A 57,145-nucleotide genomic window follows, 5' to 3' on the forward strand; every position below is an offset into this window, starting at 1 on the left:
CGGCGGAAGTACTCCGATGGCTTCATGGTCAGCCGGTCGTCGATCCGACTCCATGCGCCGCTGTAGGTGACATCGAGTCTCTGCTCCAGCCGTGCGGCGTAGTCGATGCCCCCCTCGGCGGCCACGATTCGCAGGTCGGGATGGCGCTCGAACACCCCGGCGGCGATTAATTCAGCAGTGGTGTGGGCCAGTTCATCGCGCGACCTCATCCCGAAGTAGTAAGTGCCCTCCACGGTTACGCCGTATTGGCTGATGCCCTTGGTTTGGTGACCGGCCAGGATGTGGATGGATATCGGAATCGACCGCTCGGCGGCGGTGGCCCACAGCGGCTCGTACCGGTCGGAGAAGAAGCTGTACTCCCGAGTGGCAGGGGGCGAGCTCCACATGATGGCGCCCCGCAGCCCCATGTCTCCGCAGCGGATCAGCTCGGCTACGCTCACCTCGATGTCCCAGGTGGGGATCATGGCGATGCCGATGATCCGGTTGGGATCGACGGCGCAAAACTCGGCCAGCCAGTCGTTGTAAACCTGGATACAGGCCAGTTGGAGCTCAACGTCGTCGTATTGCAGTAGCGACAGTCCAGCCGTGGGGTACACCACATCGGCCACCGTGTCGTCAACCCACATGTCGGCCAGTCGGGTAACCGGATCGTGTCCGCCGGTCGCCCCGATCCAGGCGTCTGGATCGGCGGCCAGCAGGGCATCCACCTCGGTCTGAGTCATCCCGGCGTTGCGCGACAGGGTCAGGTTCACCCCCCGGCCCATGTCGGGGGCCTCGAAATACCAGTAGTGGTTGTCGGGGTCCTGCACTGCTCGGGGTGCCCGATCCCGCAATCGCTTCGGCAGCCGCTCTAGCCACAGGTCACCCGGTTCGACAACGTGAGAGTCCGATGAGATCAGCACGCCGAAAACAGTACTTGTTCGACTAGGAAGCGGGCAGATGGGCGGTGGCCCCCCGGCCCAGCACCCGCAAGAACACCCCGGAGCGAGGCTTTGGGGAAAAGAAGCTCGACTTGGGCGGCATCAGGCCCCGCTCGTCGGCCACAGCCATGAGTTCGCGCACCGTCATGGGATGAAGTGCGAATCCCACCCGGTTATCCGCATCACAACGGCGGGCCAACTCGTCGAGGCCGAGAGAGGCGGGGAGATACTCCACGTCCCCAGGTTGGCTTAGTTCGTCGGCACAGAGCACCGGGCAAAGGATGGATCGCCTCAGTCGCTCCACATCCAAGCCGTTCACCGCTCCATTGCCTACTGTCGACGGCAACTCCACTTGGTGCCACGATCCTCCCAGGTAGAGTCCGGCCTTCCCTCTCTTTTGGGGGCGGGCTTGTTGGGAAGAGAAGACCGGTGTCACTTCCACCACGTCATCCAGGGCGGCCAAGCATTCTTCAGAGGTGCGATCAATGTGGTCGACGGCCAGTCGGTGGAAGGCCTGCACGTGGAGCTGGTCGTCGGGGAACACCACGGCCAGAGTCCGGGCCAATACCGGGTCGTTCGGCTCGGCGGCCATGGCTCTCACTGCGGCAGCTGAGCGGTGGTGACCGTCGGTGACGTAAAGCACCTGGTGGTCAAAAGCCGCGGCCAGCGACTCTGTGTAGTCGTCGGGAACCGTCCAAATCTGATGGCGCACTACAGTGGATCCGAACTCCAGATCAGCGGGCACCGCCGAGGTGATGTCGAACAGCTGGTTGTGGAGCTCGGCAGTGGACCGAACGGCCATGGCCACCGGGCTGGACGTGGCGCCCACACCTTGAAGGTGGGTGGTGAGCAGATCGGCCCGGTCGTCATGGACGCGCTCGTGTATGCGAATGCGACCGTCGTCAAAGCCTCCCACCGGCACGGTGCACACCACTCCGGTCTGCATGCCCTGCTTGTGGGTCAGTCGGTACAGGTACAGGGCCGGCCGACCGGTCGGGGTGAATGCCTTTGCCTTGAGCAGCCGGGTAAGGGCGGCGGCGCCTTCGGCCACCAAATCGTCTTGTGAAATGTCGGTGTTGTCGAAGAGGTCCTCACGGCTCCGGGTGACGTTCATATAGCTATAAGGGTTGGATGCCACCAGGGTTTGGCGCTGAAGCGGTGAGAGATTGTCGTAAGCCCGGCTTATCACCCGCTCTGCCCAGTCGGGGTGTACCACCCAGCCGGCAAAGGGGGCGACCATGGGCTCGACCACTGGGCTCTGCTCAACTGCCGGCTGCGTATCGGTCATTGCGCTGCCTCCGGATCAGTGTCCAGCACTGAGGCGCAGATCACATGTTCGATGGCGCTGAGAGTGCCCAGAAGCTCGTCGTCGATTGTTCCGCCTACCTCGATGATGGCCACCGCCGCCTCCGAACCGGAGAAGATCCGATTCTGCATGTTGGCCACGTTCAGGTGGAGCCGGCTCAACTCTTGCAAAACACAGGCCAGCACACCCACTCGGTCGTGGTGGCGGATGCTCAGCGTGGCGGTGCGGTTGGGGACCCGCTCCAGGTTGACGCAGTCGAGCACAACGCCTTGGCGATAGGCCTCGATCACCTCGGCGGTGCCTTCGGCCACAGCCATCTGGGCCTGTTCGGTGGAGGCGCCGATATGATGGGTGGCCGTCACCTTCGGGTGGCGGGCCAACTCCGAACTGATCTGCCCGAACCCCCCCGACGGCTCTTCGGCGAATACGTCAAGGCCAGCCCGCAGGTCGGTGGAATCCAAAGCGGCCAGCAGGGCGGCCTCGTCCACCACCTCGCCCCTGCTGGTATTGATAAGCACCGCATCAGGCTTCATGGCCGCTAAGAATTCGGTATCCACCATCCCAATGGTGTCCGTGCCGCCGGGGACGTGCAGCGACACGATGTCGCTGGCGGCCAGTAGCGCGGCCCTATCAGGCACTTCCGCCACCCCGATGTCGGCCATCCGGCGGCCCACGTCGCGGGTTCGGTCATTACGGAGCTCGGCGATGACTTTCAGGCCGCAGGCACTGGCCCGCTGGGCGACTTCGATACCGATGGCGCCCATACCGATGATGCCCAGGGTGGAGCCGAACAGCCCTCGGGCCTCGCTGTACGCCTGCTTGTTCCAATCACCGGTGCGAAGATCGGCGGTGGCGGGGGCGATGTGGCGGTCGATGGCGAACATCAGCCCGATGGCCAACTCGGCCACCGCGATGGCGTTGCGCCCGGGCACGTTGCACACGAAGATGCCCAGTTCAGCGGCCCGGTTGGCATCGATGGTGTTGGTTCCCGCGCCGGCCCTCACTACCAGACCGAGCCGGTCGGCCGCCTCCAAGGTTGCGCCGGTGACCTTGGTGCTGCGCACCACCAGCACGTCGAATCCGGCAATGTGATCGGGCAAGCTGTTATCAGTCAGCGAGGGATCGACCACACAGACATCGCCCCCAGCCCGCAACCGCTCGACGGCGCTCTCAGCCAAGCTGTCAGCAATGAGAATTCGCATGACTGGGACTCCGTGATTGATCTACGGGGGATGAAGCGCGGCCCAAACTGGTGACAGCTCGTGTACCGCATAGCGGAACTGTTCCACTTCACGATACATCCCCGTGCCGGCTGATGTCCCACGAAATGCCGGAAACCAGTCATCGTGCCGTCCTCGGCCAAAGGTAGGAGGAGCAGCGGCCGGGCCGGTATTTTCGGCGGCGTGGCAGATGGGCGTGGTCGAGGGGCGGTTCCGCGACGAGGGCGGGTCGGGCGCACGGCCAAAGTGGCCGGATTGGGGGCTCGCAGCGGCGGACGATGGGCGACGGCCAAAGCCCGCCAGGTGTTCGCCGACGCCCAGCGGACCGAAGCCCTCGACGCCGAGCGGGAGCTTCGCACTGCGGCCGATGTAGTGGAAGTGCTGGGCAACATGAAGGGTGCCCTCATGAAGATCGGCCAGATGGCCAGCTACCTGGATGTGGGGCTGCCCGAGACAACTCGGACCTCTTTGGCCCAGCTCCAGGCCAATGCCCCGCCCATGAGCCCGGCCCTGGCCGAGTCGGTCGTCGCCGCCGAACTAGGGGCTCCGCCTGGCGAGCTGTTCGAGCAATGGGATCCGGTGCCGATCGCGGCCGCGTCCATCGGCCAGGTCCATCGGGCGATAACTGCTGATGGCCGGGCCTGCGCGGTCAAGATCCAGTACCCCGGCGTGGCCGAGGCAATCGCTGCCGACCTGGGATCGGCCCGGATGATCTTTCGAGCGCTTTCCGTTCTGTTCCCCGGCCTCGATCCCGCCCCCATCGTGGAGGAATTGCGTCAACGGCTCACCGAGGAGCTGGACTACGAGCACGAGGCTTCTAACCAGCGCTTGTTCGCCGACCATTACAACGGCCACCCCTACATATCCGTCCCCGAGGTGTTCGACGACCTGAGCTCGGCCCGAGTGCTGACTGCCGAGCTTGCGGTGGGAGCCACCTTCGAAGAGGTGCTGGGCTGGCCCCAGGATCAGCGCAATCGGGTGGCCGAGACCATCTACCGATTCTCATTCGGGTCGATCTACCGCTTGTGGGCCTTCAACGGCGACCCCCACCCGGGGAACTACCTCTTCGGTCCCGACGGCTCGGTCGTTTTCTTGGACTTTGGACTGGTAAAGCGGTTCACCCCAGAGGAGACCGCCCAGTTTGAGCGGATGCTTACCGCCATGGTGATAGACCGTGACATCCCCCGATTTCGGTCCGAACAGGTGGCCGCTGGACTGCTGCCGGCCGACGCCCCCTTCAGCGACGATGAAGTGGAGGCGTTCTTCACCCATTTCTACGAGTTCGTGTTGACCGACGAGACCCGGACCTTCACCCCCGAGTACGCCGCTGCGGGGGTGAGGGCCATCTTCGACGCCACCGGAGAGCATGCCGAGTTGAAGAAGGTGCTGAACGTGCCGCCTTCGTTGGTCGTGCTCCAGCGGATCAATCTCGGCTTGATCTCGCTGTTCGCCCAGCTTGGGGCCACCGCCAACTGGCGGAGAATCGCCGAGGAGCTTTGGCCGTTCACCGACCGGGCGCCGTCCACTCCCATGGGCCTAGAAGCCCAGCCTTGGCGCCAGTCGCTTCAGCAGTAGCAAATAAGTCCCAGCCAATAGCCTGACCTACGCTTCCCGGCTATGAGCATTTTGGGCAACGAGGTCAGGCGGGTGGAAGATCCCCGGATGCTGACCAACGGGGGAACATACGTGGCCGACATCCCGGTGGTAGGGGCGGCCCATGTGGTGTTCGTGCGTTCGCCTATCGCCCACGCCCGGCTGCTATCGGTGGAAACCGGCGATGCTCGGGCCATGCCCGGGGTGCTCGAAGTGGTCATCGGCGATGACGTCGACCTGGATCCCCGGCCGCCGATGGCGGGTGATGCCGCCATGTCGCGCCCGCTGCTGGCTGTCGACAAGGTGCGCTTCGTGGGCGACCCCATTGCCGCGGTGGTGGCCGAGACCGTCGAGCAGGCCACCGACGCCGCCGAAGCAGTATGGGCCGACTACGACCCGTTGCCCGCCGTGGTGGATGCGGAGACTGCTGCTGAGGGCCCCAAGCTGTTTGACGACGCCGAGTCCAACGTGGCCATTGCCCTGCCCCCCACCGCCGAGATGGATTTCAGCGAGTGTGAGGTGGTGATCACCCACCGCATCGTCAACTCCAAGATCTACGCCAGCCCCATCGAGGGTCGAGTAGCCGCGGCCGCGTGGGGCGAGGATGGGCGCCTGACCTGCTGGTCGAGCACTCAAGGTCCCCACACCGCCCAGGGAGCCATCGCCGGCGCGCTGGGTTTGGAGCCGTCGCAGGTGCGGGTGATAATCCCCGATGTGGGCGGCGGTTTTGGCACCAAGGCCAGCCCCGGTCCCGAGGAATGCCTGCTGGGTTGGCTGGCCCGCAGAGCAGGTCGCCCGATGCGGTGGGCCGAGACCCGCACCGAGAGCCTCCAGTCGCTGGGCCACAGCCGAGCCCAGTTCCAGACCGTCACCCTGGGGGGCACCGCCGATGGCCGCTTCACCCACTACCGCCTGGACATGCTGGCCGACGCCGGCGCATATCCCGGCGTGGGTGCCCTGCTGCCCACCTTCACCGGGCTCATGGCCTGCGGCAACTACGACATTGCCAACGTGGCCTGGTCGGCCACCGCGGTGGCGACCAACACCGCCCCAGTACAGGCGTTCCGAGGGGCCGGTCGCCCCGAGGCCACCGCGGCCATCGAGCGGGCGGTGGATCTCTTCGCCGCCGAGATCGGCATGGACCCGGCTGAAGTGCGCCGCCGCAACTACATCGGCGCCGACGCCTTTCCCCTCACCACTCCCACCGGCGCGGGCTATGACTCTGGCGATTACCAGGCCTCGCTGGAGGCCGCGCTGGAAGCGGCCGACTACAACGGGCTTCGGGCCGAACAGGCCGCCCGCCGGGAGCGGGGCGATCATCGGCTTCTGGGCATCGGGGTGGCCACCTATGTGGAGGTCACCTCGCCCATGGGTCCGGTCTGCACGGAGACGGGAAGCCTGGAGCTGCGGCCCGACGGCACGGTGCTGGCCCGTACCGGGGCCACTCCCTTCGGACAGGGCCATGTGACCACCCTTTCGATGGTGGTGGCCGACACCTTGGGCATCGACCTGGACCAAATCGAGATGATCCACGGCGACACCGACGAGATCCCCTCCAGCGACATCACCGGAGGCTCTCGCACCGCCCAGATCGCCGGTTCGGCCCTGTTCGACGCCTCCGAGAAGCTCATCGAGGCAGCTCGGCCGCGGGCTGCCGACCTTTTGGAGGCTGCACCCGCCGACGTGGTGCTCGACGCCGACACCGGGCAGTTCCACGTAGTCGGCACCCCGGCCCGGTCAACCGGCTGGGCCGACGTGGCCGCGGCAGCTTCAGAAACCCTGTTCGTGGAGAACGACTTCGAACAGCACGGGGCCACCTTCCCGTTCGGCACCCACATAGCGGTAGTGGAGGTAGACGCCGGTACCGGCGAGGTGACCCTGGAGCGGCTGGTGGCGGTGGACGACGCTGGCACCCTGCTCAATCCGCTGCTGGCCCACGGCCAGATCCACGGTGGGTTGGCTGCCGGAGCGGCCCAAGCACTAATCGAAGAGGTCCGCTACGACCCCGACGGCAACCTGTTGACCTCCAACTTCGCCGACTACGCCGTGATCTCCACCACCGAGCTGCCCAGCTTCGAAGTCCACGAGTCGGTCACCCCCACCCCGCTCAACCCGCTGGGAGCCAAGGGAATCGGCGAGTCGGGCACGGTGGGCTCCACCCCCGCAGTGCAGAACGCGGTGGTCGACGCCTTGTCCCACCTCGGCATCCGCCACCTTGACATGCCCGCTTCCCCCGAGCGCGTCTGGTCGGCCATGGAGTCAGCAAGCTAGCTGTTGCCCTACTGTTGCGGGCCATGAAGTTCGGCATCGGTTTCGCAAACATCCTCCACTGGACCACCGCACAGGGCGCGGTGGAGTTCGGGCAGGCGGCCGAGGCCGCTGGGTTCGACTCGGTGTGGACGGTGGAGCACGTGGTGTACCCCGATGAGTACGCCTCGCAATACCCCTACGACCCGACGGGCAAAATGGCGATGACCCCCGACTCGCCGCTGCCCGACCCGCTGATCTGGCTGACCTGGGTGGCGTCGGCCACCACCACGCTGCGGCTGGGCACGGGCATCTTGATATTGCCCCAGCGCAACCCGGTGGTGCTGGCCAAGTCGTTGGGCACGCTCGACTCCATGTCGGGAGGCCGGGTCACCCTCGGGGTGGGCGTGGGTTGGCTGAAAGAGGAGTTCGAGGCCTTGGGCATCCCGTGGGAGCGCCGGGGCCAGCGCACCGACGACTACATCGGAGCGATGCGGGCGCTGTGGGACGCGGACAGCTCTTCGTTCGACAGCGACCACGCTTCGTTCTCCGGGGTCAGCGTGAATCCCAAGCCGGCCAACGGCCGGGTGCCCATCGTGATCGGCGGTCATTCCAAGGCCGCCGCCCGCCGGGCTGGTCGGCTGGGCGACGGCTTTTGGCCTGGACCGCGGGAGGGAACGTCAATGGCCGAACTCATCGACGTGATGCACCAGGAGGCGGCGGCTGCGGGGCGTGACCCGGAGGCAATCGAGATCACCGTCGGTCTGCCCAATACGCCGATGGACGACCCAGCCGGACTCATACAGGAGGTGGCCGACTTGGGAGGCGACCGCCTGATCGTGCCGTCGTTCTTGTTCTTCGCCGATACGGCCGAGACGATGGCCGCATTTGGCCAGCAACTGAAGGAGGCAGCCCAGTGAGCAGCATCGAACAATGGCACGCCGCCGCCGTCGAGCGGACAGGGCTCGACGACTTCGGCCGCGACGACTATCTCGAGGGCTTGACCGTGCTGGAGGAATCGCTGGAGGCCGAGGCGGCCATGACCGACATCGGCCGTTTCGCCATCGGCGAGATCACCACCGGAGCCCTCATGGGCCGGCTCAAAGCCGAAGCCGGCCTGAAAGCCCGGCCTGAGGCAGCCAATGTCAATGTCGAACGGCCTTTGGTGATCATCGGCCTTCCCCGCACCGGCACCACCGCTTTGCACCAACTGATGGCGGCCAGCCCCCGCTTCCAGGGATTGGAGCTGTGGCTGGCCGAGATGCCCCAGCCCCGCCCGCCCCGCGACCAGTGGGAGCAGATCGAGGACTACGTCTCGTGCAAGGCCAAGACGGACGCCATGGCCGAGATGAATCCGGATCAATCTGCCATCCACTTCCAATCGGCCGAATTTGTCGACGAGTGCTGGAACTTGTTCCGCCACTCGTTCGCCAGCGTGACGTTCGAGTGCCTGTTCCGAATCCCTACCTATTCAGCCTGGTGGGCGAACAGCGACATGGGTCCGGCCTATGCCCAGCACCGCCGCAGCATCGGGCTGATCGGCGTCGACGAGCCCGACACCTGTTGGCTGCTAAAAGACCCCAGCCATTTGTTCGCCCCCGAGGCGCTGTTCGCCACTTACCCCGACGCCAACGTGGTGATGACCCACCGCGACCCGCTGAAGGCGGTCGCCTCGGTGTGCAGCCTCACTGGGGTGAGCCGCCAGGGATTCGAGCAGCGTCCCGACGACATCGCCCTCGGCGCGGAGCAGACCGAGCTGTGGGCCCGGGGCATCGAGCGGTTGCTGGCCGCCCGAGCCGGTCGGGAGGACCGGTTCTACGACCTGCACTTCGCCGACTTCCAGACCGACCCGCTGGGCAGCGTGGCGGCCATTTGCGACCGATTCGGCTACCGCTTCGACACCGCCGCCGAGCGGGCCGTGGCCCAATGGGCCGCCGACCACCCCAAAGGCGAGCACGGCGTCCACGACTACAGCCCCGATCAGTACGGTCTGAGGGCCGATGTCGTCCACGAGCGCTACGCCGACTACATCGAGGCTTGCGGGGTGGCAGTGGAATGAGCGAATTCGATCTGGACAAAAGCTGGGAGGAGTTCTGCGACCTTCTCAGGGACGCTGGCCGACAAGTATTGGAAGCCGCACCCAACGACGACTTCGACCGGGCCGAGGGGTTGCGCTACGTCACTCGGCTGGCCGCCAACTTCCTGAAGGCCAATCTGGAGGAGGCCGACCCGGCCCGGGCCATCCTCAACCAGGCGGGGGTCAAGATCGGCCTGGACAACCCCGACTACGCCTACGGGGGCGCCCGGCTGTCGCCCCGTTTCAACTACCGGCTGTCGGGTCGCCTCAACGACGCCCACTCCATCCGCATGGGGGCATTCAGCGGCGGCCTGGGCACCCCCGAGGGACTGATTCGCGACAGCTACCTGACCACCGAGGATCTTGAGCTGGATACCGACGGCCGATTCGAGGTGGCCATCAGCGCCGAGCCGCAGACCGGACCCTGGCTGGCCATGAAGGAGGGCACCAACGCGCTGACCGTCCGACAGACCCTGCTTGACCGGCCCAACCAGACCCCCGCCGAGATGACCCTAGAGCGGACTGACTCAGGCAGCCCGCCCGAGCCGGTGGACCCCGAGCGGCTGGCCGGCGCGCTGGGCCGGGCCGGGTTCACCGTGGCCGCGGTGGTGGGCCAGTTCCTGGGGTGGACGGCCAGCTTTGCCGCCCATACCCACGAGGTGCGCCCCATCGACCCCCAGCTCTTGGCCTTTGCTCAGGGCGACCCCGACACCTCGTATAACTACGGCTACTTCGACCTGGATCCCGACCAGGCCTGGATCATCGAATTCGAGCCCCCCGAGTGCGAGTACTGGAACATTCAGCTCGGCAACCACTGGCTGGAGTCGCTGGACTTCGAGTATTACCGGACCAACCTCAATCACCACACCGCCGCGGTCGAAGACGATGGCACGGTGCGGGTGGTAGTGGCCCGACAAGACCCCGGACACCCCAACTGGCTGGACACCGCCGGCCACGCCCGCGGCGGGTTGGCCCTGCGTTGGGTAGGGGCCGACCACGAGCCCGAGGTTCGCTGCCGGGTAGAAGAGATCTAGATCTCCTGGCTCGGGCGGCCCGGCCCCTCGGCGGGGTTGCCACTCATGTCGGCGTTCAGTTGAGCTTTGGCCATCAGGTCGGCCACCACCGGTTGCAAGGTGGTTGGGTCTTGGGACTCTAGGGGGACGTTGGGCCCCAAAGCCCATCCCTCGGCGATGCCGAGGCGGCCGTTGCCCACCACCCAAACCCGGCCGGTCACGTTGGCTGCCTCAGGGCTGCACAACCAGGTGACGATGGGGGCAATCCAGGTGGGTGACATTGTCTCCTGGAACTCTTCAGAAATGTCATCTCCGCCCATTAGCGGGGCGGTGAGCCGGGTCAGGGCGCTGGGGGCGATGCAGTTCACCGTGACCCCGTAGCGGACCAGCTCCATGGCCGAGATCACCGTGAAGGCGGCGATGCCCGCCTTGGCCGCGCCGTAGTTGGTCTGGCCCACGTTGCCGAAGATGCCCGACGGAGATGCGGTGTTGATGATCCGGGCCTGAAAGCTCTGCCCGGCTTTGGTCTGCTCCCGCCACCAGGCTGCCGCGTGGTGGACCGGGGCGAAGGTGCCCTTGAGGTGCACCTGCACGACCGCGTCCCAGTCGGCCTCGCTCATGGAGAACACCATTCGGTCCCGCAGGATGCCGGCGTTGTTTATAAGGATGTCCAGCGTGCCAAAGGTGTCGATGGCCTGGTGGATCATGTCCCGTGCGGCATCGAAGTCGCTCACGTCGGCGCCGTTCACCACGGCCTCGCCGCCCATGGCCCGGATCTCCTCGACCACCTCGCCGGCCGGTCCGGCGTCGCCGCCCCGGCCGTCGGGGTCGGCGCCCAGGTCGTTGACCACCACCTTGGCGCCGTGCTGGGCCAGCATCAGGGCGTATTCCCGTCCGATGCCCCGTCCTGCTCCGGTTATGACCGCGACCCTTCCTTCACAAAGTCTGCTCATGATGTCGATCCCTCGTGCTGTCGAGCCCCTTATCCGTTCAAAAGAGCTTCGCCGACGAACTATAGAAGGGCGTCGGCCAGGGTTCGCCATTGGGCCAGGGGCAGTTCACCTCGGGGAGAGAGCACCTGCACGGCCACGTGGTCGGCGCCGGCGTCGTGGTGGGCCTGGATGCGGGCCTGGATGGTGTCTAAGTCGCCCCAGGCCACGATGGCGTCCACCAGCCGGTCGGACTGCTCGGCCACATCTGCCTCGGTGAACCCCAGCCGATAGAGGTTGTTCACGTAGTTGGGGAGCCCCAGGTAGAGGGCCATGTTTTCCCGGGCCAGCGAGCGTGCCGCCTCGGGATCTTTTTCCAGGCACACTTTTTGTTCGGGAGCCAACAGGGCGTCGGGCCCCATGATCTCCCGGGCAAGGGCGGTGTGCTCCGGGGGCACAAAGTAGGGGTGGGCGCCGGCGGTGCGTTCGGCGGCCAGCGCCAGCATCTTGGGGCCCAGAGCGGCCAGCACCAGCGGCGGGTCTTGCTCGGGGCCGTGAGCCATGTACATGGCCCCCTCCATCTCGTTGAGGTAATCCACCATGAAGGAGTAGGGCTTGGAGTAGTCCAGCTTGCGGATGCCCTCGATGAACGGGCCGTGGCTTACGCCGATGCCCAGCAGGAACCGGTTGTCGAACGCCTCGGCCACCGTCTTCTGGGCGGCGGCGGTGGTCATGGGGTGGCGGGCATGGACCTGCACGATGCCGGTGGCGATCTTCAGCGTGCTGGTGGCCCCTAGCATGACCGACGCCGACACAAACGGATCCCGGCCCACGGCCTCGGGAATCCACAGCGTGGGCCAGCCCATCTCCTCCAATTCGGCCACGACCTCTTGTACCTGGCTTGAGGGCCGCTGATCCAGCACGCCCTGCCACAATCCGATTCTTCCAATATCCATGAGCGGCGATGGTAATGCCGGCCTATCAACCGGTCGCATTGGCGGTACTACGCTTCGGGCCGTGCCCAGCTATAAGAACTTGCTGTACGAGGAGTCCGACGGGGTGGCGGTGGTCACCTTGAACCGGCCCGAGCGGCTCAACGCCATGGACAACACCTCCTGCGAAGAGCTTCGAGCCTTGTGGGCCCACCTCCGCTACAACGACGACGTGCGGTGCGTGATCCTCACCGCGGCGGGGGACCGGGCCTTCAGCACCGGAGTGGACATCACCGGGTCGTGGAAGCAGCCCGCTTCGCCGTTCATGGTGGACGACCCGATCTCCACTGTCGGCCCCAAGTCCAATGACTACTGGCGTCCGGTTATCGCCGCGGTGAACGGTATGGCCGCTGGCGGCGCGTTCTACCTGCTGGGCGAGGTGGAGTTCATCATTGCCTCCGACAACGCCACTTTCTTCGACCCCCATGTGAGCCACGGCATGCCCGCGGTGAACGAGCCCATGTTCATGCTCCAGCGGATGCCCCTGGGCGAGGTCATGCGGATGTCGCTGCTGGGCCGCCACGAGCGCATGTCAGCCCAGCGGGCCTTCCAGATCGGGCTGGTGCAGGAGGTGGTACCGCTCGACGAGCTGATAGACACGGCCCGCTGGTGCGCAGAGGCCATCGTGTCGGCGCCCGAGCGTCTGGCGGTAGAAGCCACCATGAAGGGTTTGTGGACTGCCCAGTACACAACGCTGGCCAATGCGGTGAACAGCGGGGTGGCCTTTTTGAGCCTGGCCGGGGCCGAGGAGGAGATCACCGAGAAGGCCCGAGGCATCAAGGAGCAGACCAGGATCGAGCCCCGCATCCGATGAGCTCGGCCGCAGGCATGAGCCCCGGCGCGCTGGGCGGGCTGAGGGTGGTGGACCACACCGATATGCGGGGGGCGCTGTGCGCCCGGGTGCTGGGCGATCTGGGGGCCGAGGTGATCCGAGTGCCGCCAGTTCCCGATCCCGACGGATTGGCCCACGCCCACCGCAACGCCAACAAAGCAGCAGGCAACCCCTCCGAGATGCAAACCCTGATAGCCGACGCCGACCTGCTAATCGACAACACCGGTTTGGACCTCGACGAAGTGACCGGGCGCCATCCCCAACTCGTGGTGGTGGCCCTGACCGACATGGGGCTCACCGGCCCCCGCTCGGACTGGAAGCTGGAGCCCCTGCCGGCGTTCGCCTCATCGGGCGGGCACTTCCTGTCGGGCTTCCGGGAGAAGTCCCCGTGTTGGCACCCCGGCCACTTGGCCCACGACTGCGCTTCGGTGTTCGGCGCCGTCGGCGGGCTGGCCGCGGTGATGGACCGCCGTCGGCACGGCCAAGGCCAGGTTGTGGAGGTAAGCGTTCAGGAGGCGGCCCTGTCGGGGCTCAACCCGTGGTCGGTGCTGATCCCCGACTATGTGCGGCATTTTCCCGAACTGCCTGCTGAGGGTCGTCGCAACGCCGACGGAAACTACTGGATCTTCCCGGCCCGCGACGGCTGGGTGCGCACGGTGATCGGCACGCCCTACCAGTGGACCGGATTCGTGGAGGTGCTGGGCAATCCCGACGCTCTAACCGGCCCGGAGTGGGCCGATGGCGTGTTCCGGGGCCGCAATCGGGACGTAATCCACATGGTGGCGGACGCCATCACCTCGCAGCGAGATCGAACCGATCTGTTCGAGCATGGCTTGGCCGTGGGAACGACCATCGGGATGATCCAATCGCCCAGCGAGTTCGCCGCCCATCCGCAAGTGGCTGGCCGGGGGTTCTTCCGCTACGACGTGGAGGGCTCTGAGGGTCTGCCGATGCCCGATGCCCCATGGAAGCTGTCGGGCACGCCGGCGGGAGTGCGAAACCGGGCACCTCGGGCAAAGGACAAGCGAGTTCAATTCAGTGGCCGCCCCGCCGACAATCCGTGGGCACCAGGCCTGTCCAACAGCTCAGGCGACAACGGCCAATTGCTGGCCGGGGTGCGAGTGGTGGAATTCGGCATGGCCGCGGTGGTGCCCGAGGGCACTTGGATGCTGTCGGAGCTCGGGGCCGACGTCATCAAGATCGAATCGGTGGCCCATCCCGACTCACTGCGCTTTGCCGGTCGGGGTGATCTCAACAAGGCCTTCCCGTTCAACGCCGAGAGTCGGGGGCGGCGGTCGGTGGCCCTGGATATGAATACTGAGAAGGGCCGGGAGCTGGCCATGGAGCTGTTCATGGCCGCCGATGTGGTGGCCGAGAACCTGCGGGGCGGGTCGCTGGACAAGCTCGGGCTGGGGTGGGACGACATGTCGGCCAAGCGACCCGACCTAGTGTACGTGTGCTCGCAGGGATACGGCCGGGGCGGCCCGATGGGCAAGATGCCAGCCTACGGGCCGCTCAACGCCAGCTTCGCCGGGGCCCACTGGCTGTGGAACCACGCCGATGTGCCGGTTCCGTGCGGCACCACGCTGAACCATCCCGACCACATAGCGGGCAAGCTGCTGGCGGTGGCGGTGCTGTCCGCCCTGGACCACAAACAGCGCACCGGCGAGGGCCAGCTCATCGACATGGCCCAGACCGAGGCCGCCGCCTACCTCATTGGCGAGGTGTACATGGGCGCGGCCGAAGCCGGCGCCGATCCCCAGGCCTGTGGCAACCGCTCAGGCGAGGTCGCTCCCCACGACGTGTACCGGGCGGGTGGCGACGACGACTGGGTGGCGCTGGCCTGCCACGATGACGAGTCGTGGCGGCGATGCTGCGAGGTGATCGGCGTGGAGAACCGCTGGCCGGCAAACGCCGACCGGCTGGCCGATGTCGAGTTGGTGGACGCCGCCGTAGCCGCCTGGATGGCCCAGGGCCTGGCCGCCGACCGGGCCGAGCGCATGCAAGCCGCCAGGGTGTCGGCCATGGCGGTGATGGGTCCCTACGACCACTTGGGCGACGAGCACTTGGCCGTTCGCGGCGCGCTCGACGTGCTGGAGCACCCGGTGGTGGGCAAAGAGACCCACGTGGCCAACCCCATCCGCTTCAGCCGCACCGCCAAGCGCACCGCCGGCCCGTCCCCGGTGCTCGGTGCCGACACCATCGAGGTGCTCGGCGAAGTCCTGGGCATCCCCCCCGAAGAAGTAGAAGCCCTAGCCGAAGCCGGCGTGTGCCGTTGAAGTCGATTCAAGCAACAAGGGAGCACGTATGAAGATCTTGGTGATGGGCGGGAGCCAGTTCAATGGCTACTCGCTGGTCATGGAGTTGGTGAAGCATGGCCACGAGGTGACCGTGTTGAACCGGGGGCGCACCCAGGTGGACTTTCCCTGGTCGGTGCGCCGGCTGGTGGCCGACCGCACCGACCACGATCAGGTGCGATCGGTGCTCGGCGGGGAGAGCTTCGACGTCGTCCAGGATATGAGCGCTTACCACCCAGCCGACGTGGAGCTGATGATCGACGTGTTCGAGGGGCGCATCGGGCACTACATATTCGCCTCGTCCACGGTCATCTATGGCCCCACCAATATCCTGCCCATCACCGAGGACCACCCGGTTGACCGGGGTCCCAATCAGAACGAGTATGGGCTGCACAAGCTGCTGTGCGAGGACATCCTCATCGACGCATGGCGCAGCCGGGGGTTCCCGGCCACCATCGTGCCGTTCTCCATGGTGTTCGGCCCTCGCAACATCCTCGCCGACCGAGAACAGCGGATGATCCTGCGGCTGTTGAAGAACCGCCCAGTGCTGATCCCCGGCGACGGCACCACGGTGGGCCAGGTGGGCCACGTCGACGACCAGTCCCGAGCCTTGCGGATGATGATGCTCCAGCCCCAGACCTTCGGGAAGCGCTACAACCTCACCGGCGGGACGTATCAGTCAGACGAGGGATACGTGGATACCTTCGCCGAGGTGCTGGGCACCGACGCCGACAAGGTCTTCATCCCCGCGCCGGTGATGGACGACCTGTGGGACGGCGCCCTGGTATTCGAGGAAGGGCAGGCCTCGCCGGTGCACATCGACATCCGCAGCTCAGACACCGCCCGGCCCAACGCCGACCAAACCCGGCGGAGGTTCAAACTGGCCCAGTTGGTGCAGCGACTGGCCCCCAACCTCCACCGCTGGAACCGCAGCGTGGTGTTCTCGGTCGACCGCCTGCGGACTGACATCGGCTGGGAGCCGGAGTACACCCTGGCCGCCATGGTCGATCAAGTGCACCGCTGGATGGTGGCCGAGGGCCTCGACCAGAGCCTCGATCTGGATTTCACCTTCGAGGACCAGATCTGCGCCCACGTGCAAGACGATGTCTGATCGGGGAAAGCCGCTCGACCTCGCAGTCTTCTATTGTCGTTGAGCTATCTCGGTGACGCGGGATTGAGTGCTTGTCGGACTCGCCAGGGCAAAATCCCAGCGGCGAGGACGGCAAGTCCGGTGAGCGCAGATGCACTGGGGAGGGTGATTGCCAGGGTCGCGCTGCCGATGAAACCAAGGGCGCTCAACGACCGGGGCCATAGTCGTTGGGCGGGGGAGAGGGTCCACGCCGAGGCGTTGGTCACGGCGTAGTAGAACAGCACGCAGAACGAACTGAAGCCAAGCACGCTGCGCAGATCGGTGAGCGATACCAGCACGATGACCACCGCGGCCACCGCGATTTCAGCGAAATGGGGCACCTTGTAGGTTGGATGGACCTTGTCCAAGACGCGGGGCAAGTCGCCTTCGGCAGCCATGGCGAATGTGGTGCGACTCACTCCGGCAACAAGGGCGAGGAGTGCTCCGGCCGACGCGATGGCCGCACCCACCCGCACTACCGGAGTGAGCCCGTTCCATGACCCGGCGTCGGTGGCTGCGGCCAGCGGGGCGACCGCCTCGGCCAATAGCTCGGGACCGACGGCCCAAAGGGCGGTGGCCGACACCGCGGCGTATATCACCAGAGTGAGGCCCAGCGCGGCAGGGATGGCTCGGGGGATGGTCCGGGCCGGATCTCTGATCTCCTCGCCGAGGGTGGCGATGCGGGCGTAGCCAGCGAAGGCGAAGAACAACAGGCCGGCAGACTCCAAAATCCCGCGAGCCCCGTAGTCCCCCCAGCCGGCCAAATTGTCGGCATTGGTGTTGCCCCCGCCCACCGAGGCGGCGACCACCAGCCCGAGGGCGATTAGCACCAGGGAGACGGTGACCCGAGTGGCCTTCGCTGTGCGAGTGATACCCCGGAGGTTGATGGCGGTAACCACGACAACCGCGGCAATGCCTGCTAGCCGGGGAGCCTCGGGGAGGGCATAGGCCCCAAACGCAAGTGCGGATACCGACAGGGTGGCCGATTTGCCGACAACAAACCCCCAACCCGCACTGAACCCAGCCAAATGCCCAAGGCGCTTGCGGCCATAGATGTAAGTGCCCCCCGATGCGGGGTAGAGGGCTGCCAACTGTGCCGAGGAGGTGGCGTTGCAGAATGCCACCACGCCGGCCACGGCCAGACCGATCATCAGGCCCGAACCCGCGGCGGCGGCAGCCGGCCCGATGGCGGCGAACACGCTGGCCCCGATCATCGATCCCAGCCCCATCATGATGGCATCCCCGGTACCCAGCCGTCGGGCCAGCCGAGTGGGTGGATTGCTCACGATCCGACAGGATAGGGGCCATGGCTGAAGACCAAGTGACCTATGTGACAGACGGGGCGGTGGCCTCGATCACCCTCAACCGGCCGGACGTGTTCAATGCGCTGACCGACGAGATGTTCGACCAGATCGTGGCCTTTGTCCGCCAGGCCGAGGGCGATGACGACGTCAAGTGCATCGTGTTGGCCGGAGCAGGACGGGGGTTCACCGCGGGGTTCGACCTGTCCAGTCCCGACGACTTCTACGGCGGGGCCGAGACCAAAGGCGGGCGGTTCGCCATCGCCGGTCTGCGCCGCCGGGCGTGGGTGATGCGCGACCTCTTGTACTCGGCCAAGCCCATCGTGGCCCGAGTTCACGGGCCGTGCATCGGCGCGGGGCTGTATCTGCTGCTGGTGTGTGATTTCGCAGTGGTGTCTGATGACGCGACTTTCGGCCTGCCTGAGGAGCGCTTCGGCTCGGCGGGCACGTCGTGGCTTTACCCGATGTTGGCCTCTCAGATCGGGTTGAAGCGCACCAACGAGCTGGTGGTGACCGGGCGCAAGTTCGACACGGCCGAGGCCGAGCGGTTGGGCCTGGTCAACCGGGTTGTGCCCCGAGATGAGCTCGACGAGGCAGTGGCCCAGCTCACCGGGGCGCTGGCCAGCCTGCCCCGCGACGGCATCGCTACCGGGCGCGCCGTGGCCCATCTGGCCTACGACATGCTGGGCATCGGCCAGGCCTTCACCCCCCATTACGGCGTCCACCCTCTGTTCGTGATGGGCACCCGCCGCAGCCCCGACGAGTTCGACTTCCACGAGACATCGCGGGAGAAGGGCATGAAGGGCGCGCTGGCCGAGCGCGACGAGCGCTTCGGCGGGGACTACTGGGGCTGGTAGGCGGCCTTGGGCTGGTAGGGCACCGAGGGGTCGAAGTAGGGGCGGTCGCCGTCCACGGTGCAGCGGCGCACCTCCCGGACCTGGGGGTAGTGATCCGACACGCCCCGGTGGTTGGTGGACCGCTCGTCCCAGATGGCCAGGTCGCCTTCTGTCCACGACCACCGGCAGTGGAAGCGGGGCTGGTTGATGTGGCGCAAAAGGAAGTCGAGCAGAGCCTCGCTTTCGGCCTCCTTCATACCCACCACATACTGCTGGAAGTTGGTGGCCACATACAGCGCCCGTCGCCCGGTCTCGGGATGGGTGCGCACTAGAGGGTGCTCAACGCCGGGATAGGCCTCCCGCAACAAGGGCACCAGATCCCAGCTCCCCGACTTCTCGGCCATGCTGGTGCAGAACTGGGGATAGTTGGAGTGGTGCACCTCCAGCCCGTCGATCATGGCCCGCATCGGTTCCGACAGGGCGTCGTAGGCCGAGGTGATGCTGCACCACATGGTGTCACCGCCGTAGGGAGGAACGACGGTGGCTTGGAGCAGGGCGACCTTAGGGGGCACCTCGATCCAGGTCACGTCGGTGTGCCAGTTGTCGGTGGTGGGCGGGCTGTCGGCGTCGTCGCGGATCACCGATGTAGAAGGCTCGGTGGCCCCCATCGCCGCCGACAGGGGGAAGATGCTGGGCTGGCCCCAGCGGGAGGCAAACTCCAGTTGGTCGTCGGCGCTCATGGGCACGTTGCGGAACAAGATCACCTCGTGGCGGAGCAGCGCCTCGTGGACCTCTGCGAACTGCTGGTCGGTCAGGCCGTCTCGGGGGTCCACGCCGGAGATCACCGCACCCAGTGAACCGCCGATCCGACTCACCTGGATGGTTTCGTATGACTCTTCAGCGTCGATGCCGGGGGTGAGAGTCATGGTCATGGGGCTATTGTGCCATCTCGTCAGCGACCAAGCCGATGAGGAGGCACCTGATGCGCACGATTCTGGACGGTCTCAATTTCTCCGAGGGGCCCCGGTGGCACCAAGGCGCACTGTGGTTTTCCGACATGCACGCCCACCGGGTGGTGCGCACCGACCTGGACGGCAACGCCGAGACGATGGCGGTGGTCGACTGGGACGACCCGTCGGGGCTGGGCTGGCTGCCCGACGGACGGCTGCTGGTGGTGGCCATGTCCACCCAGAAGCTGTTGCGCCAAGAGCCCGACGGGTCAATGGTGGAGCACGCCGACCTGTCGCCGCTGGCCATCGGCGACATCAACGACATGATCGTGCGCTCCGACGGCACCGCCTACATCGGCGACATGGGGCAGAAGATCCACGCAGGGGGCGAGCGGCGCACCGCCCAGACGCTGAGGGTGTCCCCCGATGGCAAGGTGAGCGTGGGTGCCGACGGAATGGAAGCCCCTAACGGTCACATCCTCACCCCTGATGAGGAAACGCTGATCGTGGCTGAGAGTGCGGCCTTCCGGCTCACCGCGTTTGATGTGTCCCCCGACGGCACCCTGTCCAACCGGCGAATCTACGCCGAACTGGTCCCCGAATCGGACAGGGCACCGGTGGCCCCGCCCGACGGCATCTGTCTCGACGCCGAGGGCGCGGTGTGGGTGGCCGATCCCCTGGGCCTTCGGGTATTCCGGGTGCTCCCCGGCGGAGAGGTGACCGACTCTTACGACATGGCCCCCAAAGTGCCTGTCGCATGCGTGCTCGGAGGCGACGACCGCCGCACGCTCCTGATCTGCGCGGCCGACGACTGGAAGCGAGAAGTGGTAACTGCGGCCAAAACCGGTTCCATCTACGCCGCCGAAGCGTCGGTACCTGGTGTAGGCAAGCCTTAAGCGACAGGACTGGGCGTCAACTCTCGCAGGCTGAGGGAGACGCCGGTATCGGGGTCGAGGGTGACGAGTACCGCCGCGGGCTCGCCTTCGAGAGATTCAGCGGTGGCCCCGGAGTAGGCGATCACCGAGGGAGATTCGCGGATTATCTGGTGGCGATGGATGTGGCCCAGGGCCACATAGTCCCAGTCGATGGCGTCGAGGTGGCTGGGGTAGATGGGGGACGATCGATACGACGGGGTCTCATCGGGCATGACCAGACCGTGGCCCATTGCAACACACCAGCCCTGCTCTGGGCGGGCGGGGAGACTATCGAGGGGGTGGAAGCCAGGGTGGTGGTCGTCCATGGACTTGCCCCAGACGGTGAGGTCCAACTCGGCGAGGTGAGTCGTCGAGCCTTCGAGGTCGTCGAGGATGGTGATCGGGAGATCGTGGATGTGGGGCCCAAACCGGTGAAGCACCGACGATTCGGGGTGGGCGTCGTGATTGCCGGCGATCATCACCACCGGGCACGACAGCCGGGCCAACTGGTCGGCGGCCCAGGTCAGCACATCGTCGCCTACCCGGTTGTGGTCGAACAGGTCGCCCGAGATCATGAAGACGTCCACTGCTTCGGCTATGGCCAAGTCGACGGCCGCGGCAAAGGCCGCTTCCTGGCGCCGGGCCGGACCAGTTCCCAGATGGCAGTCCGACGTGTGCAACAGCGAGAGGGACCGGCGTCGTTGGAGTTGGCTGTCGGTCACTAGGCCCTCGGATCATGGGTTGACGTAGGCTCGCTGAGAGTCTCACTCGGGAAGGCAAGGCTATGGCAGAACGGGCCACCGACGGCAAGGTTGCGCTGGTTACCGGCGCGAGCAAGGGGGGCACAGGCACGGCTATCGCGCTGCGATTGGCCGCCGAGGGCGCCCGAGTGGCCATCACCGCCCGCGATGAGCAGGGTTTAGCCGCCACCAAGAGCCGCATCGAGTCTTTCGGCGGGGAGTGCCTGGTGCTTCCGTCTGATCTCAGCGATCCGACGGGAGCACGCACGGAGTTGGTGTCCAAGACAGAGGAGGCATTCGGCCCCATAGACATCCTGGTCAACAATGCCGCTTTTGGTGGGTACTACCCCTTTGAAGAGGTCACTCCCAAGCAGCTCGAGCTGAGCCTGCAAGTCAACTTGTGGGCGCCTTGGGAGTTGATGAGGGCCGTCATCGGCGGGATGCGGGAGCGGGGGAGCGGTGCGATCCTGAACCTCACCACCTTTTCGGCCGAGTTGCCGCCCGGACCCCCGTTCCCGTCGAGCAAGCCCTCCAAAGCTGGCTTTGTCTACGGGGCGCCCAAGGCGGCGTTGAACAAGCTGACGGTGTCTGCCGCCAGCGAGTGCGAGGGGCAGGGTGTGGCGGTGAACGCTCTTACTCCCCAGGCGGCTATCGCCACTCCGGCGTTGGTTGAAGGCGGCTGGATCGACGAGGAGATGTTCGAGCCGCTGGAGACCATGGCCGAAGCCGCATTGGCCTTACTCACTGGCGACCCCGACGTGCTCACCGGGCGCATAGCCTTCAGCCTGCAACTCTTGGTGGAGCTGGATCGACCGGTGCGCGATCTCATGGGCGAGTCACTGGTCGAGGGCTGGCAGCCGACCGACATCCCCGCGGCCATCGCTCGCCAAGAGGCCAACCTCTCCCGACGGGGCTGGCCCGACGCCTACACCTTCGGCCGAGTCCACAGCCCCCGCCCATGAGCGACGAGCTGATAATTCGGCTCGTCACCGATCCCAGAGTCATAGCCGATCCCTATCCGCTGCTGGCGGAGCTGCGGGAGACCTCACCGGTCCACAAATTGAGTTTCGCCGACTACTGGGTCCTCACCCGCTACGACGACTGCCGGATGGCGCTGAGGGACCCCCGGATGGGCAACGCTGAGCCGGGCGACGAGGTTCCGACGCTCACTGCCGAGAGGGTGCGCACGCCCCAGGAAGAGCGGACCTTCTTGTTCTTGAACCCGCCCGACCACACTCGTCTGCGCTCGCTGGTCAGCCGGGCCTTCACCCCCCGACGGGTTGAAGGCCTGCGGTCGGCGGTTGAGGAAATGACCGCCGAATTGCTTGATTCGCTAGCCGCTTCCGGCGGGGGAGACCTGATCGAAGAGCTGGCCTTCCCCTTGCCAGCCAACGTAATCAGCGAGCTGGTGGGGGTTCCCCGGGCTGACCGCGATTGGCTGCGGCCGCTGGTATCGGATCTGGCCGGCACCCTTGAGCCGAACCGCAGCCAAGCGGATTTGGACCGAGCCGAGACCTCCGCGGTCAAGGTGGACGGGTACTTCAACGATCTGATCGACCAGAGGAGGGCCGAGCCCAGCGATGACCTGCTCTCCGCGCTGATCGCAGCCAGCGATGGAGAAGACCGGCTCACCCAGAGAGAGATCGGGCTCACCTTGTCGCTGATCTACGCTGCGGGATTCGAGACCACCACCAACCTCATCGGCAACATGGTCCATACGCTGATGCACCATCCCGACCAGTTGGCCCGATTGCGGGCCGCCCGGTCGCTGGTCCCCGGCGCGGTGGACGAGGTGCTGCGCTATCAGCCTCCGGTGCAAGTGGACGCCCGCTACACCTTCGAAGAGGTGGAGATTGGCGGGCATTCCATCGCGAAGGGCAGCATGGTGATGACTCTGCTGGCTGCCGCCAACCGCGACCCCTCGGTGATCGACGATCCCGACCGGTTTGACATCACCCGCCAAGACGCACCGCTGCTGTCATTCGGATCAGGCATCCACTACTGCCTAGGCACTTCGCTGGCCCGCCTCGAAGGTCAAGTGGTATTGGCCGGCCTGCTCGACCGCTTCGGGACCTGGACTCCCTTGGAGGATGATCCTCCATGGAAGGACCGGCTCACCCTGCGAGGTCTGGCCCGCCTTCCAGTAGCTCTGTCATAACCGAAGGTCAGAAGACGATCGGCACCGAGGCGTAGCCCTGCTGGAAGGAGCCGGGCAGGCGGACCACCTCCTCAGCGGGAACTTCGAAGTCGGGGATGCGGGCCAGGGCTTCCTCGATGATGACCCGGCCTTCAAGGCGGGCAAGATGGGCGCCGATGCAGTAGTGCAATCCGTGGCCGAAGCCGAGCTGGCGGAGCGGGCGCCGGTGGATGTCGAAGCTCTCGGAGCTGGGGCCGAACTCCCGCTCATCGCGGTTGGCCGACTGGTACAGCAGAAACACCCGGTCGCCGGGGGCCATCTCCTGGCCGCCGATCACGGTGGGTCGGCTCACCGTGCGGCCCAAGTGCTGGATGGGCACCTCCAGGCGCAGCATTTCCTCGAAAGCGCCCCCGCTGAGCGATGCATCCTGAGCCAGGGCGGCCCGCTGGTCACCTTCGGCGGCCAGGTGGATGAAGCCGCCGGCCATCACTTTGGGAGTGGTCTCCACCCCGCCGGTGAACAGAGTGGAGAGCTGGATGGCGGCGTCCTGGTCGTCGAAAGGGTGGCCCAGTAAGTCCACTCCCAGCAGGGCTTCGATGTACTCGGGGCAGTCTCCAGCCCGCTGTTCGGCCACGAAGCTGCACAGGTACTCTTGAATCTTGGCTCGGGCCGCGGGGGCGCGGTCGTCGTAGCGCATGGTCTGGTTGGCGTAGTCCACCAGCTTCTCCCCGTCGGCAAAGGGGAACCCCAGCACCAGCGAGGTGCCGGCCACCGACACCGGCGAGGCCAGTTCAGTCACTACATCCAACCGACCGCGCTCCAGGCCAGCCTCCACGCAATCGGCCGCCACCCGGCGCAGCTCAGCCTCCAGTTCGGCCACCGGCCGTGGACGCAGCGGAGGATAGAGGATCTTGCGGATCTGGGTGTGAGCCGGCGGGTCCATCTGGGAGAAGCTGAGGAACTGCCCTGCCGGCAGCGGGCCGAGCTCGGCTGCGGCGGGCTGAAGCACCTGATCTCGCATGAACACCGGCCCCTCGGCAATGGTGAACGATTCCCGGTCGCAGCTCACCTCCCACAACTCGGCGAAGCGGGGCAGCGCCCACCCGTGATACTGCTCCAGCCGATGCACCCCGCCGGCGGCCCGCAGCTCCCGGTAGATGGGCAGCGGATCAGAGGCCACCTCCGGTGAGAACGGGTCGTAGTCGAAGGTCAATTCGCTACCCGATTGCCTTGCTGCTCGTTGCCGTTCATTGTGATAGAGACTGCCTTATGGGACTGAGTGACCGCACGCCGCCGACCGCTGAAGAGTACGCCGCTTATCGGGATCGGTTCTGCAACTGGGGCCGTTGGGGGGACGACGACGAGTTGGGCACCCTCAACCACATCACCCCCGATGCCCGTCGGGCCGCGGCCGCCCTGGTGCAGACCGGTGAGGCAGTGTCGATGAGCCGGCCCATCGACACCCACGCTGGCCCGGCCAACCCCTATCCGGCCCATCACTTCGTGGGCGCGGGGGATTCGGGGGCGATGGCCGACTACTTCGGGATGTTCATCCACGGCTTCGTGCAGACCCATATCGACGCCCTGTGCCACCTGCCGGTGGACGGTGGGGGCAAGTTCTGGAACGGCAAGGAGTTCGCAAAGCCCCCTATGCCCGCCGAGCACACCGGCACCATCGACTACTGGCGCGACGGCATCGTCACCCGGGGGGTCCTCTACGACGTCCCCCGTTTCCGGGGCACCGACTATGTGGCGCCGGGCGAGCCGGTCCACGGCTGGGAGCTGGCCGATGTGGCCGCGGCGCAGGGAATCGAGCCCCGGCCCGGCGATGCGGTGTGCATCCGCAGCGGCATGGACGTGTACTTCGAGAAGACCGGCACCTCCCAGGGGATGGGATCCAATGCCGGGGTGCATGCTTCGGCCATCGAATTCCTCTACGAGTCCGACGCCTCCTGTTTGACCTGGGACTTCCAGGACGCACCCCAAGACGACCAGGGCATACCCAATCCGCTGCCCATCCGCATCGCGCTGCACGTCCACCACATCCTGTTGCCGTATATGGGCATGCCCATCATCGACAACGCCGATTTCGAGGCGGCGGCCGCCCGTTGCGCCGAATTGGGCCGCTGGGAATTTCAATACGTATGCGCCCCGCTGGTGTTACGCTACGGCACCGGTTCGCCGGTGAATCCCCTGGCAATCATGTAGCGCTAGACCTTCTTCTCCACCCACTGCGAGGCCAGGGCTTTCAATGAACCCGCAGACAACCTTGTAGCACTGGAGCGCTTATGAGGTGTGATGGTTGATCTCGGCGATCGGGCCCAGGTGGTGATCGTCGGTGGTGGGATCGTCGGCTGTTCTATCGCGTACCACCTCACCCACCGCGGGGTTACCGACGTGCTGCTCATCGAGCAGGGGCAGCTCACCAGCGGCACCACCTGGCATGCTGCGGGGCTGGTCAGCCAACTCAAGTCCAGCCACAGTCTCACCCGTCTGGCCACCTACTCGGCCAAGCTGTTCGAAGAGCTCGAAGCCGAAACCGGCCAGGCCACCGGCTACCGGGCACCGGGATCCATCTCGGTTGCCGCCGACCAAGAGCGGTGGGAGGAGCTGCTGCGAGGCATGTCGATGGCCCGCACCGTGGGGGTGGACATCCGCGAGATCGAGCTCGACGAGGCTCTCGAGCTGTGCCCTCTGCTCAACATCGACGACCTGGTGGGCGCTCTGTTCATCCCCCGAGACGGGATCACCTCCCCGGTGGACACCACCATGGCCCTGGTCAAGGGCGCCCGGGCCCAAGGTGCCCGCATCGTGCAGGGCATCGCGGTGACCGGAGTGGTAGTGGAGGACGGCCGGGCGGTGGGGGTGGACACCGAGGCCGGCCGGATTGAGGCCGAGACCGTGGTGCTGGCCGCCGGCATCTGGACCCGCCAGCTTGCCGCCACCGCGGGGGTGAGCGTGCCGGTGCAGGCCTGCGAGCACTTCTACATCGTCACCGAGCCCATCGAGGGCGTACAGCCCAACATGCCCACGGTGCGCGACCCGTCTAACTACACCTACTTCAAGGAGGAGACCGGCAAGATAATGGCCGGCTTCTTCGAGCCCCGGGGCAAGGTCTGGAACCTCGACGGCATCCCTCGAGACCTCCAGTTCAAGACCCTGCCGGAGGACTGGGACCACGTCGGACCTATCTTCGAGCGGGCCATCGGTCGTATGCCGGTGCTGGGGGAGGCGGGCTTGCAACTGTTCTTCAACGGCCCCGAGGCCTTCACCCCCGACGGGGTGTACTACCTGGGGGAATCGCCCGAGGTGGACCGCTGCTTTGTGGCTGCGGGGTTCAACTCGGTGGGCATCCAGTCGGCGGGCGGAGTGGGCTGGGTGTTGGCCGACTGGATCGTCGACGACCACCCGCCCATGGACCTCTCGGCAGTGGACATCCGCCGCTCGTTCAGATTCCAGTGCGAGCCCGCCTACCTCGATGCCCGCATCCCCGAGAGTCTGGGGCTGCTGTATGCCATGCACTGGCCGTTCCGTCAGTATGAGACGGCCCGGGGCATCCGGATGTCGCCGCTGCACGAGCGTATCGACGCGGCCGGGGCAGTGTTCGGCGAAGTCGGGGGGTGGGAGCGGCCCAATTGGTTCGCCGAGTCCGGGCAGGAACGGGAATACCACTACAGCTGGGGACCGCAGAACTGGTTCAAGGCCAGCGGGGTGGAGTGCGAGGCGGTGCGCAACGCGGTGGGCCTGTTCGACCAGACCTCGTTCGCCAAGTTCGCCGTGGAGGGTCCTGACGCCATGGCCCTGCTCAACTGGATCAGCGGCAACGAGGTGGATGTGCCGGTGGGCCGTTCGGTCTACTCCCAGTGGCTCAACGACCACGGCGGAATCGAGGCCGACCTCACCATGACCCGCCGGGGCGAGAACTCCTACTGGGTGATCACTTCCGCGGGCACTGCTACCCGCGACTGGGCCTTGCTGCGCCGGGCGGCCCGGGGCCGCAACGTGGCCATCAGCGATGTCACTGACGAATACGCGGTGCTCGGGCTCATGGGGCCGAACTCCCGGGCGGTGCTCAGCCAGATCTGCGACGCCGACCTCAGCAACGACGGCTTCCCGTTCGGCGCCGCCCAAGACCTGTGCGCAGCCGGCGCCGATTTGCTGGCGCTGCGCATGACCTACGTGGGCGAGCTGGGCTGGGAGCTATACGTGCCCCGCGACAAGGCCGTCGCCTTGTACGACGCCTTGGTTGAAGCGGGCACTCCCTTGGGGCTGCGCCCGGCCGGCTATCACGCCATGAACTCGCTACGCATGGAGGCGGGCTACTGCCATTGGGGCCACGACATCACCGACGAGGACACCCCCTTGGAGGCCGGGCTGGGGTTTGCGGTGGCGTGGGACAAAGCCGGTGGTTTCCGGGGCCGAGAGGCGCTGGCCGCCCAGCGGGAACCGCCTCGCACCAAGCGCCTCATCAAGCTCCGCCTCGAAGACCCCGAGTGGCTGCTGTATCACGACGAGCCCATCTTTCGGGACGGCGAGATCGCGGGCCGCACCAGCAGCGGCATGTGGAGCTACACCGAGGGCCGAGCGCTGGCCATGGGCTATGTGGAATGCCCCGACGGCGTGACCAAAGACTGGCTGGAAGCCGGCCAATTCGAGATCGAGGTGGCTGGCCGCCGGATTGCCGCCTCGGCGTCCCTTCGTTCGTTCTACGATCCCCGCAAAGAGCGGGTTCGACTCTGAGACTCAAGGAGCGGCCAGCCAATGCGCGATGAAGCCCAGGTTGTGATCATCGGCGGTGGGGCTATGGGAGCGGGCCTGTTCTACCACTTGGCGCATGAGGGCTGGACCGACACGGCGCTGGTGGAGAAGGGCGAGCTGTCGTCGGGGTCCACCTGGCATGCCGCGGGCCTCATTCCCCACTTTATCGGCAGCCTGAACATGGCCAAGTGCCATGCGGTGGCCCCCGATCTCTACGCCCGCATCGAGGAAGAGACCGGGCTGGCCAGCGGCTGGCACGGCACCGGGGCCATTCGCCTGGCCTTGGACCGCCACCAGGTGGACTGGTTCCGCTACGTCAGCGGCATGCTCGACTTGGTCGGGATCGAGAACCACCTCATCGAGCCCTCCGAGATTCTCGACCACTGGCCGTTCATGGACGTTTCCGACGTGCTGATGGGCTGCTGGACCCCCCACGACGGCTGGACCGACCCGTCCAGCGTTACCGCTGCCATGGTCAAAGGCGCCCGGCAGTTAGGTGGTGAGGTCTATCGGCACACGTTGGTCACCGATATGAACCAGCTCCCCGACCACCGCTGGGAGGTGATCTGCGAGGTCAAAGGCGAAACCCACCGCATCATCGCTGAGCACGTCGTGAACGCGGCCGGCTGCTACGCCCCCCAGCTCGGCGCCATGGTGGGCCTAGACGTGCCCATCGTGTCGGTGATCCACCAGTACCTCATCACCGGGGCCATGGCCGAGATGAAGGAGCTGGGCGACTTCGACCCGCCGGTGATCCGCGACCCCCGGGCGTCGGCCTACTACCGCCGGGAGATCGACTCGCTGCTGGTAGGCCCCTACGAGCGGGCCGACGCCCAGACCTACGGCATCGACGGTATCGACTGGGACAAGCACTTCTACCTGACTCCGCCCGACCTCGACCGGCTCATGCCCTGGCTGATCGAAGCCGGCAAGCGGATACCGGCCTTCGCCGACACCGGCATCAAGACCGTGGTCAGCGGGCCGATCACCCACACCCCCGACTCGGGCTACATCATGGGACCGGCGCCCGGCCTGCGCAACTACTGGATGTGCGCGGGGGCGTCCATTGGGATCACCCAGGGTCCCGGTGCGGGCAAGTACCTGGCCCAGTGGATGGTGCACGGCCAGACCGAGATCAACGTGGCCGAGATGGATCCCCGCCGCTTCGGCGACCACTGTGGCCCCACTGGGCGGTTCGCCATCGAGAAGGCCATCGACGAGTTCCACGAGATGTACGCCACCCGCCTGCCCGGCGAGCAGCGCTTCGCCGGCCGTCCCCAGAAGACCGACCCCATCTACGACCGGCTCGACGCCCGGGGTGCCCAGTGGATGGAGATCTTCGGCTGGGAGCGCCCCCAGTACTACGGCGAGCCCGAGGCCCACACCTTCCGGCATTCCAACGCCTTCGACATCGTGGGCGCCGAGTGCCGGGCCACCCGGGAGCGAGCTGGCATCGCCGACCTCACTGCTTTTTCCAAGTTCGAGGTGACCGGCGCCGACGCCGAAGCGCTGCTCGACCGCCTTACCGCCAACCGTATGCCGGCCAAAGACGGCGGGATGCGCCTAACCCACTTCTTGACCGAGTTGGGCGGCATCGAGACCGAGATGACCATCACCCGGCTGGCCCCCGACCGGTTTTACCTGAACTCGGCCATCGTCGGGCAGTTCCACGACCGTGACTGGCTGGTCCACCATGTGCAATCCGGCAAGGACATCACCGTGGTTGACCGCACCGACGACATGGGCATCCTGGCGGTGTCGGGCCCTCTGTCCCGCCAGATACTGGCCCAGCTCACCGACGCCGAGTTGACCGCTCCCGGATTCCGCTGGCTCACCGGCCAGGAGATCGACGTGGCCGGGGTGCCGTGTCTGGCCCTGCGGGTGTCGTATGTGGGCGAGTTGGGCTGGGAGCTGCACCACTCCCAAGAGCAAACCGCCGAGCTGTACGACGCCCTGGTGGAGGCGGGCGAGCCGGAGGGCATGGTCCACTACGGCGCCTACGCCATGAACACCATGCGCATCGAGAAGGCCTACAAGGCGATGGGCTTCGAGCTCACCACCGAGATCACCCCGGTGGAGGCCGACCTGGGCCGGTTTGTGGACTGGTCGGGAGATTTCCAAGGCAAGAAGGCCTCCGAGGAGCGGCTGGCCATGGGCGACGACATCGAGATGATCCTGGTGTACTGCGAGGTGGACACCACCGACAACGACTGCCGGGGCAACGAGCCGGTGTACGACGGCGAAGAGCTCATCGGGCTTACCACCTCGGGCACATGGGGCCACACCACCGGGCGCGGCTTGGCCTTCGCCTATGTGAAACCCCAGTACAAGGCGCCGGGCACCCAATTCGAAGTGCAGCTTATGAGCGACCGCCGTCCGGCGATGGTGCTCGACGGCCCGGCTTACGACCCCAACAATGAGAAACCGAGGGCTTGATATGGCGCGACGAGCAGGAGGAAGGGCGGCCCGGGTGGCCATGCGGGAGGCGCCGCCGGCTGAAGACGCCCGGGCGGTGCGGCCGGGGATGGCCGGTGGGGCCTACAAGCCCCTTTCACAAGGCCAGTGCGACGACGTTTTCGAAGCAGCCCTTGGTCTGCTGGCCGATCTGGGCATGGGGCAGGCCACTCCGGAGATCATTGAGGTGGTCACCGCCAACGGGGGCCAGATGGGTGACGACGAGCGGCTGCGGTTCCCCTCCGACCTCGTGAAGCGGATCGTGGACGGCGCCTGCAAGGAGTTCACCCTGCACGGCTTCGACCCTGACCGGGGCGTGGAGATCGGCGGTGACCGGGTCCATTTCTGCACCAGCGGGGCGGCGGTGATGATGCTCGACCACGACACCAAGCGCTTCCGCCCCAGCGCCTTGGCCGACCTCTACGATGTGGCCCGGGTGGCCGACACCCTCGACAACATCCACGTATTCGTACGGACGCTGGTGGCCCGGGATATGGAGACCGCCCGGGAGGTGGACATAAATACCGCCTACGCCTGTATGGCCGGCACCACCAAGCCGATCGGCACATCCATGTTCCACCCCGACCACGTACACGAGTGCGTGGACCTGTTCGACATGGCCCTGGGTGGCGAGGGGGAGTTCGCCCGCCGCCCCTTCTGTATCGCCAACAACACCTTCGTGGTACCCCCGCTGCGCTTCGCCGAGGAGTCGGCCCTGAGCCTGTTCGAGCAGGTCCGCCGGGGAATGCCGGTGAATCTGTTGTCGGCCGGACAGGCCGGTGCCACCTCGCCGGCGGCGCTGGCCGGCTCACTGGTTCAAGCCCTGGCCGAGTGCCTGGCCGGATTGACCGCGGTGAACCTGCTCGTGCCCTGTCACCCTTGCGTGATGGGCATGTGGCCGTTCGTGTCCGATCTGCGCACCGGGGCGATGAGCGGAGGCAGCGGCGAAGAGGCCGTCATCAACGCGGCGGCCGCCCAAGTGGTGAACTATCTGGGGCTGCCGTCGGGGGTGGCCGCAGGAATGGCTGATTCCAAGCTGCCCGACAACCAGGCCGGTGCCGAGAAGGCCAACGCCATCACCCTGGCGGCCAACGCCGGGGCCAACATGATCAATGAGACGGCCGGGATGCTGGCCAGCATCATGGCCTGCTCGCTGGAGGCGCTGGTCATTGACAACGACATGCTGGGCTCCATCAACCGCACCGTGCGGGGCATCGAGATCACCCCAGAGACGCTTTCGGCCCAGGTGATCGCCGATGTGGTACACGGTGAGGGCCACTTCCTGGGACACTCCCAGACGCTGTCGCTCATGCAGACCGAGTACGTCTACCCCCTCATCGGCGACCGCCTCAGCCCCGACGACTGGACCGACGCCGGCGCCCGCCTCATTGACGAAGTGGCCCACGACTACGTGACCGAAGTGCTCAGCCGCCCCAAGCCCGAACACATCACCCCCCAAGCCGACGCCCGCATCCGCGAAGCCTTCCCCATCCACCTCGCTCCCATCCGCTGACAAAGCGCGCCGTTAGGCGCGGCTCATCTAGGGTCGGAGGATGGCCTGGGATTTTTCTACTGACCCTGAATTTCAAGATCACCTGGACTGGCTCACCGAGCTGATGCGCACGGACATCGAGCCGCTGGATCACTACTTCCGGGGGCGGTCGCCGTTCGACAAGACCGACGAGGAGGTGCAGTCGCAACTGCGCCGCATCCAGGAGAAGGTGAAGGACCGGGGGCTGTGGGCCTGCCACCTCAAGCCGGAGATGGGGGGCATGGGTTTCGGCCAGGTGCAGTTGGCGCTGATGAACGAGATTCTGGGCCGCTCCTCGTTCGGACCCTCGGCGTTCGGCAGCCAGGCCCCCGACTCGGGCAATGCCGAGATCTTGGCCCACTACGGCAACGACGAGCAGAAGGAGAAATACCTCAAGCCGCTGCTGGCCGGGGAGATATCCACCTGCTACTCCATGACCGAGCCCCAGGGCGGATCCGATCCCAACCACTTCACCTGCACCGCCCATCGCGACGGCGACGAGTGGGTGATCAACGGGGAGAAGTGGTTTGCGTCCAACTACCCCCGGGCCGAGTTCCTCATCGTCATGCTCATCACCAACCCGGACGTGTCGGTGTACCGGGGATCGTCGATGATGCTGGTGCCCCACGACGCCCCCGGCTTGGAGTTGGTCCGCAACGTCGGGGTGGGCGGCGAGCGCCGCGGCCACGGCTCCCACAGCTACTTGCGGTTCAACGAGTGCCGCGTCCCGGCCGAGAACCTCATGGGCGAGGAGGGGGCCGGGTTCAAGATCGCGCAGACCCGCCTGGGCGGAGGTCGGGTACACCACGCCATGCGCTCGGTAGGCACGGCCAAGAAGGCGTTTGACATGATGTGCGAGCGGGCCCTCAGCCGGGAGACAAAGGGGTCGCTCTTGGCTGAGAAGCAGGCGGTGCAGCACATGATCGCCGACTCCTGGATCCAGGTCGAGCAGTTCCGCTTGCAGGTGCTCCACGCCGCCTGGCAGATCGACCAGTCCGACACCTCCAAGGCCCGGCTCTACATCGCCGGGGTGAAGGTGGCCACTCCCCGGGTGCTGATGGATGTGGTCTTCCGGTCCATGCAGATCCACGGCTCGCTGGGCATGTCCAACGAGACCCCTCTGGCCAACATGTGGATGATGGCCCCCACCTTCGGGGTGGCTGACGGCCCCACCGAAGTACACAAAGACACCATCGCCAAGCAGGTGCTAAAGGACTACCGCCCGTCCGAGGGCCTGTTCCCCACCGAGCACCTGCCCACCAAGATCGAATGGGCCCAACAAGTGATGGCCGAGCGCATCGAAGAGGAGCTCCTGAACGCCTGAGCTGGTCTCCCTGAGAGCTCAGCGGGACAGCAGGTCGGCTACTCGCCAGGAGTTGGCCATGATTGACAGCACGGGGTTGACGCCGCCGTTGGTGACGTGCAGGGAGGAGTCGGCCACATAGGTCCGCTCGCAGCCCCACACCTTCCCCTGGGGGTCGACGGCGCCGCCTGCGGGGGTGTCGGACATGCGGGCGGTGCCGGCTTGGTGCTGGCCGCCGGACAGGATCTGGAATCCCATGGAGCCTCCGGTCACGTCTCGGGCGCCGGTGGCGGATATCCATTCTTTGGCCCGGTCGCCCAGAAACTCCGCGGTGCGGAGGTCCTCCTCGTGCTGGAGGCCGAAGAACCGGGCCACAGGGAGGCCCCAGCGGTCTCGCACCTCAGCCGACAGGTCCAGCCCGGCCGAGCGGGTGGGGATCTCCTGGATCGGGCCCATGATCATGATCGTGCGGCGGTAGGTGTCGCGCAGGGCTTGGCGGGCCGAGGCCCCCGTGGGACGGCCGTACTCGTCGATCTCGCCGGCAGCCTCGGCCGCCCGCTGGTGCTCGGGTCGGAACCACGATCCCATCACCCAGTGCTGGGCCGGCGACACCGCGTACTCGTCGGCGATCATGCCGCCGCCGATGATCCTGTCGTTGTGGTGGCAGTGCTCCCGGGTGGCCATAGCTAGGCCGGGGCCGACGCCGTCGCTGAGCGGGGTGTCGGTGTCCACATGGCCATGGGCCAACACGTAGGTGTGGCCCTGAAGGCACTGGCCCACCCAGTCGTTGCCCAGACCGCTCAACATCAGCAGCCGGGCGGTTTCCACCGCCCCCGCGGCCAGCACGATCCGGTCGGCCCGTACCGTGCGCTGGCCTTGCTCGGAGCACAGTTCCACCTCGCCTCGGCTGTCGTCGATGCGGGCAGCCAGGGTGTCGCACAGGATGTGGGCCCCAGCGGCGGTGGCTCGGGGGAGCAGGGTGTTGTGGACCCCGTTCTTGGCGTCTACCGGGCAGGGGTGGCCGACGCACTGGCTGCAACCCGCGCACGCAGGACGTCCGCCGTAGGGCCGCGAGTTGACCAGGAGGGGAACGGGCGCGGTGGACCATCCCAGACGAGCGGCTGCCTCGGCCAGCATCTCTCCCCCTCGGTCGGGGGGGAACGGGGGAAGCGGGTAGCCCCGAGAACGGTGCCCGTCGCCGGTGTGACCGGGAGCGCCGGCCACCCCCACCTCCCACTCCACCAGGTCGTAGTAGGGCTCGAGATCGTCGTAGGTTATGGGCCAGTCGGCCAGAGCGGAGCCCTCGGGGACGCCGTATTCGCTGGCCATGCGGAATGTCTCGGGGGCGAATCGCCACCCTTGGCAGCCGTACAACCGCGGGCCGCCCCCCAGCACCACGGCGTTGTTGTGGTAGCGGAAGTCGTGGGGTTCGACAGCCTGCTCGCCGTCATTGTCTTTGACTGCCCGGGGGTTCCCGGCGGGCGTTACGCCCTCGCCGAAGCCGAACACCGCCGTGCGGTGGTTGCGCACTGGGTCCCAGCCGATCTCTGTTGACTTGTAGGGGCGGCCCCGTTCCACCACCAGCACCGAGCATCCGGCTGCGGCCAGCACGTGGGCGGCCACGCCACCGCCGGCTCCGCTGCCGATCACCACCGCGTCGTAGTGGTCGCGCACCTCGTCCCAGCCGATCACCGGGGGCACGGTGTCGACCAATTCCGGCTCGCCGAGGGGGAATCGCTGGTAACCCAGCTCGTCCCAGCACCCCGAGTCGGGGTCGGTCAGCCAGCGCAGGGTCTCCTGGTCCATGCGGTCAGCCTTCGTTGATGGTGAGTCGGCAGGTTGCGGGAGCCAGGCCGCCGGTGGAGAAGGTGAGGTCGACCGTTCCCGGGCCGGTGGGGCGGATGACGGCCAGGGCTTGGCCGTCGTAGGTGGTGCAGGTAGCGGACCCGAAGGGCTCGGTGGACTGGTGGTCGGCGCTGGCGAAGCCCTGGATGACGGCGGGGCCCTCTATGGTGACCTTCACCGGTCGGTTCGCCACCGGATTTACGATGCCGTCGGCGTCAGTCAGGCGAACAGAGGTGTAGGCCAAGTCGGTGTCGCCCGAGGTGATCTCGGCGCGGTCGGCCTCGGCCACCAGTTGCAGCGGGCCCGAGGCGCTGCGCAACGCGGTCCGGGCCGTTTCCTGGCCCTCGGAGTAGGCGATGGCCACCAGCTCGCCGGGCTCATAGGCCGCCGCGAACTTGGCGCGGAATTCGTCGGTGGTCTGGCGGCCCAGTGACTGGCCGTTGAGCACCAACTCGACCTCGTCGTCGGCCGAGTACACCTCGACGTCCACCGTGGTGCCCTCAAATCCGTCCCACGACCAGCTGTCGATGGTGTCGCTCCACGACCACGGGCCGGAGTAGGCGATCTGCTTGTGGGCGTGGGTCGGCCGCTGCACGGCGATGAACGGCTCTTGGCGCAGACCGAAGACGATCTCCCGGAAATAGGAGGCTGGCCGCCGAACTCCGGTGATGTGGATGTCGCCGGTGTGGGCCACCAGCCAGGGAAACGGTGCGACCACGCCGGGAACGCCTGCGTCCACTGGGGCTTCGTCGTCGTAGCCGATGCGGCCGATGCCCGCCTCGCCCAGGTAGTCCCAGCCGGTCCAGGTGAAGTCGCCGATCAGATGGGGGTGGGCGCATATGACCGGCCAGTCTTTGCCCAGGTCGGTCACATTGGTCTCTGAGCCGACGATCACCCGGTTGGGGAACAGCTCGTGGTCGACGAGATAGCGGTTGGAGACGTAGTTGTAGCCCACCACATCGAGCGAGGCGCTCACCTCCTCGAGGCCATCGGCGATAATCGGCGACTGCATTACCTGGTCCTTCACCATGGCCCACATGGCCATCTGGGTGTTGACTCCCTGCGGCTCGGCCTCTTCAGCTGAGGGCGAGGGTGAGGCCACGTCGGATGGGTCCGGAGTTTCCATCAGTCCGAGGATCTCGGGGATCTTGGCAATCAGCCCGCGGATGGCCAGCATCGGCTGCACCCCGGTGGTGACGTAGCGATGGGGATCCAACGAGCGGACGTGCTCGGCGATGTCGCGGGCTCGGGCGGCGCCGAGGGGCGAGCCGACCTCGGGGATCTCGTTGCCGGTGGAGTAGAGCACCACGCTGGGATGGTTGCGGTCTTTGCGCACCAGGTTGGCCACGTCGGTGTGCCACCGCTCATCGAATCGAAGAGCGAAGTCGTGGTTCACCTTGTTCTCGGTCCACATGTCCCAGGTCTCGTCCATCACGATCACACCGTGGCGGTCGCAGGCATCCAACATGGCCCGGCTCATCGGGTTGTGGGCGCTTCGCAGGGCGTTGAACCCGGCGGCCTTGAGCAACTCCACCCGGCGCTCCTCGGCCCGGCTGATGGTGGCGGCGCCGATGGGCCCGTTGTCGTGGTGGACGCATGCGCCCCGCAGCTTCACCGTCTCGCTGTTGACGCGCAGACCGTGGGCTGGGTCGAGCTGGAGCGACCGGATGCCGAAGGCGGTGACGTCGGAGTCCAACTCAGAGCCAGCTTCGGCCACCTTGGTGGTGCAGGAGTAGAGGTGGGGCTGGTCGGGGCTCCAACGGGCCGGGTCGGCTACTGCCAGCCGCTGGCGGGCTGTGGCTGTGGTGTGGGGGCGAAGGGTCACAGGGATGTTTCCCGAGGCGACAGCCTCGCCAGCGGGGTCGCGCACCTCGCACGACACTCGTACCGTCACCGTGTGGGCGGTGTCGTTCTGCACTTCGGCGGCAACCTCCACCACCGCGCCGTGGCCGTCTATCTCCGGGGTGGTGATCCATACCCCGTCGATGGCCAGGTGTATCGGGTTCTTCGCCCACAGATGGACGGGCCGGTAGATGCCCGCGCCGGAATACCACCGGGAATCCTCGCCAGCCCGGCAATCCACCTTGATGGTGTTCTCCTCGCCGTAGCGCAGGAACGGGTCGAGGTCGACGATGAACTCGGCATAGCCATTGGGCTCGGAAGCGGCGAAGTCGTCATTCACATAGACCATGGTGTCGCGGTACACGCCCTCGAATTGAAGGGCGACCCTGCGGTCGCGCCACTCGGCCGGGACTTCGAATGCCTTGGTGTACTCCCACACCCCGCCGGGGAAATAGCCGATGTCGTGGGAAGCGGATGGGTCGCGCTCCGTGCCGATCATGGCGTCGTGGGGCAGCGTCACCGGCTCGGGCGTGCTCTTTGCCCCGGTCAACTCCGAAAACGGGTTTTGCTTGGGTCGCACTTGCCAGCCCGCATTGAACGACGATCGCATCGGCACCTCCAGCGACACAGGGTAGGGGAATGGCCTACAACAGCACTTGTCGCGGTAGCGTCCGGCCATGACTGTTCGATGGGGAATTGCCGGGCCAGGGGGCATTGCCGTTGGGTTTGCCAACGGGCTCCAGTTGCTAGACGACGCCGAGCTTCACGCCGTTGGATCGCGCTCGGCCGACCGGGCGGCAGATTTCGCTGCCAAGTACGGGGCGCCCGCGGCCTACGGCAGCTACGAGGATCTTGCCGTCGATCCAGACGTCGACGCGGTATATGTGGCCACCCCCCAGTCTCGCCACGAGCAGGACACGCTGATGTTCTTGGAAGCGGGCAAACCGGTGTTGTGCGAGAAGCCGTTCGCCCTCAACCAGGCCCAGAGCCAGCGGATGATCGATACCGCCCGGGAGCAGGGACTGCTGCTGATGGAGGCAATGTGGAGCCGCTTCCTCCCTGCTTACCGGGTGCTGGCCGAGCTGCTTGGGGAGCAGGCCATCGGACAGCCCCAACTGGTGGAGGCCGACTTCGGGTTCCACCAGCCGCTCGATCCCGACCACCGGCTGTACGACCTCGAGCGGGGCGGCGGGGGGCTCCTGGATCTGGGGGTTTACCCCGTGCAATTCGCCTCGTTGGTACTCGGCCCGCCGACCAGCGTGGCGGCCCAGGGCCGGATCGGCGAGACCGGGGTGGACGAGCAGGTGGCCGCCGTTTTGGGTCACGCCGGCGGCGAACTTGCGGTGGTCAAGGCCGCCATCGCCACCAATTTGGGCTGCACCGCCCGTATCGCCGGCACCGAGGGCACCATCGAGATCCCCGCATTCATGCACTGCCCGGCGTCGCTCACGGTGGTTCGGGGATTTGACCGGGAAGATATCGACGGCTCCTGGGAGGGCGACGGCCTCCGTTTCCAAGTGGACGAGTTCCACCGCTGCCTGGCCGCTGGCGAACTGGAGAGCCCGGTGATCTCCCACGCCGAGACTCTGTCGATCATGGGCACCCTCGACCAGATCCGCCACCAGATCGGCCTGCGATTTCCCGGGGAGTAAGGGTCGGCGATTCCCTGCTGGCGGGAGGCTAGAGGGCGCCTTGGCGGAGCTGTGCCCTCAGGTCGATCTTTCGGATCTTGCCTGAAGCGGTGCGGGGAAAGTCGGCCACTACACGCAGCTCCTCGGGCCACTTCTGGCGGGCCAGTCCTGCTTGCTCCAGGTGGGGGATTAGGGCGGGCAGGTCGATGGGGTCGGTCCCCGGCAGCAGGCGGACCGCGGCGCAAGCGTGCTCTCCGAGGCGTTCGTCGGGGGCGGCCACCACCGCCACCTCGGCCACACCGGGCACCCTGGCGATGACCTCCTCGATCTCGGCTGCCGACAGGTTCTCTCCGCCGCGGATGATGATGTCCTTCACCCGGTCGGTGATGGTCAAACAGCCATGCTCATCGAGCACCCCGATGTCGCCGGTGTGATACCAGCCGTCGTCGTCGAAGGCGACGTTGAGGTCGGGATTGGTGTAGCCCAGGCACAGCTCGGGGCCCCGGGTCACGATCTCGCCGGGTATGCACGCGGGCAGATCGTTGCCGTCTTCGTCGACGATTCGCATCTCAACTCCGGGCCGGGCCCGCCCGTCGGTGTTGTGGCGAAGCTCGGCCGGGTCTTCGTACTGCAAGCCGGTAACCGATGGGTGCTCGGTGGATCCATAGGCCCGGATGATCTTGATGCCCAGTGATTCGGCCCGCTGGCCCACTGCGCCAGGCACTGGAGCTCCTCCCAGCCCCACCCGGTTCATCTTGGCGGCGTGTTCGGGGGTGAAGTCGGGATGGTCGAGCAGGCTGGTGAGAAAGATCGAGGCGCCCACCCCGCCGCCGATGTCGTAGGCCAGCATCACCTCAAGGGCGTGGCCCGGATCCCACCGGTCGGTCAGATGGATGTCGCTGCCGATGTGCAGGGGGCCGAGAACTCCGCCCAGCATTCCGGTGGCATGGGCCACCGGCGAGCCCATCAGGTTGGGCCGATTGCTGGTCATCCACCCCGCCATGTGCTGAAGCTCGCTCAGCAGAGTGCGGTGGTCGTGGATGGCGCCTTTGGGATCGCTGGTGGTGCCCGAGGTGTAGGCCAGCACTGCCACATCATCGTCGGACAGATGGGGCAGCTCGGCGGCTGGTTCACATCCCGCCAGCTCATCCCACCCAACCCGGCGCACACCTTCGGGAGCGGGCCGGCCGGCTCCGTCGCCGACCACGAGGTGAAGCCGAAGGCCAACCCCCTCGGAGAGGTCCACGATGTCGGAGTAGTCCACATGGCCGTGGGCCGTCGGCGAGATATAGGCCACCGCGCCGCACTCTTTGAGGATGAACGACACCTCCTTGCGACCGTAGATGTGGGTGATCGGCACCAAGATGTAGCCGCCCATGGCCAACCCAGTGAAGGCCACCACCGCCTCACGCCAGTTGGGGACCTGAAACGCCACCACCCCGCCCGGTGCGATCCCCTCGCGGCGCAAAAGCGACACCAGCCGACGGGCTTCGGCATCGATGTCGGAGTAGGTGCCGTGCCAGTCGTGGGTTCGGGAATGGATGTGTACCCCGGCATCGGGCGCGGCGGCCAGCCACTCGGCCACCCGTCCACCGAGAGTGTCCCCGGTCCACCACCCCTCGCTCACATAGCGCTTCTGCAAGTGGCCGGGCACTATACGTAATGACCACTGTGTTCCGGTCATGTTTGCTCTTCTGGAAGAGAGCCGCCGTTCACTGGATGCTCACTTGAGGGCGATGGGATTTATGGGCGAGCCCACCGCGCCGGGGATGTTGAGCGGCGGGGCAACCAGCATGAACTCGTAGCGGCCGTCGTCGGCGCAGTCGGCAGCCAGTTCGTCGAGCACCCAGAACTCGCCCAGGGGCAGCCCCCGGTCGACCAGCGCACCGCAGTGGACGGGGTGCTTGCGGGCCTCGGGGTCTTCGGGAACCAGCACCTCAACGGCGATGGTGTCGGAAGCCATCGCCGAGATGTCATTGCGATCGCACCAGTCGAGCGCGTCCACTCCGATGCCCGGCGAGCCGCCGAAGTACTCCCCTTGTTGGTCGGGGGTGAATGCCGGATCCCACAAGGCCATGTAGCCAGTGCGGATCAAAGCGATGTCGCCGGGCTCCACTGAGCTTCCTTGGAGCTCGGCACAGCGATCCAGCATGGCCGAGTCGATGACCGTGGCCGGCGCCAGCGGATCGAAGCCCTCGCTGCGGGCCAGGTCCAACAGCACCGCCCGGCCCACGAAGCTCTCCCGGTGGTTCTCGATGCCCAGCACCGAGGCGCCCCCGTAGGCAGTGACGTTGCCCGCCCAGTAGCCGTTGTACATGGTGTCCCGGTAGATCACGTGGGCGAAGCCGTCCCACTGGGTGGAGCCCTGAAGGGGCATCTGGAACATGTCGTCGTTCCACTGGAAGTCGGGATCAGCCGCGCTATAAGGGGAGCCAACCACCTGGTCGGACCCGGACATCATGAACCAGTGCAGCGGCGCCGGGCGGGTATGGAACCGGGGGCCGCTGGCGTCGATGGGCAGGGCCAAGGAGAAAACCCTTCCCGTTTGCACCAGCGATGCGGCCCGAACCCGTTGGTCGGGCCCGATGAGGTTCTGGGTGCCGCGCTGGTCGTCGCCTCCCCAGCGCCCCCAGTTGTTGGGTCCATCGGGCACATAGCCGCCAACCACCTTGCCGTTGTCGTCCACGGTGTAGTCGGGGGCTGTCCAGTGCTTGGCGTAGCTTGCGTAGTCGTCTCGACCCATGAGTCCTCCTAGTGGTCCGTCTGTGAATTGGCAGGTGCGGATTGCGACGGCAGCGGCGTTCCTCGCAAGGCGCACCGACGCAGCCATACCCGGAGCGTACGGCAAGGAGGAGCAACGCCGCGAGGGGCGTCGATGCCTAGCAGGACGCCCTGCTCAATTTGCAGACGGACCACTAACGGTCAGAGCTGGATGAGGCGGGGGGCGCTGCCCTGCGACAGGAGTTTGTTTCCAATCTCGGTGGGGAGCGACTTGGCCGAGCCGAACAGGGTGTCGATCACCAGAGTCCGTTTCATCCAGCGGTGGAACTGGTGTTCAGCGGTGAAGCCGATCCCGGCCAGCACCTGCTGGGCGTGATCCGCAGTGGTGAGGGCGGCTTGACCAGCCAGCGACTTGGCCAGCGCGGCCAAAAGCGGATCGGGATCGTGAAGGCAACCTTGGGCCACCGAGGCGGCTCCCTCTATTTGGACCAGCGATTCGGCCAGCTTGTGGCGGATGGCTTGGAACGACGCCACAGCGCGTCCGAATTGCACGCGGTCGATGGCGTGTTGTCGGGCCTCGACCAGCATCCACCGGGCCCCGCCGATGAGCTGATGAGCCAGTGCCACCTGGGCAGCGGACACGGCTGGCTCCCAGTTGCCCCTCGTTGCCAGCGGTGTCAGGGCGTCGGCCGCAATCTCCATGGACAACCGGCGGTAGGCGTGGCCAGGGTCCACCCCTTTGGCTGCGGATACGTGCAGCAATGCGGCATCGACAGTGGTTGCTACAGCCCCGTCTCCATTCTCCACAGCCAGCACCGCGGTATTCGCTCTTTCTAGGCGGGCCGACACCAGCCCATCGATCACCACGGTGTCACCCCTGCGCTGTGCTGGGGCAGTTGCCTGGTGGGGGGAGGGGAACACAACGCAGGTATCCGGAGAAACGGCGATACCCAGCGCATGGGCCACCACGTCGTCGAGCAAGCTGGCGGCCGAATTGGATTTTCCGAGGGCGCTGAACGCGGTGGCCGCCCCCTTGGTAGGCGAAGCATCGAGCAACTCGGCCCACCCGAGGTCGTAGAGCGCTTGATCGGCCTCGCCCGGGCTGGGCGCTTCAGCCATGGCCGCCTCGAATCCGGTAGCCAGCAGCGCTAGGTCGTCGGCTTCGACGAAATCGCTCATGACTCTGGCCCCAAATCAAGCAATCGTCGGGCGACAATGTTGCGCTGGATTTCTGCGGTGCCCCCGTAGATGGGTGCAGCCTTGGAATAGAGGTAGTCGGTTCGCCACATGGCCGCGTCGAGATCGTCGTCGAACTCCACCGCGCCTCCGAACAGGTCGCGGGCCGCCTCGAACAGCTCCAGTTCGGCCGATGTGATGAGGATCTTGTCGATCGACGTCTCCACGCCGAGCTGCTGGCCGCCGGCTAAGCGGTGCTGGGTATCTCGGGATCGGCTGCGGAATGCGATCAGCGACTGGAACGCCTGGCCGAGGGCCTTGGCCGCGGTATCGCTGCGGTCGCCTAGAGCCGCCACCTGGGCCACCAGGTCGGAGCAGCGCCGGTGCAGCAGGGCTCCCCGGTGCCAGAACGTGGTGGACCGCTCGTAGGGGAGGATGTCCATGGCCACCTGCCATCCCCCGTTCTCCTCGCCGATGAGCCGATTGGAGGGCACAAACACCTCGTCGTAGTACACCTCGGCGAAGTCATGCCTCCCGTGCATGGTCTCGATGGGGCTGAAGGTGATGCCGGGGGAGTCCACGTCCACCAGCAAGGCGGTGATGCCCCGATGGGCGCTGCCCGGCTCTCCCGTGCGGACCAGCAGCACGCAGCGCTGGGCGTACTGGATGAAGCTGGTCCAGATCTTCTGGCCGCTCACCACCCAGCCGCCGTCGGTCTTGGCCGCCCGGCACGATATGGAGGCCAGGTCGCTGCCCGCGTCTGGCTCGGAGAATCCTTGGCACCACATTTCGTCGCCGCGGATGAACGGCGGCACCAGGTTGGCGGCAATCTCGGGCCGGGCTAAATCGATGACAGTGGGGGCCAGCACTTCGATCATCGTCCAGGGGCTGGGGTCGGCCAGCCCCCGCAGGTTGATCTCCTCGCCGACGATGGCTCGCAGAAGCGGGGATCCTCCCAGCCCGTTGACCGATTCCGGCCATCCGTAGCGGCCGAATCCGGCATCGTAGAGGGCCCGTTTGACGTGGGAGTAGTGGGCCAATTGCTCGTCCATCGTGCCCGCGCCCTCGTACGGCGGGGCCAGCTCTTCGGCGTTGGCGTCGAGCCATTCCTCTAGTTCGCGCCGAAATGTCGCGGTATCCATTGCTGCCAAGACGATTGACGTTACAGCGGTGGCTCGCGGACCATCTCCAAGTCAGCCGATCCGCTGTCAGGGACGCGGGGCTGGCGCCATGCCTCGACCGGGAACGACGCCTCGCACAGGGAGAACGCCAGCAGCAGCAGGTTGCGGGCGTCGTCGGGCAGGTTGTCGAGATCGAAGCTGTCGCAGTGCTCGAGGATCTCGGTCAGCCGGGGCATCATGGCATCGTAGAAGGCCTGCATCTCGTCCATCGACGAGGCTAGGCGCTTCTCGTAGCGCTCCCGCCAAGTGTCGAGAGCCCAATCGGCGAAGGGGGCGAGGTCGGCGAAGTCGGCGGGAAGTGCCGCGGTGTAGCTCATCGTCACTCCCCGTTGGCTGACGTCGGGGCCGGCATCCATGGGTAGCTGTTCGGGCGGCCACCGGCTTTCACCTGCTCTCGAACCGCGGCGTGGTGGTGGCGGCAGAGGATCTCCTGGTCGTTGAGCATAAAGGTGTCCACCACCTCGCTCTCGATCATGGTCTGGGTGGCCTCCAGGGTGTTGGCGTCTTGGAAGGCGTACTCCTTGAAGGTGGAGAAGGCGAATTCTTGGGCGGCGCGCTGGCTGGCGTTCTCGGGCGGGGCGAAGTTGAGGGTCGTCTCGAAAAGGTGCTTGCTGGGCCCGAGCGGCCAATAGGTGTAGGTGAGGTACCAGCCCGTCTCCCAGAACAGGATCATGAAGTTGGGCCAGACCAAAAACGAGTCGATGCCCCACGCCCGGTGCTTCGACGGGTTGAGCAGCGGCGGGAGATCTCGGTTGTCGTTTACCACAGCAGGCTTGTCCCAGGGGCCGAACAGCCCGCTGCGCAGCAGGTTCTCGATGGGCTTGACCATGCTGGGATCTTTGGGGGGCGACATGCCGCCCCACGACGACACCATCGAATGGGGGCTGAACAGTTCGTAGTGGAGGCCCTCGAAGCCGAAGCTGGCCAGTTTGGCGGCTTCCTCGGCGGCGGCCTGGCGTTGGTGCAGAACCGGGGCGTGGTAGAACTCGACGAAGGCGTCGATGAACAGCTTCCAGTTGCTGTCGATCTCCGAGCGCACCTCGTAGGTCTGGGTCATCTCTCCGAACGGGTATCCGGCGAGCCCGTCGGCCAGCGGGGATAAGGCCTCGGCCAGCGTCTGGCGGGGCTCGGAGTAGAGGTTCACGAAGATGAATCCCTCCCACACGTCGCAGGCCACCGGCACCAGCCCGAGGGCGTCCTTGTCCACGTCGAAGAACTCCTCTTCTTGTTGGATGAACGCGAGCGAGCCGTCGAGGTCGTAGCGCCAGCCGTGGTACTTGCAGGAGAACTGGCGGCATACCCCGGATGTCTCCTCGTTGGGGTAGTCGTCCCACACCAGTTTGTTCCCCCGGTGTCGGCACACGTTGTAGAACGCCCGCACAGCGCCCTCGCGGTCTTTGACCACCACGATGCTCCGCTTGGCCCAGGGGAACTCCTTGGTGAAGTAGCTGCCGGTGCGTCCCAGGCGCTCGACGCGCCCCACGCAAAGCCACTCCTTCTTGAAGATGGTGTCGATCTCCTGCTGCCAGTAGTCGGGGTCGTAGGAGTCTTTGTATGACACCGGGCTGGTTCCCAGGCCGGGATAGTGCTCGGTCCAGCTGCCCTCGGCTGGTTTGGGAAAGTGGGGCATGGGGCCTCCTTAGTGCCTGTAGACCTGGCCGTTTTTCATCACGAACTGCACACGCTGGATCTCGGCTAGCGGGTTGCCGGGCATCCCGATGACGTCGGCCAGCATCCCGGGGGCGATGCGACCTAGATCGGGGGCGTCGATGAGGTCGGCGCTGACTGTGGTGGCGGCTCGAATGGCCCCCAGCGGGGTCATGCCCCGCTTCACCAGGGTCGCCAGTTCCTCGGCGTTGCGACCGTGCCAGATGGCCGGGGCGTCGCTGCCGGTGGCGATCTTCACTCCGGCCTCAATGGCTTTCGATATTGTCTGGCGCGCCTTGGGAAATACCTCAGCCGCCTTCGCCTGGAGCTCAGGCGGTTGGTTGCTCACATCCCAGTTCTCAGTCAGCGCCGTGGTACTCACCAGAAACGTGCCGGTGTCCGCCATGAGCTGGATGGTGTCGTCTTCCATCAAAAAGCCGTGCTCGATGCAGTCGATTCCTGCCTCGATGGCCGAGCGGACGGCCTGGTCGCCATGGCAGTGGGTGGCCACCTTGAGCCCTCGGCGATGGGCCTCGTCGGCAATGGCGGCCAGCTCCTCGGTGGAGTACTGCTGGGCCCCGGCTGGCCCGGTGTGCGACATCACGCCGCCGGAGCCGCAGCACTTGATCACCTGAGCGCCGTATTTGATCTGGTAGCGCACGGCCCGGCGAATCTGGTCGATGCCGTCGGCCACCCCCTCTTCCACCGCTATCGGCAAGGCGTCGGGGCCGAGGGCCTGGAACATGGTGGGGTCGAGGTGGCCGCCGGTAGGGGTGATGGCGTGGCCGGCCGGAACGATGCGGGGACCGTCCACCCAGCCGGCCTCGATGGCCTCGCCTAGGGCCACGTCGAGCAGGTAGCCCCCCGTCTTCACGAACAGGCCCAGGTTCCGCACGGTAGTGAATCCGGCTCGCAGGGTGCGGCGGGCGTTGGCGACAGCGCGCAGTGTCATCTTGGCCGGGTTGGCCTGCACCGAATCGAACAGCCCGGCTCCTGGCCCGCCCATGAACAAGTTGACCTCCATGTCCATGAGGCCGGGCAGCAGGGTGAGCTCGGGAAGCTCGATGACCTCTTCGCAGTCGCTGGCGATGTCCTGGTCGGCGCCGACTTCGGCGATGCGGTTGCCCTCCACCCGCACAAAGCCGGGTTCGATGATGTCGCCGGTATCGATGTCGAGCACCCCTCGCCCGTGCAGGGCGATGGTCGTAGGGTTGTGCATCGCGGTTCCTTTCCGGAGACTGGGAATGCAATTGCGATAATAGGGGAATCTCATTCCCAGCCTAACCTTGACCCAGATTCGCACCTAGGAGGCGGTCATGGCATTTGCCCCCGATGAACTCACACTCATCAGCGTCGACGACCACATCATCGAGCCTCCTGACCTTTTTGACGCCCATCTTCCCGAGCGGTTCAAGGCTCACGCCCCTCGCATCGTCCGCCGCGACGACGGCGCCGACGTTTGGCGGTTCGGCGAGGTCGAGGTGCCCAACGTGGCGTTGAACGCGGTGGCCGGGCGGCCCAAGGAGGAGTACGGGGTGGAGCCCCAGTCGCTGGACGAGATCCGGCCGGGCTGCTTCATGGTGGACGAGCGGATCAAGGATATGAACGCCTGCGGGGTGCTGGCGTCGATGAACTTCCCGTCGTTTCCCGGCTTTGCCGCCCGGCTGTTCGCGGTTGACGACGAGGAGTTCGGCCTGGCTCTGGTGAGGGCCTACAACGACTGGCACATAGACGAGTGGTGCGGGGCCCATCCGGGGCGGTTCATCCCCATGGCGCTGCCGGTTATCTGGGATGCGCAGATGTGCGCCGCCGAGGTGCGCCGAGTGGCCGACAAGGGATGCCATTCGCTGTCGTTCACCGAGAACCCCGCGGCCCTGGGCTATCCGAGCTTCCACGACGAGTATTGGGATCCGCTGTGGTCGGCGGTGTGCGACACCGACACGGTGCTGTCGATCCACCTGGGGTCATCGGGCCAGCTCTGCTTCCCGGCGCCCGACTCGCCCCCTGATGTGATGATCACGCTTCAGCCCATGAACATCCAGTCGGCCGCCGCCGATTTGCTGTGGTCGCGGGTGCTCAAGGAGTTCCCCGCCATCCGCATCGCTTTGTCGGAGGGGAGCACCGGCTGGGTGCCCTACTTCTTGGAGCGGGTCGACCGCACCTACGACATGCACCACCGCTGGACTGGCCAGGACTTCGGCGGACGGATGCCCAGCGACGTGTTCCGCGAGCACTTTCTCACCTGCTTCATCTCCGACCACACCGGGGTGTACCTGCGGAACCAGATCGGCATCGACAACATAAGCTGGGAGTGCGACTACCCCCACAGCGACTCGGCTTGGCCCGATGCCCCAGAGGAGCTGGCCCAGCTCATGGGCGAGGCCGGGGTGACCGAGATCGAGGCGGCCAAGATCACCCACGAGAACGCCATGAGGTGGTACTCGTTCGACCCCTTCGCCCATGTGCCCCGCGAGCAGGCCACCGTAGGGGTGCTGCGAGAGGCGGCTGCTGGGCACGACGTGAGTATCCGGGCGATGAGCAATCGAGAGAAGCTGACTGCTACGCAAGTCCAGGCCCGCTGGCAGAACATGGGCCAAGGCGGTGCCGGGACCGGCGCTGAGCGGGCCAGCTAGGGCGATGAAGGTAGACGAGTGGGCTGGCGACACGGTATGGCGGGATCGGGCCATTGAGCGCTCGACTCGCAACGCCCGGGAGCGGGCGGCCAAGCGTGTACAGCAGTTCCTTGATGCAGCTCGCGATGTGATCGCGGCGAAGGCTTCGACGGAGTTCACCGTTCAAGAGGTGGTCGACCAGTCCAAGCAGTCGGTGCGGAGCTTCTACCAGTACTTTGACAGCAAGCACGAGCTTCTGTTGGTGCTGTTCGAAGAGGAGATGGGCATCGCGGTGGCCCGCATCCGAGAGGCCACCGCCGACGGCGACCCGCTAGAACGGCTGGAGCAGGTGGTGCTGATGCTGTACGACCTGTGCGCGCCGGGGCGAGTGTCTGAGCAGCCGCTTTTTGCCGAGTTTGCCCAGCGGCTCTTAGTGGACCACCCCGAGGAGGTGGTGGCCGCCTATGCCCCGGCGACCGAGTACGTGGCTGAGATCGTGGCCGAGATCGGCGAAGCTGGACTGCTGCGTAAGGGCCGTCCTCGTCGGCTGGCGGCGATCGTGCTCCAGACCGCCACCGTCACCGCCGGCCGGAGCACCGGGGTGCACCAACCGATCACCGGGGAAGAGGTCTGGCAGTTCTGCCTCCACGCCATCGTCCCCGATCACAAACTGTCGTAGTCGATCACCGCGTCGCAGTCGGGGACTGACTGGCAGGTGAGGATGAAACCCTCATCCACCTCGTCGGGTTCCAACGCCTCGTTGGCCCGCATAGTGACACTTCCCTCCGCGAGAAACGCCATGCAGGTGGCACAGTTGCCAGCCTCGCAAGAGAACGGCGGGCTGAGCCCAGCCCTCCGGGCCGACTCCAGCACCGTGTCGCCTTCCACGTAGTCCATGGAGCGGCGCTTGCCCCGGTAGATGATGGTCAAGTTGATGGGTTTGCTCACTTTGGTCGCTTTCAGCCCGCTGCCGGCTCGGGGCGGTCGGGGTCGTGGGGGCGGCCGGCGTCGCGGGCGCCGCTGCGGCGCAGGAAGGTCATGGAGCGGGTGGCCAACCGCCAGCCCCTGTCGGTGCGGCGGTAGGCGTCGTTGTAGTAGCCGATCCGCATGTCGTGGTTGGTCTGGTCGACGAAGCACAGCGGCTGGGTTCCGGTGGCCTCGTCGCCGTCGAGGTCGATTTCGGGGGGGCCGACCAAAAACAGCCCTTTCGGGGCGGCGGCCACCAGCCGGGGGAAATCAGCCAGAGCGTACTCTTCGCCGAATGCGCTGTAGGTGCCGTCTGCGGTGAACACCTCTATGACGGTGTCGATGTCGTCTTTGGTCATGCCGACGGCATAGCGGGCGAGCAATTGCTCGATCTCGATGATGTCGGCCATCTGGGCTTGGTCCATGGCTCAGGGGATCACATTCTGGAGTTTGAGTTCGATGATCTGGTCGTAGTCGAGGCCTAGGATCCGCTGGAGGACCTCGTCGCCGTGCTCGTTGAACTCGGGGGCCCGGAGGGGGGTAGCCGGCTGACCGCCGTACTGCACCGGGGGCGACACCAGGGTGAAGGGGTGGCCCTCTGCTGACTCGTAATGCTGCACGTAGCCGTTGGCCACTGCCTGGGGGTCGACGGCCACTTCGAGAGTGTCCTGCACCACCGCCCATTGCCCGGAGAAGTGCTCCAGGGCTTCGCGCCATTCGGCCAGAGTGCGCTCGGCGAAGGCTTCGGCCAGCAGCTCCACACCCGCTGCCGCATTTTCGGTGATGGCCGCGGCGTCGGCGAACCTTTCGTCTTCGGCCAGTTCGGGGCGACCCACCACCGCGCAGGTCTCAGCCCAGTACTTGCCCGCTTGCAGGCAGGTGAGGAAGATGAACCGGCCGTCCTTGGTGCGATAGATGTTGCTCAGCGGATTGCGAATGGGCATGTCCTTGGGGCGGCCCCGCCACGGGGTCTGGTGCTGGAGTGACATGGCGATGGTGGCGCCCATCGACCACATTCCTACGCCGAGCAGGGACACATCCACGGTGGTGGCCTGACCGGTGCGCTCCCGGTGGAACAGGGCGCCCATGATGCCCCCGGCAATGGTCATGGCACCGATGGAGTCGCCGAACGCCGGCCCTGGAGGGCCGACCACCTGATCGTCGTCAGGAGGAGAGAGCGCGGCGGCCACGCTGGAGCGAGACCAGTAGGCGAGCGAGTCGTACGAGCCCTTGTTGCGGTCGGGCCCCTTCTCGCCCTGGCCGCCGCCGCACACGTAGATGATGTCGGAATTGTGGGCTCGAATCTCGTCGAGGTCGATGCGCAGCTTCTGGCGGACGCTGGGCAGCTTGTTGGTGAGGAACACGTCGCTGGCCTCAGCCAGTCGGTACAAGATGTCGAGGCCTGCCTCGGAGGTCAGGTCGAGGCCGAGGCTCTGCTTGCCCCGGTTGGAGTGCTCCAGCAGCACGTGGGCCCCGCCTCCCAGCGACACCGTGCCGCTGGACGCCAGGCCCCGCATGGCGTCGCCCCGCTCCACATGCTCGATCTTGACCACCTCCGCGCCCCACTCGGCCAACAGGGCCGAAGCAGCGGGCACGAAGGTGTGCTCGGCCACCTCAAGGATGCGGACACCTTGCATGACGTCGGTCATTGGGACCTCCCGGTCAGGTGCAGCAGAGCTGTGGGCTCAGCTCTGCTGTTGAGCCAGTTCGCGGGCCAGGGCGTAGACGCCCTGGTCGTAAGAGAACTCCACCATGTTCCCGTCGGGGTCGGCCAGCATGCAGATGTAGCCGATGGGGGGCGGCATGTCGGTGGGGGGCATGGCCAGACACCCGCCGGCGCTTCCCTTGGCGGCCGCTTCCTCGACTGCCTCCCGGCTGGTGAGCTCCATGCCCAGGTGGGCGAAGGGGGTCAGTTTGGCGATGGGCGAGCCTTTGAACGGGTCGGTATCGGGGAAGAACTGGGCCAGCACCAAGATGAACGGCGAGTCGGGGGAATCGCCGTGGCCCAGCCAGGCCCCGTAGCCCATGTCGTCCTCGCGCCGGTCCAGCAGGCGCATGGGGGTGTAGGTGGTGTACCAGTCGATCGTGGCGTCCATGTCGGCCACCCGCAGGGCGATGTGGGTCCAGCGGGCGGCCGGCGGATGGACGTCGTAGACGGGATCTTGGTCTGTCACGGCAGCCTTACTCGTTGGTCCAGCCGTCGGGGATCTGCGGGTCGTCGCCGCCCTTGGTCCATAACATGAGCGTGTTGCCCCAGGGGTCTTTGAAGGCGGCGTTGAACCCGTTGAACTCGGCCCAATAGTGATCGCGCCACAGCTCAGTGGCCCCCCGGGCCACGGCCCGGTCCATGATGGCGTCGGAGGAGTCATCGTCGCTCACCAGGATCCAGATCCGCACGGTGCGGCCGTCCTCAGAAAGGCTGCGGGGCTCCACGCCGGCGGGGTCGGGATGGGGGCGGGCGTTGGCCGCGTTGTGGATCCCCATGTGCAGGTTGCCGATCTCGCTCTGGGAGCCGTCGTCCAGTTGGAAGTTCTGGCCGGGGACGATCCGGTGGAACACACCTGCGGGGCGGGGCTCCACCTCCCAGCCGAAGACCTCGTGGTAGAAGGCGGCTGAGGCCTCAGGGTCATCGGAGGGGAAGTCAACGAAGATAAGAGTGTTTGGATAGGTCATCGTTCCTATTTCTAGTTCATCCTCGGGGTCATCGCAGGGGCCAGAGCGAGCGCGGTTGGATACCGGACCGCTCGATGAGGGATCGGGCGGCTAGGCGGGCCTCGGCTTGCAGCAAGTCGACGTCCACCGTGGTGCAGCGGCCGTCAGCCACCACCAGTCGGCCATCGATTAGAACGTCGGCGACTGAGCGGCCTCCGCCCGCCCACACCAGTTGCAAGATCGGGTCGGGGCTCGGCGGCTGCCACTGGATGCCGGAGCGGTCGATCACCACGATGTCGGCGGTTTTGCCCGCTTCCAGGGAGCCGATCCGGTCGGCCATGCCCACCGCCTCGGCCCCGGCAATGGTCAACATCTCGAAGGCGTGGTGGGCGCCGAACTCTGTGGGGTCGGCGGAGGTGTCTTTGGCCAGACCGGCGAAAAGAGCCGCGGCCCGCAGACCGTCGATGGCGTCGCCGGCGTTCTCGGTGTCGCAGCCCAGCGCCATCCGGCCGCCCCGTCGCCACAGGTCCAGGTGGGCGAAGCGCTCGGTGAGCCCTTGGCCCAGCCGGAGATAGGCCCACGGGCAGGAGGCCACCGCAGTACCGGTGCGTACCAGGGTTTCCAACTCGGCGTCGTCGATGTGTACGGCGTGGCCCACCAGCACGTTGGGGCCGAGCACCCCCAGGCGGTCGAGGTGAACTAGCGGGCGGAGGCCGGTGCGCTCCAGGTAGCTGTTGGCGTCGTCGGGGGTGGGGGAGAGGTGGAAGCTGAGCCTGCTCCCCGTGGTGCGGGCCAGGTCGGCAGCCGTGGTCAACAAGTCGTCGGACATCAAGTCGTGGCCCACCAGGGTGACCGACGCCTCCACCAGTCCGCCGGGCGGGTATTTCTTCAACAGATCCCGTTGGGCTTCGATCACCTCGTCAACCGGGCCTGATTGGGGCAGGCCGTCGGCGTCCGACCCCCAGCGGCCGATGGCCCCCCGAACACCCACCGCGGCCATAGCCTGGGCCACCCGGTCGGGGTGGGCCACCGTGCCGGCGTCGATAACGGTGGTGATCCCGTTGGTGGCCGCCTCAATCAGCCCCAAGGTGGCGGACAGCTCGTCGTCGCCGCCGGTGACGTGATTGTGGACGGGCACGATCCACTCGAAGATGGCCGCGCCGGGGGGCAGGTCGTCGGGTATGGCCGAGGCCACCAGCCGGTCGGCGGTCAGGTGCTGATGGGCGTTGACGAAGCCGGGAGTGACCAGCGATCCCGGAGAGCCCCGCTCCGGCGAGTCGGGGAATTGCCGCCGGATGTCGTCGGCCTTGCCCACCGCGGCGATTGCGTTGCCGGTCACCGCCACTGCGCCGTCCGCAACGATGGTGCGCTCGGCGTCCATGGTCACGATGTCGCCGGTGATAACCCAATCAGCCGTGGCCACGCCCATCGACCCTACTGGCGCATTGATGTGGGAACACGAAATGGGCGGCGGGGGTATCATCGGCCCATGAAGGGGAACGGCGATTCTGGCCAACTCGTCGGCCAGCCGGCACTGGATCACCAGTGGTATCCGATAGCCCTTGTCGAGGACATCGTGCCGGGGCCGGTGGGGATTCAGGTGCTGGGCCGTCGCTACGTGTTGTGGCGCTCAGACGACGGGTTACTCACCGCGGCGCCCGACCGCTGCCCTCACCGGGAGTCCCCGCTGTCGGAGGGGCGCATGGTGGACGGATGCGTGCAGTGCCCCTACCACGGTTGGCGGTTCGGGGCCGGGGGGCGGTGCGAGTTGGTGCCATCGTCGCCGCCGGGCACCCCGGTACCGCCCAAGGCCCATCTCAACACCGTCTCTGTGGAGGAGCGCTACGGCCTGGTGTGGCTGTGTCCGGGCAAGCCGCTCGGTCGCATTCCCGAAATCCCCCAGGAGGGCAATCCCGCGTTCCGGCGGCTCAATACCCCCTTCCAGCAGTGGGCGGTGTCGGCCACCCGGATCACCGACAACTTCATGGACTTCTCCCACTTCCCGTTCGTCCATACCGCCACCTTTGGCCTCGCCCAAGAGACGGTGATTCCCCCGCTGGAGATGGGCGAGTTGCCCGACGGCTACCGGGGCTACGTGTATGAGGTGAACGCCAACAACACCAGCGACGCCGGCCAGACCGTCACCGGCCAAGACGACGACGTGCTGCACCGCCGGATGACCACCGGATACGTGCTGCCGTTCTCGGTGCGCAGCACCATCGCCTATGAATCCGGCCTGGAGCACATCTTGTTGCTGCTGACCACCCCGATGGACGACGTGAACTCGCTGTTCAACTTCGTGGTGTGGCGCAACGACGACTTCTCGGTGCCCGCCGAGGAGATCATGCAATTCGACCTGGCCATCGGCGCCGAGGACAAAGCCATGCTGGAGAAGCTCGAAGGCGTCCTCCCCATGGACCTCACCGCCACCGTCAGCGTTCAATCCGATCGCCCCTCAGTCGAATGGCGCCGCAGCCTCGCCGCCCTACTAGCCGAAGGCGGCGCGGGCTAGAGAGAGACATACAATGGCGACCGAAGGCCGCATCGAAGGAGAAAATCCTTACATCGCCCTCCACACCCTATTGAGATAGTGGTGGGGGCCTGTTTGAGGTTCCACGGGTTATGGGCCGAGGGTGGTGAGGGGGATGACGGCTACTCCGTCGGGACGTATGTAGGCGGTCTTGGTGGCCGTGATCACCGCCATTAGCGAGAGCTGATTGGCGCGCCGCTTGTGGGCTTTGGCCCTCAGTCTCTTCAGGGCGGTAGCGGCTTCCTCGATTTGCCGGGGGCCCGAGTTCAGCTTGACCTCGAATGCCGCCCAGGTGCCGTCTAAGCCCTGTATCACGATGTCGGTTTCCAGATCGTCTGAGTCGTGGTAGTGGAACGTGTCGAATCCCAGCGGTTGGGCGTACACCCGCAAATCCCGCACGGCCAGCGACTCAAACAGGCTGCCGAACATGGAGAAGTCGGTCATCAGGCCGTCCGGTGACGCTCCGACCAGCGCGGCGGCGAGCGACGGGTCCACGAGATGCCGCTTCGGGGCTTTCCGCACGGTGGCTTTTGACCGCAGTTCTGGTGACCAGGCAGGGAGATCTTCCAATACGAAAATCCAGTGAAGCGCGTCTAGGTAAGAGGCAAGGGTCTGGGTGGCGGGTGGCGACGACGGATTCATGTCTCTTCCCAGTTTGGCGGCCGAAACCGGTGAGGCAAGGTTGTGGGCGATGAGGCGGAGGAGGCTTTCGAGGGCATCGGGGTTGTGGCGGACTCCCACGGCGTCTTCGATGTCGGTTCGGACGGCTTCTTGGATGTAGTCGCGCACGGCGGCCGCTGCTGCGGTTTGAGGGAGGTCAAGGCTGGCTGGCCACCCGCCCCGGCAGACGGAGTTGGCCACGTCTTGCAAGGTGGAGCGACTCTCTGCCGCGGGCCTTGTCTTGCCGGCTAGTACCTCGTGCAGAGACACCTCTCCGGTGGACACTCCCGTTTCAAACAGCGTCATCGGCCTCATTTTCAACCGCGTGATGCGTCCGGTGCCGGTGTGGCGGGTGATGTTGTCGGTGGGTCGGGCGGAGCCGGTGAGGATGAAATGGCCGGTTCCGGGCCTGTCGTCACACGCACGGCGTATGCGGTCCCACAAGGCAGGGGCGTGCTGCCACTCGTCAATCAGGAGCGGAGGGGGTCGTGACATCAGGTAGTCGGGGTCGGTCTCGGCCAGGGCCAGCATGTCGGGGTCGTCGAGCCGCGCCTCTGAGCAGGCGTAATCGCGGGATGTCCATGTCTTGCCGGTGCCTCTTGCCCCTTGAATCAGCACCGCGCCTCGGCGCTGCAAGGCAGCCTCGACTTCGGCTCCAGCCACTCGCTGCCGGTAGCCGGGCATCGTCAGGGTACTTACCTTCCCCATGTGCCGATCTTAGCAATTGAGGGAGATTTGTCTTCTAATTTATGGGAACTTTATCTTCTATAATAGGGATATTTTGCCTACGGGTTTGGGGGATTTGGGCCTATCAGGTGGAGGCGTGGTCAACTGGGGAGGAGGGTCTGTTGCCAGGCGGCGGTGGGTTCGACCTGGTTGAAGGTGAAGATGTGGAGGCTGACGATACCGAGCGGGGTCAGTTGGCTGCTGAGGGCATCCAACAGGTCGGAGGGGTCGTGGGCTGACGAGCCGAGCAGCTTGGCCACCGAGCGGCGGTTCTTGCGGAGGTAGCGAAGCGACTGGCCCACGCCGAGACGGGCGCCGATGGTGAGCAGCCTGGTTCGCTCAACTGTGCCGGGGATTCCCAGGTGTACCGGCAGGGTCAGCCCGTCGGTCCGCTGGGCATTCAACCAGGCGATGATCCTGGCCGGGTCGAAGCACATCTGGGTGCTGCAATAGCCGCTCAGCCCGGCCTCGGCCAAAAGATCCTGCTTGGCGAATAGGGCTTGGCGGCGCACGTCCTCGCTGATGAGGGGATGGCCGTCAGGATAGGCCGCCACGCCGACCGTGCTCAGCCCGTGGTCGTGCTCGAACAGGTCCCGCATGAAGCTGAGGGCGTCGGGATAGGCCCCCGGGTCGGTAGAGTCGCCGCCGATCACAAAGGCGGTGGTCACCTCGTTGTCTTTGGCCCAGGCGGCCAGGTCTTTGACTTGGCTGCTGTCTCTCATAAGGCGGGCCGAGAAATGGGGGATGGCGTAGTGGCCGCGATCAATGAGCAGCTCGGCCAACTCCAGCGTGGCGTCTTGCCCCTTGGAGGCCGATGCGGTGACCGAAACCCTTGATTTCTCGGGCAGCGCGTCGATGGCCTCAATGGCGTTGTTCAGGGGAATTATCTCGAAAACCGCGCTCCGAATGAGCTTTTGGACATCCAGATTCGGACCGGTCGGTTTCGGGTCTTCCCACTGCGTTAGACTGGCCGAGTCGTTCCGCATAACGGAACTGTACCATAATACGGACCAGAAGTGCAACGCTTGCGGTCGCGAAGCACTACCATTTGGGAGCTGGCTGGGCATCATGATGGAGGCAGGACATGGCTGAGGTCCCCCAAAAGGCCAATTGCGTAGTTATCGGCGCAGGAATCGTGGGCAACTGCCTGGTCGGGCACCTGAGCAGGCTGGGGTGGACCGATCTGGTGTTGCTGGACAAGGGCCCGCTGCCCAACCCCGGCGGGTCCACCGGCCACGCTTCCAACTTCATCTTCCCGGTGGACCACAACAAGGAGATGTGCCTTTTGGGGGTGCAAAGCGCCAACCAGTATCGCGACTTGGGGCTGTCGGTGGATTCCGGCGGCATCGAGGTAGCCCGAACTCAAGAGCGCGTCGACGAGCTCAAGCGGCGCATGACCTCGGCCACCGCCTGGGGGGTGGAGGCCCACATTTTGACCCCCCAAGAGGTGAAGGAGCTGGTGCCGTTCGTCAACACC

At 66.2% G+C, this 57,145-nt stretch carries 48 protein-coding genes (2 of these 48 running past the window's edge); 22 read left to right on the forward strand and 26 right to left on the reverse strand.

Going from position 1 to position 57,145, the window contains the following annotated elements:
• The 3 genes in view from ACOOGG_RS03880 to ACOOGG_RS03890 are tightly spaced (at most 22 nt apart) and all read right to left on the reverse strand, a layout consistent with a single transcriptional unit that may run on beyond the window.
• Positions 1-902, reverse strand: the 5' portion of a protein-coding gene (locus ACOOGG_RS03880; RefSeq protein WP_420432477.1) for an amidohydrolase family protein. 283 nt of this gene lie to the left of the window's left edge; 902 of the gene's 1,185 nt are visible here — the first part of the coding sequence; the start codon lies at positions 900-902; the stop codon falls past the left edge of the window.
• A 22-nt stretch (positions 903-924) separates the two neighbouring features.
• Positions 925-2,208, reverse strand: coding sequence for a DUF1015 family protein (locus ACOOGG_RS03885; RefSeq protein ID WP_420432479.1), 1,284 nt, complete (start codon positions 2,206-2,208; stop codon positions 925-927).
• Complete coding sequence (locus ACOOGG_RS03890) at positions 2,205-3,428, reverse strand: NAD(P)-dependent oxidoreductase (RefSeq protein WP_420432481.1); 1,224 nt, start codon at positions 3,426-3,428, stop codon at positions 2,205-2,207. Before ACOOGG_RS03890 ends, ACOOGG_RS03885 begins: the two co-directional genes overlap by 4 nt.
• Positions 3,429-3,629: 201 nt before the next feature.
• Between ACOOGG_RS03890 and ACOOGG_RS03895 the strand changes: the two genes are divergently transcribed.
• From ACOOGG_RS03895 to ACOOGG_RS03915, 5 genes are read left to right on the forward strand one after another with little or no spacing between them, the layout of a single operon-like run.
• A complete protein-coding gene (locus tag ACOOGG_RS03895) occupies positions 3,630-5,021 on the forward strand; it encodes an ABC1 kinase family protein (RefSeq protein WP_420432483.1) in 1,392 nt (463 codons plus the stop codon).
• A 42-nt stretch (positions 5,022-5,063) separates the two neighbouring features.
• Positions 5,064-7,310 (forward strand): xanthine dehydrogenase family protein molybdopterin-binding subunit, encoded by a 2,247-nt coding sequence (locus ACOOGG_RS03900; RefSeq protein ID WP_420432487.1) that lies wholly within the window; start codon positions 5,064-5,066, stop codon positions 7,308-7,310.
• Between the two features lie 23 nt (positions 7,311-7,333).
• Positions 7,334-8,206 (forward strand): LLM class F420-dependent oxidoreductase, encoded by an 873-nt coding sequence (locus ACOOGG_RS03905; protein WP_420432489.1) that lies wholly within the window; start codon positions 7,334-7,336, stop codon positions 8,204-8,206.
• Complete coding sequence (locus ACOOGG_RS03910; protein WP_420432491.1) at positions 8,203-9,345, forward strand: sulfotransferase family protein; 1,143 nt, start codon at positions 8,203-8,205, stop codon at positions 9,343-9,345. The genes ACOOGG_RS03905 and ACOOGG_RS03910 overlap by 4 nt, the downstream gene beginning before the upstream one ends.
• Positions 9,342-10,397 carry a DUF1214 domain-containing protein gene (locus ACOOGG_RS03915; RefSeq protein ID WP_420432493.1) on the forward strand — a complete coding sequence of 352 codons (1,056 nt, stop codon included), beginning with the start codon at positions 9,342-9,344 and terminating at the stop codon, positions 10,395-10,397. The genes ACOOGG_RS03910 and ACOOGG_RS03915 overlap by 4 nt, the downstream gene beginning before the upstream one ends.
• Here the strand turns inward: ACOOGG_RS03915 and ACOOGG_RS03920 are convergent.
• Positions 10,394-11,329, reverse strand: coding sequence for an SDR family oxidoreductase (locus tag ACOOGG_RS03920; RefSeq protein ID WP_420432495.1), 936 nt, complete (start codon positions 11,327-11,329; stop codon positions 10,394-10,396). The genes ACOOGG_RS03915 and ACOOGG_RS03920 overlap by 4 nt on opposite strands.
• A gap of 59 nt (positions 11,330-11,388) precedes the next feature.
• Positions 11,389-12,261 (reverse strand): LLM class F420-dependent oxidoreductase, encoded by an 873-nt coding sequence (locus ACOOGG_RS03925; protein ID WP_420432497.1) that lies wholly within the window; start codon positions 12,259-12,261, stop codon positions 11,389-11,391.
• 61 nt (positions 12,262-12,322) lie between these two features.
• On the opposite strand from ACOOGG_RS03925, the gene ACOOGG_RS03930 reads away from it, so the two are divergent.
• From ACOOGG_RS03930 to ACOOGG_RS03940, 3 genes are read left to right on the forward strand one after another with little or no spacing between them, the layout of a single operon-like run.
• Positions 12,323-13,111 carry an enoyl-CoA hydratase/isomerase family protein gene (locus ACOOGG_RS03930; RefSeq protein ID WP_420432499.1) on the forward strand — a complete coding sequence of 263 codons (789 nt, stop codon included), beginning with the start codon at positions 12,323-12,325 and terminating at the stop codon, positions 13,109-13,111.
• On the forward strand, positions 13,108-15,408 hold the full coding sequence (locus tag ACOOGG_RS03935; protein WP_420432501.1) for a CoA transferase: 2,301 nt from the start codon (positions 13,108-13,110) through the stop codon (positions 15,406-15,408). The genes ACOOGG_RS03930 and ACOOGG_RS03935 overlap by 4 nt, the downstream gene beginning before the upstream one ends.
• A 28-nt stretch (positions 15,409-15,436) precedes the next feature.
• Positions 15,437-16,537: an NAD-dependent epimerase/dehydratase family protein gene (locus ACOOGG_RS03940; RefSeq protein WP_420432503.1), complete on the forward strand. Its 1,101-nt coding sequence runs from the start codon at positions 15,437-15,439 to the stop codon at positions 16,535-16,537.
• 44 nt (positions 16,538-16,581) lie between these two features.
• On the opposite strand, the gene ACOOGG_RS03945 is transcribed toward ACOOGG_RS03940, so the two are convergent.
• On the reverse strand, positions 16,582-17,841 hold the full coding sequence (locus ACOOGG_RS03945; protein ID WP_420432505.1) for an APC family permease: 1,260 nt from the start codon (positions 17,839-17,841) through the stop codon (positions 16,582-16,584).
• Between the two features lie 20 nt (positions 17,842-17,861).
• Here ACOOGG_RS03945 and ACOOGG_RS03950 point away from each other — a divergent pair, with 20 nt between their 5' ends.
• Positions 17,862-18,713: an enoyl-CoA hydratase/isomerase family protein gene (locus tag ACOOGG_RS03950; protein WP_420432507.1), complete on the forward strand. Its 852-nt coding sequence runs from the start codon at positions 17,862-17,864 to the stop codon at positions 18,711-18,713.
• On the opposite strand, the gene ACOOGG_RS03955 is transcribed toward ACOOGG_RS03950, so the two are convergent.
• Positions 18,698-19,624: a TauD/TfdA dioxygenase family protein gene (locus ACOOGG_RS03955; protein ID WP_420432509.1), complete on the reverse strand. Its 927-nt coding sequence runs from the start codon at positions 19,622-19,624 to the stop codon at positions 18,698-18,700. The genes ACOOGG_RS03950 and ACOOGG_RS03955 overlap by 16 nt on opposite strands.
• 50 nt (positions 19,625-19,674) lie before the next feature.
• Between ACOOGG_RS03955 and ACOOGG_RS03960 the strand changes: the two genes are divergently transcribed.
• Entirely contained in the window at positions 19,675-20,538 is an 864-nt protein-coding gene (locus ACOOGG_RS03960) for an SMP-30/gluconolactonase/LRE family protein (RefSeq protein ID WP_420432511.1), read from the forward strand.
• On the opposite strand, the gene ACOOGG_RS03965 is transcribed toward ACOOGG_RS03960, so the two are convergent.
• Positions 20,535-21,278, reverse strand: a complete 744-nt coding sequence (locus tag ACOOGG_RS03965) for a metallophosphoesterase family protein (protein ID WP_420432513.1) — start codon at positions 21,276-21,278, stop codon at positions 20,535-20,537. The two genes, ACOOGG_RS03960 and ACOOGG_RS03965, sit on opposite strands and share 4 nt — an antisense overlap.
• A gap of 62 nt (positions 21,279-21,340) precedes the next feature.
• Between ACOOGG_RS03965 and ACOOGG_RS03970 the strand changes: the two genes are divergently transcribed.
• Together ACOOGG_RS03970 and ACOOGG_RS03975 are read left to right on the forward strand one after the other, a co-directional pair.
• Positions 21,341-22,258, forward strand: coding sequence for an SDR family NAD(P)-dependent oxidoreductase (locus ACOOGG_RS03970; protein ID WP_420432515.1), 918 nt, complete (start codon positions 21,341-21,343; stop codon positions 22,256-22,258).
• Positions 22,255-23,454 (forward strand): cytochrome P450, encoded by a 1,200-nt coding sequence (locus tag ACOOGG_RS03975; RefSeq protein ID WP_420432517.1) that lies wholly within the window; start codon positions 22,255-22,257, stop codon positions 23,452-23,454. Before ACOOGG_RS03970 ends, ACOOGG_RS03975 begins: the two co-directional genes overlap by 4 nt.
• 7 nt (positions 23,455-23,461) lie before the next feature.
• On the opposite strand, the gene ACOOGG_RS03980 is transcribed toward ACOOGG_RS03975, so the two are convergent.
• Entirely contained in the window at positions 23,462-24,646 is a 1,185-nt protein-coding gene (locus tag ACOOGG_RS03980) for a cytochrome P450 (protein WP_420432519.1), read from the reverse strand.
• Positions 24,647-24,702: 56 nt separating this feature from the next.
• Here ACOOGG_RS03980 and ACOOGG_RS03985 point away from each other — a divergent pair, with 56 nt between their 5' ends.
• The 5 genes from ACOOGG_RS03985 (at position 24,703) to ACOOGG_RS04005 (ending at position 33,500) form a co-directional block, all read left to right on the forward strand.
• The gene (locus ACOOGG_RS03985; protein WP_420432521.1) at positions 24,703-25,641 is read left to right on the forward strand and encodes a cyclase family protein; all 939 of its coding nucleotides are present in this window, start codon (positions 24,703-24,705) and stop codon (positions 25,639-25,641) included.
• Between the two features lie 90 nt (positions 25,642-25,731).
• The gene (locus ACOOGG_RS03990) at positions 25,732-28,173 is read left to right on the forward strand and encodes a GcvT family protein (RefSeq protein ID WP_420432523.1); all 2,442 of its coding nucleotides are present in this window, start codon (positions 25,732-25,734) and stop codon (positions 28,171-28,173) included.
• Positions 28,174-28,194: 21 nt separating this feature from the next.
• Positions 28,195-30,627 carry an FAD-dependent oxidoreductase gene (locus tag ACOOGG_RS03995; RefSeq protein WP_420432525.1) on the forward strand — a complete coding sequence of 811 codons (2,433 nt, stop codon included), beginning with the start codon at positions 28,195-28,197 and terminating at the stop codon, positions 30,625-30,627.
• A 1-nt stretch (position 30,628) separates the two neighbouring features.
• Positions 30,629-32,158, forward strand: coding sequence for a trimethylamine methyltransferase family protein (locus tag ACOOGG_RS04000; protein WP_420432527.1), 1,530 nt, complete (start codon positions 30,629-30,631; stop codon positions 32,156-32,158).
• A gap of 40 nt (positions 32,159-32,198) precedes the next feature.
• On the forward strand, positions 32,199-33,500 hold the full coding sequence (locus ACOOGG_RS04005; protein ID WP_420432529.1) for an acyl-CoA dehydrogenase family protein: 1,302 nt from the start codon (positions 32,199-32,201) through the stop codon (positions 33,498-33,500).
• A gap of 18 nt (positions 33,501-33,518) precedes the next feature.
• Here the strand turns inward: ACOOGG_RS04005 and ACOOGG_RS04010 are convergent, their stop codons facing one another.
• Both ACOOGG_RS04010 and ACOOGG_RS04015 read right to left on the reverse strand, forming a co-directional pair.
• Positions 33,519-35,285: a GMC oxidoreductase gene (locus ACOOGG_RS04010; RefSeq protein WP_420432531.1), complete on the reverse strand. Its 1,767-nt coding sequence runs from the start codon at positions 35,283-35,285 to the stop codon at positions 33,519-33,521.
• Between the two features lie 4 nt (positions 35,286-35,289).
• Positions 35,290-37,845 carry a glycoside hydrolase family 2 TIM barrel-domain containing protein gene (locus ACOOGG_RS04015; RefSeq protein WP_420432533.1) on the reverse strand — a complete coding sequence of 852 codons (2,556 nt, stop codon included), beginning with the start codon at positions 37,843-37,845 and terminating at the stop codon, positions 35,290-35,292.
• Between ACOOGG_RS04015 and ACOOGG_RS04020 the strand changes: the two genes are divergently transcribed.
• Positions 37,844-38,818 (forward strand): Gfo/Idh/MocA family protein, encoded by a 975-nt coding sequence (locus ACOOGG_RS04020; RefSeq protein ID WP_420432535.1) that lies wholly within the window; start codon positions 37,844-37,846, stop codon positions 38,816-38,818. The genes ACOOGG_RS04015 and ACOOGG_RS04020 overlap by 2 nt on opposite strands.
• Positions 38,819-38,846: 28 nt before the next feature.
• Here ACOOGG_RS04020 and ACOOGG_RS04025 read toward each other — a convergent pair whose 3' ends face one another.
• The 7 genes from ACOOGG_RS04025 to ACOOGG_RS04055 form a co-directional block, all read right to left on the reverse strand.
• Positions 38,847-40,424 (reverse strand): AMP-binding protein, encoded by a 1,578-nt coding sequence (locus ACOOGG_RS04025; RefSeq protein ID WP_420432537.1) that lies wholly within the window; start codon positions 40,422-40,424, stop codon positions 38,847-38,849.
• Positions 40,425-40,520: 96 nt separating this feature from the next.
• Positions 40,521-41,540 (reverse strand): cyclase family protein, encoded by a 1,020-nt coding sequence (locus ACOOGG_RS04030; protein WP_420432539.1) that lies wholly within the window; start codon positions 41,538-41,540, stop codon positions 40,521-40,523.
• A gap of 179 nt (positions 41,541-41,719) precedes the next feature.
• The gene (locus ACOOGG_RS04035) at positions 41,720-42,697 is read right to left on the reverse strand and encodes an acyl-CoA dehydrogenase family protein (RefSeq protein ID WP_420432541.1); all 978 of its coding nucleotides are present in this window, start codon (positions 42,695-42,697) and stop codon (positions 41,720-41,722) included.
• Positions 42,694-43,836, reverse strand: a complete 1,143-nt coding sequence (locus tag ACOOGG_RS04040; RefSeq protein WP_420432614.1) for an acyl-CoA dehydrogenase family protein — start codon at positions 43,834-43,836, stop codon at positions 42,694-42,696. Before ACOOGG_RS04040 ends, ACOOGG_RS04035 begins: the two co-directional genes overlap by 4 nt.
• Before the next feature lie 20 nt (positions 43,837-43,856).
• Positions 43,857-44,192 (reverse strand): hypothetical protein, encoded by a 336-nt coding sequence (locus ACOOGG_RS04045; protein WP_420432543.1) that lies wholly within the window; start codon positions 44,190-44,192, stop codon positions 43,857-43,859.
• Between the two features lie 2 nt (positions 44,193-44,194).
• Positions 44,195-45,505: an aromatic ring-hydroxylating oxygenase subunit alpha gene (locus tag ACOOGG_RS04050; protein ID WP_420432545.1), complete on the reverse strand. Its 1,311-nt coding sequence runs from the start codon at positions 45,503-45,505 to the stop codon at positions 44,195-44,197.
• 9 nt (positions 45,506-45,514) lie between these two features.
• On the reverse strand, positions 45,515-46,741 hold the full coding sequence (locus ACOOGG_RS04055; protein ID WP_420432547.1) for an amidohydrolase family protein: 1,227 nt from the start codon (positions 46,739-46,741) through the stop codon (positions 45,515-45,517).
• A 97-nt stretch (positions 46,742-46,838) separates the two neighbouring features.
• Here ACOOGG_RS04055 and ACOOGG_RS04060 point away from each other — a divergent pair, with 97 nt between their 5' ends.
• Both ACOOGG_RS04060 and ACOOGG_RS04065 read left to right on the forward strand, forming a co-directional pair.
• A complete protein-coding gene (locus tag ACOOGG_RS04060) occupies positions 46,839-48,155 on the forward strand; it encodes an amidohydrolase family protein (RefSeq protein WP_420432549.1) in 1,317 nt (438 codons plus the stop codon).
• Positions 48,156-48,159: 4 nt separating this feature from the next.
• Positions 48,160-48,813 (forward strand): TetR/AcrR family transcriptional regulator, encoded by a 654-nt coding sequence (locus ACOOGG_RS04065; protein WP_420432551.1) that lies wholly within the window; start codon positions 48,160-48,162, stop codon positions 48,811-48,813.
• On the opposite strand, the gene ACOOGG_RS04070 is transcribed toward ACOOGG_RS04065, so the two are convergent.
• The 6 genes from ACOOGG_RS04070 to ACOOGG_RS04095 are packed head-to-tail and all read right to left on the reverse strand — an operon-like array spanning position 48,798 to position 53,181.
• On the reverse strand, positions 48,798-49,097 hold the full coding sequence (locus ACOOGG_RS04070; RefSeq protein ID WP_420432616.1) for a 2Fe-2S iron-sulfur cluster-binding protein: 300 nt from the start codon (positions 49,095-49,097) through the stop codon (positions 48,798-48,800). The two genes, ACOOGG_RS04065 and ACOOGG_RS04070, sit on opposite strands and share 16 nt — an antisense overlap.
• Positions 49,094-49,525, reverse strand: coding sequence for a nuclear transport factor 2 family protein (locus ACOOGG_RS04075; RefSeq protein ID WP_420432553.1), 432 nt, complete (start codon positions 49,523-49,525; stop codon positions 49,094-49,096). The genes ACOOGG_RS04070 and ACOOGG_RS04075 overlap by 4 nt, the downstream gene beginning before the upstream one ends.
• Positions 49,526-49,528: 3 nt before the next feature.
• Positions 49,529-50,749 carry a CaiB/BaiF CoA transferase family protein gene (locus ACOOGG_RS04080; RefSeq protein WP_420432555.1) on the reverse strand — a complete coding sequence of 407 codons (1,221 nt, stop codon included), beginning with the start codon at positions 50,747-50,749 and terminating at the stop codon, positions 49,529-49,531.
• Positions 50,750-50,785: 36 nt separating this feature from the next.
• Positions 50,786-51,274 (reverse strand): VOC family protein, encoded by a 489-nt coding sequence (locus tag ACOOGG_RS04085; RefSeq protein ID WP_420432557.1) that lies wholly within the window; start codon positions 51,272-51,274, stop codon positions 50,786-50,788.
• 7 nt (positions 51,275-51,281) lie between these two features.
• Positions 51,282-51,773 (reverse strand): VOC family protein, encoded by a 492-nt coding sequence (locus tag ACOOGG_RS04090; protein WP_420432559.1) that lies wholly within the window; start codon positions 51,771-51,773, stop codon positions 51,282-51,284.
• 28 nt (positions 51,774-51,801) lie between these two features.
• Positions 51,802-53,181 (reverse strand): amidohydrolase family protein, encoded by a 1,380-nt coding sequence (locus tag ACOOGG_RS04095; protein WP_420432560.1) that lies wholly within the window; start codon positions 53,179-53,181, stop codon positions 51,802-51,804.
• 60 nt (positions 53,182-53,241) lie between these two features.
• Between ACOOGG_RS04095 and ACOOGG_RS04100 the strand changes: the two genes are divergently transcribed.
• Positions 53,242-54,264: a Rieske 2Fe-2S domain-containing protein gene (locus ACOOGG_RS04100; protein WP_420432562.1), complete on the forward strand. Its 1,023-nt coding sequence runs from the start codon at positions 53,242-53,244 to the stop codon at positions 54,262-54,264.
• A 108-nt stretch (positions 54,265-54,372) separates the two neighbouring features.
• Here the strand turns inward: ACOOGG_RS04100 and ACOOGG_RS04105 are convergent, their stop codons facing one another.
• Together ACOOGG_RS04105 and ACOOGG_RS04110 are read right to left on the reverse strand one after the other, a co-directional pair.
• On the reverse strand, positions 54,373-55,650 hold the full coding sequence (locus ACOOGG_RS04105) for an ATP-binding protein (protein WP_420432564.1): 1,278 nt from the start codon (positions 55,648-55,650) through the stop codon (positions 54,373-54,375).
• Between the two features lie 119 nt (positions 55,651-55,769).
• On the reverse strand, positions 55,770-56,654 hold the full coding sequence (locus ACOOGG_RS04110; protein WP_420432566.1) for a methylenetetrahydrofolate reductase: 885 nt from the start codon (positions 56,652-56,654) through the stop codon (positions 55,770-55,772).
• 98 nt (positions 56,655-56,752) lie between these two features.
• Here ACOOGG_RS04110 and ACOOGG_RS04115 point away from each other — a divergent pair, with 98 nt between their 5' ends.
• Positions 56,753-57,145 carry the start of a GcvT family protein gene (locus tag ACOOGG_RS04115; protein ID WP_420432568.1) on the forward strand. Its footprint extends 2,139 nt past the window's final position, so 393 of the gene's 2,532 nt are visible here — the first part of the coding sequence; the start codon lies at positions 56,753-56,755; its stop codon lies beyond the right edge, outside the window.

Origin of the sequence: Candidatus Poriferisocius sp., from assembly GCF_965214065.1 — a bacterium.
In the GTDB taxonomy this organism is placed as follows: Bacteria; Actinomycetota; Acidimicrobiia; order Acidimicrobiales; family Bin134; genus Poriferisocius.

Bases quoted from the DNA above. Each gene is read 5' to 3' on its own strand.
- ACOOGG_RS03885 (WP_420432479.1), bottom strand. From the start codon at position 2,208: ATGACCGATACGCAGCCGGCAGTTGAGCAGAGCCCAGTGGTCGAGCCC.
- ACOOGG_RS03890 (WP_420432481.1), bottom strand. From the start codon at position 3,428: ATGCGAATTCTCATTGCTGACAGCTTGGCTGAGAGCGCCGTCGAGCGG.
- ACOOGG_RS03900 (WP_420432487.1), top strand. From the start codon at position 5,064: ATGAGCATTTTGGGCAACGAGGTCAGGCGGGTGGAAGATCCCCGGATG.
- ACOOGG_RS03905 (WP_420432489.1), top strand. From the start codon at position 7,334: ATGAAGTTCGGCATCGGTTTCGCAAACATCCTCCACTGGACCACCGCA.
- ACOOGG_RS03915 (WP_420432493.1), top strand. From the start codon at position 9,342: ATGAGCGAATTCGATCTGGACAAAAGCTGGGAGGAGTTCTGCGACCTT.
- ACOOGG_RS03920 (WP_420432495.1), bottom strand. From the start codon at position 11,329: ATGAGCAGACTTTGTGAAGGAAGGGTCGCGGTCATAACCGGAGCAGGA.
- ACOOGG_RS03925 (WP_420432497.1), bottom strand. From the start codon at position 12,261: ATGGATATTGGAAGAATCGGATTGTGGCAGGGCGTGCTGGATCAGCGG.
- ACOOGG_RS03935 (WP_420432501.1), top strand. From the start codon at position 13,108: ATGAGCTCGGCCGCAGGCATGAGCCCCGGCGCGCTGGGCGGGCTGAGG.
- ACOOGG_RS03940 (WP_420432503.1), top strand. From the start codon at position 15,437: ATGAAGATCTTGGTGATGGGCGGGAGCCAGTTCAATGGCTACTCGCTG.
- ACOOGG_RS03950 (WP_420432507.1), top strand. From the start codon at position 17,862: ATGGCTGAAGACCAAGTGACCTATGTGACAGACGGGGCGGTGGCCTCG.
- ACOOGG_RS03955 (WP_420432509.1), bottom strand. From the start codon at position 19,624: ATGACCATGACTCTCACCCCCGGCATCGACGCTGAAGAGTCATACGAA.
- ACOOGG_RS03960 (WP_420432511.1), top strand. From the start codon at position 19,675: ATGCGCACGATTCTGGACGGTCTCAATTTCTCCGAGGGGCCCCGGTGG.
- ACOOGG_RS03970 (WP_420432515.1), top strand. From the start codon at position 21,341: ATGGCAGAACGGGCCACCGACGGCAAGGTTGCGCTGGTTACCGGCGCG.
- ACOOGG_RS03975 (WP_420432517.1), top strand. From the start codon at position 22,255: ATGAGCGACGAGCTGATAATTCGGCTCGTCACCGATCCCAGAGTCATA.
- ACOOGG_RS03985 (WP_420432521.1), top strand. From the start codon at position 24,703: ATGGGACTGAGTGACCGCACGCCGCCGACCGCTGAAGAGTACGCCGCT.
- ACOOGG_RS03990 (WP_420432523.1), top strand. From the start codon at position 25,732: ATGGTTGATCTCGGCGATCGGGCCCAGGTGGTGATCGTCGGTGGTGGG.
- ACOOGG_RS03995 (WP_420432525.1), top strand. From the start codon at position 28,195: ATGCGCGATGAAGCCCAGGTTGTGATCATCGGCGGTGGGGCTATGGGA.
- ACOOGG_RS04000 (WP_420432527.1), top strand. From the start codon at position 30,629: ATGGCGCGACGAGCAGGAGGAAGGGCGGCCCGGGTGGCCATGCGGGAG.
- ACOOGG_RS04005 (WP_420432529.1), top strand. From the start codon at position 32,199: ATGGCCTGGGATTTTTCTACTGACCCTGAATTTCAAGATCACCTGGAC.
- ACOOGG_RS04010 (WP_420432531.1), bottom strand. From the start codon at position 35,285: ATGGACCAGGAGACCCTGCGCTGGCTGACCGACCCCGACTCGGGGTGC.
- ACOOGG_RS04020 (WP_420432535.1), top strand. From the start codon at position 37,844: ATGACTGTTCGATGGGGAATTGCCGGGCCAGGGGGCATTGCCGTTGGG.
- ACOOGG_RS04015 (WP_420432533.1), bottom strand. From the start codon at position 37,845: ATGGCCGGACGCTACCGCGACAAGTGCTGTTGTAGGCCATTCCCCTAC.
- ACOOGG_RS04030 (WP_420432539.1), bottom strand. From the start codon at position 41,540: ATGGGTCGAGACGACTACGCAAGCTACGCCAAGCACTGGACAGCCCCC.
- ACOOGG_RS04035 (WP_420432541.1), bottom strand. From the start codon at position 42,697: ATGAGCGATTTCGTCGAAGCCGACGACCTAGCGCTGCTGGCTACCGGA.
- ACOOGG_RS04040 (WP_420432614.1), bottom strand. From the start codon at position 43,836: ATGGATACCGCGACATTTCGGCGCGAACTAGAGGAATGGCTCGACGCC.
- ACOOGG_RS04045 (WP_420432543.1), bottom strand. From the start codon at position 44,192: ATGAGCTACACCGCGGCACTTCCCGCCGACTTCGCCGACCTCGCCCCC.
- ACOOGG_RS04050 (WP_420432545.1), bottom strand. From the start codon at position 45,505: ATGCCCCACTTTCCCAAACCAGCCGAGGGCAGCTGGACCGAGCACTAT.
- ACOOGG_RS04055 (WP_420432547.1), bottom strand. From the start codon at position 46,741: ATGCACAACCCTACGACCATCGCCCTGCACGGGCGAGGGGTGCTCGAC.
- ACOOGG_RS04060 (WP_420432549.1), top strand. From the start codon at position 46,839: ATGGCATTTGCCCCCGATGAACTCACACTCATCAGCGTCGACGACCAC.
- ACOOGG_RS04065 (WP_420432551.1), top strand. From the start codon at position 48,160: ATGAAGGTAGACGAGTGGGCTGGCGACACGGTATGGCGGGATCGGGCC.
- ACOOGG_RS04075 (WP_420432553.1), bottom strand. From the start codon at position 49,525: ATGGACCAAGCCCAGATGGCCGACATCATCGAGATCGAGCAATTGCTC.
- ACOOGG_RS04080 (WP_420432555.1), bottom strand. From the start codon at position 50,749: ATGACCGACGTCATGCAAGGTGTCCGCATCCTTGAGGTGGCCGAGCAC.
- ACOOGG_RS04090 (WP_420432559.1), bottom strand. From the start codon at position 51,773: ATGACCTATCCAAACACTCTTATCTTCGTTGACTTCCCCTCCGATGAC.
- ACOOGG_RS04095 (WP_420432560.1), bottom strand. From the start codon at position 53,181: ATGGGCGTGGCCACGGCTGATTGGGTTATCACCGGCGACATCGTGACC.
- ACOOGG_RS04100 (WP_420432562.1), top strand. From the start codon at position 53,242: ATGAAGGGGAACGGCGATTCTGGCCAACTCGTCGGCCAGCCGGCACTG.
- ACOOGG_RS04105 (WP_420432564.1), bottom strand. From the start codon at position 55,650: ATGGGGAAGGTAAGTACCCTGACGATGCCCGGCTACCGGCAGCGAGTG.
- ACOOGG_RS04110 (WP_420432566.1), bottom strand. From the start codon at position 56,654: ATGCGGAACGACTCGGCCAGTCTAACGCAGTGGGAAGACCCGAAACCG.